The sequence below is a fragment of the Bartonella sp. AA81SXKL genome (assembly GCF_042196945.1).
In the GTDB taxonomy this organism is placed as follows: Bacteria; Pseudomonadota; Alphaproteobacteria; order Rhizobiales; family Rhizobiaceae; genus Bartonella.
Window position 1 is genome coordinate 1 of record NZ_JBHIRH010000005.1, and the last position, 57,671, is coordinate 57,671.

The window sequence follows — 57,671 nt, forward strand, 5'->3', positions numbered from 1 at the left end:
AGTATACGGATGAGAAAGTTTCTCATATTGTAAAAGATGGAGTTAATGAGGCTAATTCGTATACGGATATGAAGTTTGAGACATTGAATTATGCTATTGAGGATGTTCGCAAGGAAGCAAGACAAGCTGCTGCTATTGGTCTAGCGGTGTCCAACTTACGTTACTATGATATACCAGGATCTTTAAGTGTTTCATTTGGTAGTGGTTTATGGCGCAGTCAATCTGCATTTGCTATTGGTGCTGGTTATACATCTGAAGATGGAAATATTCGCTCGAATGTATCTGTGACAAGTGCTGGAGGTCATTGGGGAATAGGCGCTGGAATTACTCTGAGGTTGAGATGATAATAGAAAAAATAGCTGTTATTGTAAAAACGAGAAGTATGTTAGTAAAGGTTCTGTTTGCTCTTGCCTTAATAGGCAAGAGCGAAAGCTTTGCCAACGAGAACAATAATATTTATACAGTGCATCCACCGCGCTTATCGATACCTAAGGGAGAACCTGGCGAAACACGTCGAATTATTATGCAGTTTTATGATTGGACTTTGATTTGTGACGAAAAACAAAAGCTGAAACATAAGCAAGGTATATGTAATGTGACACAGACGGTTCATGATCAAGAAGGAAATACCATTTTTAGTTGGTCTCTTGTTTCTACGACAAGTGGTCAAGCAGTGATGCTTTTTCGAACATTGCCAAATTCTGATATAAATGTTCCGATTCAAATGTTTGTAAAAGATGTCAAAAAACCTGTTCTTATTCATTATACGCAATGTAATGAAACGGTTTGTTTGGCACAATCACCTGTAGGTCCGGTTTTGACTAGACAAATAGAGCAGAACAATAAGGTACGTATTTCCTATAAAATTAAAGAAGGAAAGGTATTTTCTTTTACTGTACCATTTAAAGGGTTAAATGCGGCACTTAATTCTTTACGTCCTTAGAATCCATCGAGTCTTTTTAATAAGATTCATTTTTTCATAAATCGTTGTATTATATTTTTGAGTGTAAATTATAAGGTCAAATAAGTAATAATTTTTATATAATATGATATCGAGGTGACTTATTGGAAAGAGTGAGAGTTTTATGAATGTAAAGATACAATAGGTTCTTTATATGTAATAGAAAATCAAGTTAGTATTTTCCATAAAGCTTAAAGAGTTATTTCGTTATTTATTAAAAGTAAAAAAGATTAGAAATACTCGATTTATTCCTTACAATAATGAGTAGACTAAATTCTTTTTTTAAGCTTCAAATGGATTTTTAAAGCGGTCTGATTATGCATTAATATTTTTCAGATAAATTTATAATTCTAGAGATTTTTTTGAACGATAGTTTTTATTGGTATTCACAAAATAACAGCTATTGTAATTGCAGTTTGTGGTACTACAGAACTTTTATTTCAGCATAATCAAAGCCATTTCATTGCATATAACAAACGAGGCTCGTGTGTGGATAACGAGATTAAAAAAATTTTTCTTATAAACCGTACTAATGTATAGGTTGTTGTAACCTTAAGAGTCAGTAAATAGTATGATAGTGTAGGTTTGTTACAATAGAGGTGTGCTCCGTGTAAATGGTATAAAGAAAAGAGCATAATTTATAAAAATTGATGTGAACGTAAACGATTAATTTATAGTTTTAAGTTCATAAAGAGAAACATGATTTTACGGAAACAACCGAAAGATTATATAAAAATCTGAATGATGCTAGTGTAGAAAATTTTAATGATAGGAAAAGAAAGAGTGATTTCTTGTATTTATCATTTGATGCTGCATTATTGCTTTATTTAGAAATGAGCAGAAGAGTTTTCGCGTTTATTTATTGGGGGAAACGCTCAAGGGATAAGGGAAATGACCCCGTTAAATTATGGTTCAAAAGAATTGAAACGAGGAGAAATATACGATACCAAAGCAGATCAGTTGTATGATCAGTGCGGTAGTAATACAAATAATCATTCTGCATTGTCACGAACAGAGGCATACTCTATCCTTGTTGATATAAAGAGACAACAGAGAAAAAAACATTATGAACAGAAACAGATTTTTGTTCAATCTGAGGCAGCTTTTGAGTTTCATAGTCAGATAATGATAGGTGCTCAAAAAACAAAAAAACTCAAAGCACCTTTTCTTCGACGGTTCCATCCAGTAAAATCTCCACCTCTTTATGCGGCACTTGATCTCGGAACAAATAATTGTCGTCTTCTTATCGCATCTCCCAGTAAACCTGGATATTTTCGTGTTGTTGATGCTTTTTCTCGTATTGTACGATTGGGAGAAGGTTTAATAAATAACGGTTTTCTTAATACACAAGCTATGGATCGTGCGATTGAAGCATTAAAGATTTGTCATTTAAAGCTAAAACAAAGGCATATTAAGCGTTATCGCTTGATTGCAACGGAAGCTTGTCGTTCTGCAGAAAATGGTAGAAATTTTATTCAGCGTGTTTTGGAGGAGACAGGTCTTGAATTGGAAATTGTTGATCAGCAAACAGAAGCGCGTTTTGCTGTTACAGGGTGTAGTACACTTGTTGAACCAAATACTGACGCAATTGTGCTTTTTGATATTGGAGGAGGATCATCAGAAATTGTGCTACTTGATGTTTCTCAAAAGCGTTCTTTTCGTTTAGCTCGACAAATTATCGCTTGGACTTCTCTTCCTGTTGGTGTTGTTACGCTTGCTGAACGTTTTGGAGGGAATGATATTAGCTTAGACGATTTTGAAAAAATGAAAAGTTATGTGCGAGGGTTATTAAATAATTTTTCAGATCGTCATAAATTAGGAGAGTTAGCACAAGGTTCGAAGTTTCATCTTTTGGGAACCTCCGGTACGGTTACAACTTTAGCAGGAATGTATCTTAATTTAGAGCGTTATGATAGGAAAAAAGTGGATGGCATTTGGATGAATGATGCAGACATTACACTTATGACACAACGCCTATTATCATGGGATATAGAAAAACGTGTCATAAGTCCTTTTATTGGACGCGAGAGAGCAGATTTAGTTTTAGCTGGTTGTGCAATTTTAGATGTTATTCGGGAAGTTTGGCCAAGTCAGCGTTTAAGAGTTGCTGATCGTGGATTAAGGGAAGGAATTTTGATAGAGCTGATGTTACGCGATGGAGTATGGTGTCGTCATAGAAAGAGCAGAGATTTCAAGCGTTAGAGAATTAAATATGGAGACAATGAATAACGATGAAAAAAATAACAAAAACACCGAGAGGTGGCTATGGAGGCTCAGGGTCACATGAATTATATCAGCGCGTAAAAAAGAAAGCAGGAACCATTAAAGCTTCATCACGACGATGGTTAGAGAGGCATCTGAATGATCCTTATGTCCATCAATCAAAAGTAGATGGTTATCGTTCGCGTGCGGCTTATAAACTCATTGAAATTAATGAGCGCTATAGGTTTTTGAAAAAAGGTCAAAAGGTTATTGATCTAGGAGCAGCACCTGGGGGGTGGTGTCAGGTGGCTGAGCGTATAGTAGGGTCAAGTGATGAAGATCCTAGCGTTGTTGGTATTGATTATTTACATGTTGATCCATTACCTAGAGTTGCCATGTTGGAAATGGATTTTTTGCATACAGATGCACAGCAGAAATTAATTGAAACTTTAGGGACAAAACCGGATGTGGTTCTTTCTGATATGGCAGCGCCAACAACAGGTCATCGTCAGACGGATCATTTAAGAACGATTTATTTATGTGAAGTTGCGGCTGATTTTGCTCTTTCGGTTCTCAAGCCTGGGGGATATTTTTTAGTAAAGGCTTTTCAAGGGGGAGCAGAAAACACTCTTCTTGCAAGATTAAAACAGCATTTTAAAAAAGTCTACCATGTTAAACCACCCGCAAGCCGATCAGAATCAGTAGAGCTTTATCTTCTAGCGCTTGAATTTAAGGGAAAAAAATACAAGAATAGCACCTTCTTTTAAGAAGACTTAACTTTACTTAACCTATTTAAATGTGATGATTTTTTTCTCAAAGAGTTATCAGCGATAGCGACAGTTTTTCTGTTATCAATGATGAAAAACTGGTAAAATTAATGTATTACCTATAGAGGTAGAGAGATTGATTTCTCAGTGAGTGTTTCCAATGAAATTTCTTGATCAAGCTAAAGTTTATATTCGTTCTGGTAATGGAGGTTCTGGAGCAGTATCATTTCGCCGTGAAAAATTCATAGAATTTGGGGGGACTGATGGAGGGAATGGAGGACGGGGTGGTGATGTCTGGGCTCTTGTTGTTGATGGGCTTAACACGCTGATTGATTATCGCTACCAACAGCATTTTAAAGCAAAAACAGGGGGACATGGCAAGGGGCGTAATATGACGGGTGAGAAGGGTGATGATGTCATCCTTAAAGTTCCGGTTGGGACGCAAATTTTTGAAGAAGATAATACAACGTTAATATGTGATTTAACGGAAGTGGGACAGCGCTATCGCCTTGCAAAAGGAGGGAATGGCGGTTTTGGCAATCTTCACTTTACAACATCGACAAATCGGGCACCGCGTCGTGCAAATCCAGGTTTGGCTGGAGAAGAGCGTGCAATATGGCTTCGTTTGAAGTTAATTGCTGATGCGGGGCTTGTTGGTTTACCAAATGCCGGAAAATCAACTTTTTTAGCTTCTGTAACGGCGGCAAAGCCAAAAGTTGCAGATTATCCTTTTACTACTCTACATCCTCATCTTGGTGTTGTACGAATTGATGGTCGTGAATTTGTTTTGGCTGATATTCCGGGGTTAATCGAAGGAGCCCATGAAGGGGTGGGAATTGGAGACCGTTTTTTAGGACATGTGGAACGTTGTCGTGTCCTCCTTCATTTGATTTCTGCTCAAGAAGAAGATGTTGCAAAAGCATATCAAATTGTGCGTCGTGAACTTGAGGCATATGGAAATAATCTAAGTGATAAAACTGAAATTATTGCTTTAAGCCAGATAGATACGCTAACGATTGAAGAGCGTAAAACGAAACAGGAAGCTTTGCAAAGAGCTGCGGATCAACCTGTTATGATGTTTTCTGCCGTTAGCCGCGAAGGTTTAGAAAATGTGCTGCGTGCTGGTGCACATATTATTGAAATGTCACGCAAAGAGGAGATTAGTGGGGATAGCAAGGTTGATTGAGATGGCTGTTGGATCGCAAAAACTTACACACTATAAACGTATTGTGGTCAAGATTGGATCTGCCCTTTTGGTTGATCCTCAGGCAGGTTTACGGGTTGAATGGCTTAAAAGCTTGATTAGTGATGTTGTTGAATTGCACAAAAAAGGTGTAGAGATATTGTTGGTGTCTTCAGGTGCTATTGCTTTAGGAAGGACATTGCTACAGCTTCCTAAGGGGGCTTTGAAATTGGAAGAAAGCCAGGCATGTGCTGCTTTGGGGCAAATTGAGTTAGCTAAAACCTATGGTGATGCGCTTGCTCAACATGGGCTCAAAACAGGCCAAATTTTGCTCACTTTATTTGATACGGAAGAGCGAAGGCGTTATCTCAATGCACGTGCAACGATTAATGTACTTTTACGTTTTAGAGCAGTACCTGTTATTAATGAGAATGATACTGTTGCGACAAATGAAATTCGTTATGGTGATAATGATCGTTTAGCTGCACGTGTGGCAACAATGATGGGGGCAGATCTTTTAATACTTTTATCTGATATTGATGGTCTTTATACAAAGTCTCCCCATAGTGATCCTACGGCTGAATTTATACCTTTTGTTGCATCCATTACGCATGATATCGAAAAAATGGCAGATGTTGCTGCTTCAGAGTTTTCACGGGGAGGAATGAAGACTAAGCTTGAAGCCGGAAAAATAGCTAATGCTGCTGGAACGGCGATGATTATCACCTCAGGCAAGCGTATGAATCCTCTTGCTGCAATTGACAAAGGTGAACGCAAGAGTTTTTTTGCGGCAAGTAAGAAATCTGTCAATGCTTGGAAAACATGGATTTCTGGTCATTTAGATCCATCTGGTGTTTTGACGATTGATCAAGGAGCCATTAGGGCTCTTGAAACAGGAAAATCGTTATTAGCAGCAGGGGTTATTGGCGTTGAGGGAAATTTCCAGCGTGGGGATACGGTTGCAATTGTTGGTACAGATGGGGTTGAGATTGCGCGTGGACTTGTAAGCTATGACAAAGATGAGGCTGTACGCATTATAGGACATAAAAGTGAAGAAATTGAAGCTATTCTTGGGTATGAGGCGCGCTCTGCTATGGTGCATCGTAATGATATGATTGTACGTTGCTTGATCAATTCTGTTTAAAAAAGTTACTTTTGTTTTTATTGTTTTCGCAGAGTGGATAATACGATGACTTTAGAAGAACAAATGAAAGATATGGGACAAAAAGCACGCTATGCCGCTGCAGCGTTGGCCGTTGCTTCTTCTGAGCAAAAGAATAATGCATTAGAAATGATCGCTTTAAGTCTAGAGGCTCAGTCAGATAAAATTTTACGGGCGAATTGTCAAGATTTAGAGAATGCTGCTCAGAATAATTTGAAAGCTGCAATGATTGATCGGCTAAAATTAGATGACTTGCGTTTACGTGCAATGATAGACAGTGTTCGTCAAGTTGCTCGTTTATCTGATCCTGTTGGACAGGTTATGAGTGCGTGGAAACGTCCAAATGGGCTTCATATAAGTCGTGTACGAACACCTCTTGGTGTGATTGGCATTATTTATGAAAGTCGTCCTAATGTTACAGTTGATGCGAGTTCTTTGTGCTTAAAAGCAGGTAATGCTGCGATTTTGCGCGGTGGTTCGGATAGCTTTCATTCTTCTCATGCTCTTCATTTAGCTTTGGTACAAGGTTTAGAGCGCTCTGGTTTACCCAAAGATGCTATCCAAATGGTTGGAACGACAGATCGTGCTGCCGTTGGGGAAATGCTCAAAGGATTGGATGGAGCGATTGATGTGATCGTACCACGTGGTGGAAAGAGCCTTGTTGCCCGCGTTCAGTCTGATGCACGTGTTCCAATTTTTGCTCATTTGGAGGGACTTTGTCATATTTATATTGATAAATCGGCAGATTTAGATATGGCACGCAATATTGTTTTAAATGCAAAGCTGCGGCGAACAGGGATATGCGGTGCTGTTGAGACAGTTCTCATTGACAGCCAAGCATTAAAAAAGTTTCTTCCTGTTTTAACTGCTTTACAGGAGAAGGGATGTGAAATTCGCGCCACAGAAGATATTGTTTTTCTTATACCAGATGTCAAATTAGCTTCTGAAGAAGATTGGTCGCATGAATATCTTGATGCTATTCTTTCTGTTAAAACAGTTGAGGGTGTTGAGGGAGCCATTGCTCATATCAAGCGTTATTCATCAGGACATACGGAATCGATTATTGCTGAGGATTTGGAAGTGGTGAAGAATTTTTTTAATCATTTAGATTCAGCTATTTTGCTGCACAATGCATCTACACAATTTGCTGATGGAGGTGAATTTGGTTTTGGAATGGAAATTGGTATCGCAACAGGAAAAATGCATGCACGTGGTCCCATAGGTGTTGAACAGCTAACATCATTTCAATATCACGTTAAAGGAAATGGTCAGGTTAGAGCTTGAGAACATTATTTTTTCCATGGAAAAATTGTATGCCACATGTTGAAAGATCTAATGTTGTGGGTCTTTTTGGTGGTTCCTTTAATCCACCGCATGCGGGGCATCTTCTTGTTGCAAAAATTGCCATTCGGCGTTTGCATCTTGATCAGTTATGGTGGATGATCACTCCAGGAAATCCTTTAAAGGATTGTACACAGTTGCTCTCTTTAGAGGAGAGAATGCAATTAAGTTTTAAACTTATTGACCATCCAAAAATTTGCTTAACAGGTTTTGAACAGGCTATAGGGAGTAAAGTATCAGTAGATACGATTTTTCATATTCTTACCCATTACAGTGGCGTAAATTTTGTATGGATTATGGGGGCAGATAGTTTTGCGACGATACATCATTGGTATCGATGGCATGATATCGTCTCTATGCTTCCTATTGCGATTATTGATCGTCCTTTAGGAAATCGGTCAGCACTTTCTTCTCCTATGGCACATATTTATCGCCGTTTTCGTTTGGATGAGAGAGAAAGTAAGCGATTACCTTTTATCAAGCCACCAGTTTGGACTTATTTGCATGGACCTTTATCTTTTCAGTCTTCAACAAACCTTCGTTTGAAGAAGAATGATTTTTCTTGAACATTTCATAAGATTCTGCTTCTCTTTAGAGAAGTCTCTTTTTTAGATTCCACAACGATAAGAAAGGATATTGATCTGAAAAACGTTGCACACAAACACTCTTACAATATTATGCCTTCAAAAGAAAAAAAAGTTTTTTCTGTGAGTGAGAGTCTTGAAGTTATTCTCAAGAGTTTAGAAGATACAAAAGCAGAAGATATTGTTGCTATTGATATTCGAGGGAAGTCATCTTTGGCTGATTATATGGTCATAGCTTCAGCAAATTCGCAGCGTCATGTATCGTCTGTTGCTGATCATTTATTACATACTTGGAAAGATAGTGGGCAGGGGCTTGCGCGTGTAGAAGGGCTTGCTGGAGGTGACTGGGTATTGATTGATACAGGTGATATTATCATTCATCTTTTTCGTCCAGAAATTCGTCTTTTTTATAATTTAGAAAAAATATGGATGACGCCGGATTTAAACGATACGGCTTTGCTTCTCTTCGGAGATCATTAAAATGCAAATTTCTGTTTTTGCGGTTGGTCGTATGAAAAGTGGGGCGGAGCAAAAATTAGTTCAGCATTATTTGGATCGTTTTTCTAAAATTTCTGGAGATGTAGGCTTGCATTTAAAAAAGTTACAAGAGATACCAGAAAGTCGTGCTCAAACAGTTTGTCAACGTATGGATGAAGAGGGGAGAAAACTTATTGAATTTTTACCTGAAAAATGTCGATTAATTGTGTTAGATGAGCGTGGAGAATCGATTTCTTCAACTTCTTTTTCTGAAAAATTGAGGTGTTATCGTGATGAGGGCATTCGAGATGTCGTCATCGCTTTGGGAGGACCTGATGGGCATAATGAACAAATAAGGAAGCGTGCTGATTTTCTTTTATCTTTTGGTTTGATGACGTGGCCACATCAAATTGCACGTATTCTTCTTACAGAACAACTTTACCGCGCTGTAACAATTGAAAATAATCATCCGTATCATCGTTTTTAATATTTTTGTTCAATTTTTAGCACTTATTTATATGTTTATTAATATTGTTTTAGCTGACACCATTTAAAGCATCTCTAATGTATACGATGAGGTGTCATGGTTTTTGCAAATGAAAAAGCTTCTTCATAGAAAGATGCTATATTTATATGAGGAGTGCGTCATATTTGTCATTCTGCTCTTGAGTATGTTTTTTTGCTTTTCTGTATCGCATGCGGAAGAAATGAGGAGTACGGAAGTACATAAAGAATTGGGAGAAATTCGCCAAAATATTTCACTTTCGCGTGAGCGTGTTACTTTTCTTATGCATCAAGTTGAGCATTTAAAAAAAGATCAACGTGTTTTGAGTGATGCACTCATAAAGGCGGCTAAAGAAGAACGTATAGTAGCAGATGATATTGCTAAAAGGGAAGAAAAGCTTAAAAAAATGATAGAAAAGCGGGTACAAGTCTATCAAAGTTTAAAAAATCGTCGTGCTGAATTTGCGGAAGTTCTTGCAATTTTGGAACGTATGGGATTGAATCCGCCTCCTGCTCTTATGATACAGCCAGAAGACGCGTTGGCTTCTATACGTAGTTCTGTTTTATTAGGTACTGTTATTCCTCAGATGCAAGAGAAAACACGAGATTTAAAAGGGGAACTCAAGGAGTTGACCAATTTGAGTAATTCCATTACTACGGAATATACGGCATTAAAGACAAAACTGCAAAATCAAGCAGAGCAGCGAAAACGTCTAGAGCTTTTATTAGACCAAAAAAACAAACTACAAAAAAAATCAGAAAAAGAACTTACAGAACAGCAACAAAAAAATATTGCTCTTGCTAAAAAAGCGCAGTCTTTGGAAGAATTGATTTTAGAGCTCGATCGTCAGTCAAAACTTAGCTCTGATGCATCAGTACAGGTACGGAAAAGTTTACAATTGTTAGAACAGTCCAATTTTGAAAGCCGAAAAGGTTCTTTACTTTTTCCTGTTTCAGGAAAAAGAATACATCACTCTAACAAAAGTTCGCAGATTACGCGCTTTGGTGAAACGATAGAAACAGAGTCAGGAGCTGTTGTTATTTCACCTGTGGATGCTTTTGTTGCTTTTGCTGGGCCATTTCGTTCTTACGGACATTTAATCATTCTCAATGTTGGAAATGGTTATCATATCATTTTTACTGGAATGTCGAGAATTAATGTAAAACAGGGGCAGTTTGTTCTTTCAGGTGAGCCTCTGGGTATAATGGAGATGCAATTTATTTCAAACAGTGTTGCATTGGATATAGGAAAAACTTCTCCAATGCTTTACATTGAGTTTAGAAAGCAGGGAAAACCTGTAAATCCAACTCCTTGGTGGCAGACTGAAAAAATAAGAAGGAGCCAAAATGATTCGTAAAGTTATTCTTTTGGTCGCTGGGGTATTGCTCGGCGCCTGTTCAATGATTATGGTGCAGTCTGTTGCTGCGAATAATGAAGATAATGCATATAAAAAGCTAGCTATATTTGGCGATGTTTTTGAGCGTGTGCGTATGCAATACGTTACAGTTCCAGATGATAAAAAGCTTATTGAAAATGCTATCAATGGCATGCTCACATCACTGGACCCTCATTCATCTTATTTGAATGCTGAAGAAGCCAAGGATATGCGGGATTCTACGAAAGGAGAGTTCGGAGGTCTTGGTATTGAGGTCACTATGGAAAAAAACTTAATTAAAGTTGTTTCACCAATGGATGATACTCCCGCTTCAAAAGCAGGTATTCTAGCAGGAGACCTTATTTCAAAAATTGATGATGTACAAACGAATGGTCAAACATTGAATGAAGCTGTTAATAAGATGCGAGGTGCTCCTGGAACACCAATTACCTTAACAATTATTCGTTCTGGCGTTGATAAGCCATTTGAAGTGAAGATTGTTCGTGATATTATCAAAGTAAAAGCGGTGAAATATCGGGTTGAGGGTGATATTGGATATTTAAGAGTTATCCAGTTTTCTGAACAGACATTAAATAATCTTCTAGCGGCAATTAAAGATATCCAATCTAAAATTCCTGAAGATAAGCTAAAAGGTTACGTCCTTGATTTGCGGCTTAATCCGGGTGGGCTTTTAGATCAAGCTGTTAATGTTTCGAGTGCTTTTCTCAATAAAGGTGAAATTGTGTCGACTCGTGGGCGCAAAAAGAGTGATGTGACAAGATTTGATGCGAAGCCAGGTGATGTCATCAATGGAAAACCGCTCATTGTTCTTATTAATGGTGGTTCAGCAAGTGCTTCTGAAATTGTTGCGGGTGCATTGCAAGATCATCGTCGTGCAACAATTTTAGGGACGCAGTCTTTTGGTAAAGGATCTGTTCAAACAATTATTCCTTTGGGTGAAAATGGGGCTTTACGCTTAACAACAGCGCTTTATTACACGCCATCAGGCACTTCTATTCAAGGAACAGGGATTACGCCTGATATTATTGTAGAGCAACCACTTCCTGAAAAATATAAAGGTTATGATGTAAAAGTTGGTGAGTCTGCATTAAAAGGACATATCAAAGGAAAACGAGAAAGTAATAAAGGATCTGGTTCAGCTGCTTTTGTTCCCAAAGACCCTAAAGATGATATTCAATTGAATGAGGCCTATAAACTGTTACGAGGTGAAATGGCAAATGCAGCATTTCCACCAGATCCCAATAAGGATGTGTTAAAGTGAGAATTGATATCTATAGCTTGCGATTTTGAGGAATATTAAATGGATGCAGATATTAATTTGAAGATTCTTCCATATCGCAAATGTGTTGGGATTGTTGTCTTTAATCATGAGGGGAAAGTGTGGGTTGGGCGTCGTTTAATGATGCCCATTCATGCAGATGCAGATATTGACATATCTCATCGTTGGCAGCTTCCTCAAGGAGGGATTGATGAAGATGAAAAACCATTAGATGCGGCATATCGTGAACTTTATGAAGAAACGGGTATTCGATCTGTAAAGTTGATTAAAGAAGCACAAAATTGGTTCCATTATGATTTTCCACAAGAACTTATTGGGTGCACATTAACAAATAAATATCGTGGGCAAATACAAAAATGGTTTGCTTTCCAGTTTACAGGAAAGCTTTCTGAAATTGCGATTAATCCGCCACCAGATGGCAATAAAGCAGAATTCGATCAATGGAAATGGATTGATCTAGAAACCCTTCCGTTGATTGCTGTTTCTTTTAAAAAGCACGTTTATACGAAAATTGTCAGCGAATTTCGAGGTAGCCTTAGACCATTATAAAAGCTATATGATTATGAGAAAGCTTTTTTTATTAAGATGCTTTATATTATAATAAATAATAAACATGTTTATCTTTTATGTAAAGAACAGGAATATAAAATGAAAAAGTTATTTAATTTACTTATAGTTTTTACTCTCTTGAGTATTTCATCTGTTGCATTTGCAACAAGTTCAAAGCCTCCTGCATCAAAAGATGCGGCAGCGACATTGCCAAATGGAGCTTCTTCTTTGACTGAAACCTACGGTTTGTGGACTATTAACTGTGGTATACAAGAAGGGAAAAGAATTTGTTTTATGCACCGTCAAGAAGTGAATGAGCAGGGGCGTGTTGTTGTGGCTATGGGACTTACTCTCGATGCTGAGGGTGTTGTATCTGGTAATTTAACAGTTCCTTTTGGCATTTTGGTTTCTAAACCTGTTCGTTTACAAGTTGATGAGGGAAAAGCTGTTATCGAAACCGGTATCCGGACTTGTGTACCAGCAGGTTGTGTGGTTCCTGTCGTTTTTGACAAAAATCACGTAGCAGCTTTACGTTCTGGAAAACAGTTAAAGTTGGCGATGACAATTGCTGCTGCAGGTGAACCAGCTTTGAATGATTTATTTGTTCAGCTAGATGGTTTTAGCAGTGCTCTTAATCGTTTGACTGCTTTGCAGAAATAATTTTAAAACTAAAAGCGGCCTTTAAAAGGCCGTTTTTAGTTTGTTTGTTTTTTATAATTAATAATTAAAACGATGAGATTTAAGATTAATCCTATAAGGGATATTCAGATTTTTTGCCGTTTCTTCTATTTTATGTGCTATTTTTAATTTTGATATTTGTTTTCTAACTGCATCGTCATTAAATAGAGAGATGAAGAATTTAGATGTCTGGTTTTTATTCAAGAAAAAAGAGTATTGAAATATAAAACCATTTTTTGATACACAGACCTGCTTTAATGAAGGTTTTCTATACGCTCTTCTGTTTCCTTGATTGAAAGGGATGACGCATGATTTATGCATTGCTTCGAACGATTGATTTGATTTTTGAGATTTATATTGATATTTTAATCGCGAGTGTCATTTTTTCTTGGCTTTATGTCTTTAATATCATAAATTCGCGCAATCGCTTTGTTGTTTTGATAGGAAGCTTTCTATATCGTCTTACAAATCCCGTTCTAAGCCGTATCCGGCAAATTTTACCAAATTTTGGAACGATTGATATTTCACCTATTGTAGTGTTCATTATTATTTATTTTATTCGTACTTTTATGTGGCGCGTTTACGCAAACATGTATGTATAGAAATATTACTTGAGGCGAATACATGTTTTATCAAGTTGATAAAAATAACTTGATTTTGTTTGTATATCTCATTCCAAAATCATCTGTTGACAAAATAATAGGGGTTGAATGTAGGGATGGTGAAAAACAATATCTGGTTATACGCCTTCGTGCTGTTCCTGAAGATGGAAAAGCGAATAAAGCTCTCATTAAATTTCTTGCGAAGCAGTGGAGAATCCCATCTTCTTCTATTTCTCTGAAAAACGGTGCAATATCTCGCTACAAACAACTTTACTTTTCAACACATTTAGAAGAGCTAAAACAGATATGGCAATCCTTTAGAGATTACATCTCGTAGAAAAAATAAATAACAAAGCCTATTTTTTTATAGGCTTTATTTTATTAAAATCGTTATACTTTTTTATTGCGCTCAACAGCTTGCCTAATTAATTCATGAGCAAAGTTTTTATCACGCCATCCTTCAATTTTAGCCCATTTTCCAGGTTCCAGATCTTTGTAATGCTTGAAGAAATGTTCAATTTGTTTGAGTGTAATCTCGGGCAGGTCTGTATAGTCATGAATATTGATATAGCGTTTTGTTAATTTTGTAGTGGGAATGGCAATAATTTTTTCATCTTTACCACCATCATCTTCCATCATTAGAGCTCCGATGGGGCGAACATTAATAACACAACCAGGCATAAGTGGACGGGTATTACAGATAAGGACATCAATAGGATCACCATCATCTGAAAGCGTATGAGGGACAAAACCGTAATTTCCAGGATAAACCATTGATGTATGAAGAAAACGGTCAACAAATAATGCACCCGACTTTTTATCCATCTCATATTTTATTGGCTGCCCACCAAGGGAGACTTCCACAATAACGTTAATATCTTCTGGTGGATTTTTGCCTACGGGTATTTCCTTAATATTCATAGAGACATCCTTTCTGGAATATAGTGAGGCTCAATACAATTAAATATTTTACCAAAGAGATTATGAAATTAATTTGAAATTGATGCACGTGTTTTTTCAAAACGTTTACGTTCATTAGGATCAAGATAGAGCTTGCGGAGACGAATATTTTTAGGGGTTACCTCTACAAGCTCATCATCTTGTATCCACGATAAGGCGCGTTCTAACGTCATTTTAATGGGAGGCGTTAACTTTACGGCCTCATCTTTTCCAGAAGCGCGCATATTGGTGAGTTTTTTTCCTTTTAACACATTAACTTCTAAGTCATTATCTCGTGAGTGGATGCCAATAATCATACCTTGATAGACTTTCACACCCGCATCGATGATCATAGGTCCACGATCTTCAAGATTAAAAAGAGCATAAGCGACAGATTCACCGTTGTCATTTGAAATCATAACACCATTAACACGACCAGCAATGTCTCCTTTATAAGGTTCATAAGCATGGAAAAGGCGATTCATAATTGCTGTACCACGTGTGTCCGTTAAAAGTTCAGATTGATAACCAATGAGTCCTCGGGTTGGGGCATAAAAGACAAGGCGGACACGATTACCTCCAGAAGGACGTAACTCCACCATTTCGCCTTTACGTTCAGACATTTTTTGTACAACAGTACCGGAATATTCTTCATCAACATCGATAACAACTTCTTCGATTGGCTCAAGAGTTATTCCATTTTCATCTTTTTGCATAACAACACGTGGGCGTGAAACACTAAGTTCAAATCCTTCACGGCGCATATTTTCAATGAGAACTGCAAGCTGTAATTCTCCTCGTCCTGAAACGTAGAAAGAATCTTTATCGGCTGATTCTTCAATTTTAAGAGCGACATTGCCTTCTGCTTCTTTTAACAATCGGTCACGAATGACACGACTTGTTACTTTATCGCCTTCAGTTCCAGCAAGGGGACTATCGTTGACGAGAAAACTCATAGTAACAGTAGGAGGATCAATTGGTTGGGCAGTAAGGGGTTCATTGACAGTAGGATCACAGAAAGTATCAGCAACGGTACCTTTTTGCAGACCTGCAATCGCAACAATATCACCAGCACTTCCTTCTTCAATAGGTTGCCGTTCTAAGCCACGAAATGCTAAAATTTTTGAAATACGCCCAGTTTCTAAAAGTTTTCCATCTTGTCCAAGAACCTTGACATTTTGATTGGGTTTCAAAGAGCCAGAATGAATCCGTCCTGTAATAATTCGTCCCAAAAACGGATCCGCTTCAAGAATAGTTCCAATCATGCGAAACGGTCCTTCTGCTACACTAGGAGAAGGGACATGCTGCGTCACAAGATCAAATAAAGGACCTAATCCCTGATCTTTTGGTCCTTCAGGGGCTTCAGCCATCCATCCATCGCGTCCAGATCCATAAAGAATAGGAAAATCAAGCTGTTCATCGGTTGCGTCAAGAGCAGCGAAAAGGTCAAAAACCTCATTAATGACTTCATCAACGCGTGCATCCGGTCGGTCAATTTTATTAATAGCAACAATAGGGCGCAATCCTACTTTCAATGCTTTGCCAACGACAAATTTTGTTTGTGGCATTGGTCCTTCAGCAGCATCAACAAGTACAATAGCTCCATCAACCATATTGAGGATGCGTTCAACTTCTCCACCAAAGTCAGCGTGTCCTGGTGTATCAACAATATTAATTCGAGTATCTTTCCAAACAACAGATGTCACTTTCGCTAGGATTGTAATTCCGCGTTCTTTCTCAATATCGTTTGAATCCATCATACGTTCGCTTGTACGCTGATTATCACGGAAGTTTCCTGATTGCTTGAGAAGCCCGTCTACAAGCGTTGTTTTCCCATGGTCAACGTGGGCAATGATGGCAATGTTACGCAATTGCATAAATTTTCTTCTTTTCGTTTAATGAAATTTCATTTGAGGCAAAGTCTTTACATTCTTTGCCTGACTATTAAAAAACCTTTTACATGTTTTTTTATAATTTTGGAAGATGGAGGCAATATTTTTATGGCAAAACTATTTATCCAAGTCTTTAAGGCTCTATTGAGCTTCGATTTCTGAAGCTTCGTAAAAGTTTTTTATAGTACGTATGTTCTATTCTCGAGCTAAAAATTATCCCAAAAATCACAGTCAATTTGATTTTTATCAATATGACACAAGAAATTTATATGAATTCTTGTAAGAGTAAGTAAGTATAAAGCTAGCGATATTGTGGTTGTTGTTTTGCAAAGAGATTGCTAAAAATCCGGAATATCTCTTAATCCATAGCCAATTTATTGACAACTTTACAATATTTTATTCTAAATAAAGCTTTTTCTTATTCCATAACTTGTCAATCAAAATCCAGATCTAATGCAACCGTGTATTTGAGGTAAATATTGAGACGATTAAGAATTTTATAAGAAGTTCTAGCTTTTGTATGCCAGATTAGGGCAAGAGTTATATCTGTTTGATTTATTTATGAACTCGGAATACAGTCTTATTTAGAAAGAATATGAAGGCATCCAAAGAAAATTCCCATCTTTGCTGTTAATCCAATTTATAATTTCAAAAGCATCTAAAGTAATATCTTTTAAACCATGGAGATAGTGCATTGCCTTACTTTTGTTAATTGCACTCTCTAATAGGAGTATGCTTTTCATGCCAAACAGAACACTTTAAACAGCATATACTTTTTGTTGCATATTCATGTACTTAAGAGAGATTGCTTAACGTACACTACATCCATTCCATGATAGAGCTCATAAATGATATAATATACGCGAATAGTATACTATTAACGCCTTTGTGAAGAAATATAAAGCCTGTTGAGTATCATCATGATTATTCTTTCTCAGCTGTCAATATTGCGCCAGTTTTTGATACGAGAGAGAGAGGATATAAGAAGTATTTTATTTTTTCTTGAATAGTTTTTAGACATACACCGATCTCGTTTGTGACTGGCAAGAAGATGACTTTAATCGATTTAATATGAGAAGCTTTATGATGAGGTAAAATTACGTTATTCGGAGCTGTTATTCAAAAAAATAATAAATTATCTATAGAGCGGTGCGCTAGAAAATAAATAATAAAGCTTATTCTCTTATGGAAAGAATCTTAGGTTACATGACAAGATTTTTCCATAAGTAAGAGTTTTTACTTTACATGTTTAAAGAAGAGTTCCTGACAAAATGAGAGAAGCTACAGAAAAATAGATTATAATGCCCATGACATCTACTAAAGTTGCCACAAAAGGAGCAGAAGCACTTGCTGGATCAAATTTTAAACCTTTAAGAATAAAAGGCAACATAGATCCAGAAAGAGAACCAAAGGTAACGATTCCAACTAAAGCTGTACCCACTGTTGTCGAAATAGCAATCCAATGTTGGCCATAGTCGTAGATACCCAGTTTTTGCCAAAGAGCAATGCGCGTAACACCAATAATTCCTAATAAGAGACCAAGGGATAATCCTGTTGGAATTTCACGAATGATCACTTTCCACCAGTCTTTCAACGTGAGTTCACGTAAAGCCAATGCACGGATAATAAGGGATGTAGCCTGTGAGCCGGAATTTCCTCCTGAGCTCATAATGAGAGGTATGAACAGTGTAAGAATAATCGCTTTTTCGAGTTCTGTTTCGAAATGTTGCATAGCGCTTGCTGTCAGCATTTCACCGATAAAGAGTAAAGCGAGCCAGCCTCCGCGTTTTTTCATCATTTCAGGAAACTTAATTTGCATATAGGGCTTATTAAGTGCTTCCATACCCCCAAATTTATAGGCATCTTCATTCATTTCATCGACCATAGTATCAAGCACGTCATCAACGGTTACAATGCCAATGACATGGTTACTTTCATCAACTACAGGCACAGAGAGAAGATCATGGCGCTGGAAAAGGCGTGCGATATCTTCATGATGTGTGAAAGGTGATATTGTAATGGGCGAGTCATGGGTAGGGACATTAAGAATTTGTTCATCAGGTGAGGCAAGAATAAGGTTACGCAGGGAAACAGCTTTGAGAAGAGTACCTGTTTTGGGGTCAATTACATAGCTGGTATAAACTGTTTCACGTGTTCGCTCGACCTCACGAATGTGATCCAAAGTTTTTTGTATGGTCCAGTTTGAAGGAACGGCTATAAACTCTGTTGTCATCAGTGCTCCTGCTGTATGATCAGGATAACTGGTGAGTTTTTTAAGTTCAGCGCGCGTTAAGGGGTTAAGCAAGGCATAAAGTCGTGTGCGGGTTTCCTTATCCATTTCTTGAAAGACGTCTGCAGCAGCATCGGCAGACATGCCATCAAGAATTTCAACAGCACGATTTATAGGGAGAAGTTCTAGGATGGCAGCAGGTTGCTCAAGCTCTGGTTTATCAAAAAGTTCGATAACATAATCAAGAGGCAGAAGACTAAGAATAGTTACACGTTCCATGATATCGAGGTCATTGATGATATCAATAGAGTCTGCAAAATGCTGGTTCTTTAACTTTTCAGCGAGAGCTTCAGGAGAAAAATTTTTGAAGTCGAAGGCCGTTTTGATTTCAGTCATGATAAAGTACCTCCTGAAGAGTTGGAGAGTTGTAAATCTAGATAATAGATGAGATAAAAACAAAAGTTTATGGAAGATTTAAAAAAAACTCCCCAGCTATATTCCCAATTGTTAATATTTGAAGTAAAGTCAAGGGTAAATTATAAGTTATAAACAAGTTTCTGAATCACTAAAACGAGAATACAGCTTAATTTGAGGATAATATAAAAACGTAAATGTAAAAATCAGTTCTGATTTTACCATCATTTCTTTAATGTAGTTTGCGATTTTCAAAAGAATCTAAAGCAATATTTTATAAAGAGTGGAGATTATGCTTTTCTCCAAGTGTTTTTGTTAATATGCAATTCTATTGTGATGTGCGAGCGAATAATCTTTATTGCTTCAATATAATATGGTTTGAATGAAAGAACTTTACGATTTTCAGGTTTTTTATTCAATAGGGTTTTGAAAGGTAGTTTTGAAACTCACGAAATAGTTTTAGTATGTTATCAATTTGTGTCGTAAAGATAATTGTTACAGTTTAAATTTATAATGGAGACATAAAGTATTATGACAAAAGCAGCAGTGCTGGACTGGAAGGGATTTTTAGGTCTTCCTGATTTTTCTTCTATAAGTGACGAAGATTTTAAACCCGCTTTTGAACAGGCACTTCAAGAAGCAGAAGAAGAACTAGAGGCAATTGCGATGGTGCAAGAACCACCAACGCTTGAGAATTTTTTGCAGCCTTTTGAGCTTTGCGGCAAAGCGCTTGATCGAGTCTGTTCAATATTTTTCTTACGCACCAGTGCTCATACGAATGTATTAATTCAACAGCTAGAGCAAGAGTTCGTTGTAAAACTTTCTCGTTATTCTTCAAAAATGATGATGGATGCGCGGATATTTGCGAAAATAGATGTACTTTATAAACAGTCGCAGCTGGGCACATTTGAGAGTGAAACAACACGTGTTCTTGAATTATGGTGGAAAAAGTTTGTTTGTCATGGGGCAAAACTCGATGAAAAAGCTAAGAAACGGCTTTTGGAAATTAATGAAAGACTTGCTTTTTTAAATGCTACTTTTGGACAAAATGTCTTAAATGATGAAGCTGAATGGATTCTGTTTTTAAAACAAACAGACTTATCTGGTTTACCGCAAGATCTCATTGCTTCAATGAAGGAAATTGCGTGTGAAAGAGGCAATGAAGAAGCGTATGCATTAACACTAGCACGTTCGATTGTTGAACCTTTTTTAAAATTCTCTGATCGTCGTGATTTGCGTGAGGTTGCATTCCAAGCTTGGGCTAAACGTGGTGAAAATAATAATAAGAATGATAATAAAACAATTATTGTAGAGATTGTTGCGCTTCGAGATGAGCAGGCTAAATTATTGGGATATAAATCTTTCGCAGATTTGAAGCTCGATAATACTATGGCTAAAAGTGTTGATTCCGTTATGGATTTGCTTATGCCTGTATGGGAGCGCGCAAGAGCGAAAGCTTCTACTGAGCAAATTGACTTACAAAATTTTGCCAACAATCAGGGCAGCAATGAATCTTTAGCTGCTTGGGATTGGCGTTATTATGCTGAAAGACTTCGCACTGAAAAACTTTCTTTCGATAGCGCTGAGATTAAATATTATTTTCAGCTTGATCTTATGATTAAAGCGGCTTTTGGGGTAGCCGAAAAACTCTTTAGCATTACATTTGAAGAAAAAAACGCTGTTACACTTTGGCATCCTGATGCACGTTTGTGGGAAGTAAAAAAGTCTGATGGAAGTCTACTTGGGCATTTTATTGGTGATTATTTTGCGCGTTCTTCAAAACGCTCCGGTGCGTGGATGAGTAGTTTGCAATCACAACATAAATTGGATGGCGGACAAAAGCCTATTATCTACAATGTTTGTAATTTTGCTAAACCACCTAAAGGGGAAGTTGCTCTTTTATCACTTGATGATGCACGTACGCTTTTCCACGAATTTGGACATGCATTGCATGGTTTGCTTTCTGATGTCACATGGCCATCTGTGTCGGGAACATCTGTTTCACGTGATTTTGTTGAGCTACCTTCTCAACTTTACGAACATTGGTTAACAGTACCAGAGATATTAAAATCTTATGCTATACATACAAAAACAGGTCATCCTATGCCACAAGAGTTGATAGATAAAGTCTTAGTAGCACAGACATTTAATGCAGGATTTTCTGCCGTTGAATTTATCTCATCAGCTTTAGTGGATATGGCTTTTCATCAAGGCGAAACAGTCACTGATCCAACAGTGTTTGAACGCCAAGAATTAGAAAAGCTGCAAATGCCAGATACAATTATTATGCGTCATCGTCCCCCACATTTTATGCACGTGTTTGCGGGAGATGGTTATGCATCTGGTTACTATTCTTATATGTGGTCGGAAGTGCTTGATGCTGATGCTTTTCAAGCTTTTGAAGAAACGGGAGATGTTTTTAATTCAGAGCTTGCTGATAAGTTGAAACGTTTTATTTACTCCGCTGGAGGAAGTCGTGATCCAGAGGAGCTTTATAAAGCTTTTCGGGGACGAATGCCTTTACCAGAGGCAATGATTAACAAACGTGGACTATAAGATATAACGGTATGGTTAACACCATGCCGTTTTCATATTATTCGAAAGGTACAGTTGCGATTTATGCAAATTTTCTCTTCATTATAGCTCTGTAAACAGAGTTTTTTATCTTATTCGCTTTTTGTTTATAGAGGAAAATAGATTTTGTATTTTAAATAGACATTATGGAAAAGAAAAATTATCAGCTCGATCTTTTTGATGCCCATTTGGTGGAAACCATGATTTTTTTATAAAACTTGACTTTCTTTTGCCTAAAAGGTGAGTGTTTTTTTGTGCCATATCATCGAGGCTCATTGGAGGCTGACGCATAATTTTACTCCGCTCTTGATTCTCTGATTCTTGTATAAGTTTTTGAATAACTTGATCGGTTGAGTATGAATTTTCATGAGAAAAGGCGTGAAAATTTAAAATATTTTTCAATGGTTTTTCTAAATAAGAGGCAAGTTTTTTCTTTCCTTCAGGGGTGAAATGCATGCCATTATTGGTGCGTAATTTGGTTGTTTTTCCATTAATATCATAGCCTGAAAAAGAAAAAATTCCTTCTTCATCACTAAAGCCGCTCCAGATATCGAGAAAATACCCTCCTGCTGTTTCTGTTTCTTGTTTATAGAGCGCATTAAAAATTTTCATTTTTTGTGTCAAAAGGTCATTTCCAAAAGAAGGTTGACCTATCCATATCCATGATTTTCCAGAGGCGTGAAGACTTTCAGTAATTTCGATAATTCTTTGTTTGTAGATGCGTATCCATTCTGACTGATCTGTGTTAATCATGTTATGAGAGTCTGTGATGGGTTGATTATCATTTGCACCGATCATCATGATAATAACATCGGGGCTATTTTGGTCAATGAGTTTAGAAATATTGCTTTGCCAAGAATAATAATCCGTTCGAACTAAGCCGGAAGCTGGTATTGTGTTGTTCATGATAACGATATCGCTATTATTTATAAAAAACTTTTTAAGTGCATCGGCAACAGCGGAGGCTGCAAAATCCCCTACAACAAGAATGCGTTTTGCATTCTCATTTTTTAGCTTTTGTATGTTTTTTTGTGTTACGATCTTTTTTTGCGGCTTGTCTATTTTTTGTTCTATAATTTGCGGTGGCTGCTGTGTCTGTTTGTTTTGTTGTGATAACCATTTGAAGAAGTTCGTTGCTTTACTTGGGGATGGCTGTAAGATCCCCACAATAGAAAGTGAAAACAGCAATAATGTCAAGTATATCAGGCGAAAAGAAGACAAAACCTTAGTCTCCATTATTGTTTGCGAAGGAGAAAAAGCACTTGAGATGATGGATATCCATTTTCTTTTAGACCGTAATGCAGCTGAAAAGCTTTGATTGCTTTGCGAGAGGCGGTTCCGATTTGTCCATCAATATCTCCTTTATAATATCCCAATGCACTTAAGCGAGATTGCAGTTCTTTGCACTCTTGGAAGGTAATAGGCTGAAAAGGTCTTTGCCAATCATGCACTAATCCAAGATGTCCAGCAATACGATCAGCAAGAAGGGAAACAGCAAACGCATAACGATCTGCATTATTATAATGTTTCAGAACAAAGAAATTTTTTGTGACTAAAAATATAGGTCCTTTTGCTCCATCTGGATATTTTAATATTGCTTGTTCAGCTGATGTAGGAAGAGGGTGCCCATTTGCGTGTTTTACACCTAATTTTTTCCATTGATCAAAGGAATACCAGCCTTCAGGAAGGTTTTTCCCCTGCGGCACTTTTACCTCTACTCCCCAAATAAGATTAGGTTGCCAGCCATTTTTGTGGAGAAGGTTAGCAGCAGTAGCCAGAGCATCTGGAACAAAGTTCCAGATATCACGCCGTCCATCTTGATTTATATCAACAGCATAGGCGAGATAACTGCTTGGAATAAATTGTGTATGCCCCAATGCACCGGCCCAAGATCCTGTGAGTTGAGAGCGTTTAATTTCGCCACTTTGTAGAATTTTCATAGCAGCAATCAGCTGTGTATATGCATATTTTGCACGTTTTTTATCAGCATAGGCTAAAGTTGCAAGAGAGCGAATGGTATCACGCATTACACTTTTATTGGCTAAAATTTTCCCATAATTGCTTTCCATTGACCAAATAGCAAGCAGAATATTACGGTCAACACCAAAACGTTCTTCAATTTGAAGAAGCCATTTGTTCCATTTTTTTGCTTGGCGCCGTCCTTCCACAATTGCGATATCATGGACACGATTATCAAAATAGTTCCAGGAAGGAGCAACAAATTCCGGTTGGTATGCGGCGCTTTTTAGAACTTCAGGATCAATGGCATTAACACTTTTAAACGCCATATGAAACGTAGAAGGGGTAATATTGTGAGCAATAGCTATTTTTTTAAATTCTTTAATCCAGTGTTTAAATCCGCTATCAGCATATGAAAGGGATATAAAAAACATAAAAAAAGCAGAAAAAATAACGGCAGAGACAGTGAAAAGAGTTCTCCAAGCTATTGACTTCTCTAAAAAAGAGAAAGTCTTCAATTCTGTTTTTTGCATTTTGAAATCCCCATTAATATTCAATTTATTAGATGTGCAATAACTTTATTTTGTATTTAGTTTAATCGATAATATGATCAAGAAGAGGAAAAAACTGAAATAAATAATTCGTTTTAATCCTTTCAATAAATTCTCAGACTCTTTTTACATTTTTGATTGCCCATTATAATGATAATCAAAACAATAAGATATCTTTTTTACCATTTCGTAAAAACATATGATAAATAAAACAAAAAAGTTATATGAATTCATTGAGGAGGGTGAGTGTGCGTAAAATCCGGAAAGCAGTATTCCCAGTAGCAGGTCTTGGTACGCGTTTCCTTCCTGCGACAAAAACGATTCCTAAAGAAATGTTAACAGTTGTTGATAAACCTGTTATTCAATATGTTGTGGATGAGGCGAGGGAAGCTGGTATTGAGCATTTTATTTTTGTGACTGGACGTAACAAAGCAGTCATTGAGGATTATTTTGATGCGCAAGTTGAATTATACACGACACTTGCTGAATGTGGAAAGAAAGAAGATCTTGCACACTTATACCGTTTACAGCCATTACCAGGGTCAACTTCTTTCACTCGGCAACAGCAACCTTTGGGATTAGGGCATGCTCTTTGGTGCGCGCGTGAATTAGTTGCAGGGGAACCTTTTGCTTTATTATTACCCGATATGTTGATACAGGCGAAAAAGGGCTGTCTTTCTGAAATGATGAGCCTTTATGAAAAGGTGGGTGGGGGAAATATTATAGCAGTTCAGGAATGCGATCCTAGAGAAACACATAAATATGGTATTGTTGGGAAAGGCAAACAGATTGCAAATGGTTTTGAAATCACAAAAATGGTAGAGAAACCGGCACAAGGAACGGCACCATCAAATTTGTACATCAATGGACGTTATATTTTGCAGCCAGAAATTTTTAATATTCTTTCCACTCAAGAACGGGGAACAGGAAATGAAATTCAATTAACAGATGCTATGATACGGCTTTCAAATGAGCAAGATTTTTGGGGTTTGCAAGTAAAAGGGCGCACTTTTGATTGCGGTTCTAAAGCTGGTTTTATTGAAGCCAACGTTGCATTTTCTTTGGCACGCGCTGATATGCACAGCCACGTTTCTACTTCATTGAAAAATTTACTAGAAACCATTAATGTTGAAAAGTGATATAGATCTCTCACTTAATTTTATTGATCGAATTTGATTATGACAATACCGTCTCCTCATATGGCTTTGCAAGGTGCAGTTGCATCAGCGCTTAAAACACTTGCTAGTGAAAAGCAGGGGCTTGAAGCCCTTGAAAAAGCTCTTCTGGAAAGTCTTTCTTCTTCTTTTGAAGCGGCTGTTCAAACTATTAGAAATGCTCGTGGACATGTGGTCATTACTGGTCTTGGAAAAAGTGGTCATATAGGGACAAAAATTGCAGCAACCTTAGCCTCAACTGGAACACCTGCCTTTTTTGTGCACGCTGCAGAAGCCAATCATGGTGATCTTGGTATGATTGGTTCTGATGACGTTATTCTTGCTTTATCATGGTCTGGTGAAACTCAAGAGTTAAGTGGTATTATGAGTTATGCGGCGCGTTTTCGTATTCCTCTTATTGCGATGACATCAAGTAAGCACTCTGTGTTAGGACGACAAGCTGATATTGTGCTATTATTACCAAAGATAGAAGAGGCTTGCCCCCATGGTTTAGCCCCTACAACTTCAACAATTATGCAATTGGCAATGGGAGATGCATTAGCGGTTTCTCTTTTAGAAATGCGTGGTTTTACCGCAACGGATTTCAAAATATATCATCCTGGTGGCTCTCTTGGTGCAAGCCTTAAATACGTGTGTGATATTATGCATGAGGGTGATAATATTCCTTTGGTTATGCAGGGAACAGCTATGACTGAAGCGATGAATATTTTGGTGGAAAAACATTTTGGTTGTGTTGGTGTTGTGAATCAAGAAGGTGAACTAATCGGAATTGTAACTGATGGCGATCTTGCACGTAACATTCATTTTAATTTATCAAAATTTAATGTTGACGAGGTGATGACCAAAGCTCCTAAAGTTGTAAAGCCAAATACACTTGTTGGTGCAGCAACAGCTTTTATTAATGATCATCAGATTGGTGCATTTTTTGTGGTTGAAGATAAAAAACCGATAGGAATTGTTCATTTTCATGATCTTTTGCGCATTGGCGCTGCTTAGATTAAGCTTCCCTATCAAATAAAATGTTATAGGTTGAAATAGATTGAATGATACAAAGTTACAATTTTATTGTGAGGTGGCTTTATTGATATTTTTTGGAAGAAAATGATTATTTTACGCATTTCATAATGTTTAAAAAATTCTCAGGGGCTAGATTATACTAGCCTCTTTGCGTATTTTAGAGAGGATTTTCTATCAGGAGGAGAAAGGATATCGCCTTCTGCTTAATGTGTGTGCTCCCTCTGTTCTTAAGAGAGGTTTCCCTTGTACTTTGTTAAGATTTCCGCTTAAGGAAAAACTGTGCTCCTGTATGTGAGGTGCAGAGAAGTTGTGTGGCGTCATATGACATTGTACAATTGACTCTAGAAATTGTTCCACGGAGAATAGAGCGTATTTCAATTTCTATATTTTGGGCATTGAGATAATTATATGCTCCTTCTGATAGTTTTTCTTCTGTATCTGCTGCACGCGTTTCAAAAACACCATTGTGGAAAGAAGAAATAATACCATTCTCATCAACCCATTTTCCATCAATTCCAGTTGGCATATTTGAGTTATAATATCGCGAAAAGTTACAGGCACTTAACAGCAAGGCGGTAATTGTAAGACATAAAATATGATAGGGATGTTTCATTTATTGCACTCTATTTAGATTATTTTGCTCTCTAGTTTCTATAACATTATTAAATTACCCCATGAGTCAATATGAAAAATTTGATAAAAATCAATGAAAAAGCAAAAAAATGGAAAAAAATGCCTTAATGTTGTATTTAATTGACAGCTTGATGAAGTTCGTAAGTGAAACACAAGAGGTAAAATATTTCTTATGGTTTACAACAATTTTTATATTAAGCTGCTAAGTAGTCTCAAAGGAGATTATTGACATTATGGTTGGTCCCATTCTTGTTGCGAGTGAAGATTATGGAAGACGTATAGAACTTTCTTCTATGCTGCGAGGTTTTGGTTATCGTGTCATTGAAGCAGAAAATGGTCTCCGTACGATTGATCTTTTACACAGGCGTAAAAACATTGTGCTTGCACTCCTTGATGTTGTTATGAGTGATTTGAGTGTGAGCGATTTGATTAAAATGATTAGAGTTGCTGGTGTTTCTGTTCCTATTGTCGTTATAGCACAACAAGAGAATCAGCATTTACTCCAGAAAGCTTTAACAGCTGGAGCTATTGATTATTGGATCCATCCAGTAACATTATTACGCGTAAGAGTTACTTTGGATATCCTTGCTCTTATTTCTGCCTTGGAGCATGAGGTTCGAGATATTCGGCGAAAAAAAGAGAATCATTTACGGTTTTCTGATCTTTGCGTAAAAAGTAGAGCTATGCAGATAGTGTTAGAACAATCGAGACAAGCAGCAACTTCTTTACAGAATCTTTTGATAGAGGGGGAAGCTGGAACAGGACGTGAGACATTAGCTCGGATTATTCATCATGAGGGATTATTTTCGGAGGGTGTTTTTGTTCGCTTTCAATGTTCAGCCATCGTTGATCCAGAAGAAGAAAATCAGCAGTGGTTTAAAGAATTCCTACCATTGGTTTCTTCTCTTGAAAAAGGGACACTTTGCCTTTGTGATATTGATCGACTTGAGCCCATACAGCAAAAACGGTTTGCTCATTACCTTAAAGAAAGGGAAAGGGATAAAAAAGGAGATTTTTTTCCTTTTCGGATCATCGCTATTTCAACATCGCGTTTAAAGGACTTGGTTAATGAGAACTTTTTTTTGCATAGTTTGTTTGAACAATTTTCTCACTTGTCTATTAGCGTCCCTGCTTTACGAGAATTAAGGGATGATTTTCCAGAGATCACACAACGTTTGATTGATCGCATTATCACAGAAACAGGGCGATCACATGTCCATGGTTTAGCAGGCTCTGCTCTTTCCTTGCTTATGCAGTATGATTGGCCTGGCAATAGAAATGAGCTTGAAACCTTTTTATTTCGTGCGATTTTACTCAGTGAAGGACCGTTATTAACTGTTCGAGATTTTCCGCAATTAATGGGAAATTCATTAATGAATGTTCCCAATATCATTGAGGGTAATATGCAAGAAGATAATGAGCAAGAATCGATAAAATTTTTGAATACTGATGGGCATGTACGTACTTTTGCAGAGATGGAACATGATATTATAGAGAAAGCGATTAAACATTATAAAGGACATATGAGTGAGATTGCGCGCCGCCTTCATATTGGTCGCTCTACACTTTATAGAAAAATGGAAGAATTGAGAGCAATAAGAAATCAAGAACGAAAGTAAAATTCATAACAAATTTCTCTTCATGACAAGCATGCGTTTCAAAAAAATAGAGTGGATTTTGATAAAGTCCGTGGAGGAAGCTTAAGAAAACAATCATTTATTGTAAAATTTATCTATAGAGGATGATTTTGTAGATTTAAATCAAATATAAATTTTATGTGACTATTTTAATCGTTTGTTTCAATTTATACAATTTTATTTAAGTTTACATTTATTAAAAAAGAGAAGCATTTTTAAAAACTTTTAAATACTACCGCTAAAATTTTTGTATCATCAATATTAAATTTATACTCTCTTAAGCAAGAAGTGGCATTTTATTTGCTATACGATTAAGATAAAGTGATTAGTGTTATCGTTTGCATTACTGATACTGATGATGTGATAGTTTAAAATAGAAAGTTTACCCTCTTTGACTCTTTTACAGATTGTTATTGGTTTTGTCCTCTTTTTTTTTATTGCATCTATGTTGGCAATCTACACCTATGGGCGTTTTGTGAAAAATGCTAGGGGGCAATGTTCTTATGCGTTACCTATTCAGAAAGATGAAACTAAGCTTGATCGTATCGTCAGTCAATTAGCTGAGGAAGAAAATGGATTGGGGATTGATAAAGATGCCCTTTCCCTCATTATCAGCAATTTGGATGCGTTTTGTGTTCGTGCAATAGGAGCTGCAGAGGCTGGGCGTAGCCTTGATCTGATGTATTATATTTGGGATGATGATTTAACGGGGCGCCTATTATTAAGTGAAATAGTTGAGGCAGCTGATCGAGGGGTTCGGGTACGGCTTCTTTTGGATGATATTAATGCTCAGGCACGTGATCCAGCTTATATTGCGCTAGATAGACATCCTCATATTGAGGTGAGAATGTTTAATCCAGGGCGATCGCGTAAAGGTGGTTTACGCCGTGGTTTAGAAATTATATTACGGGCAATTACTGTAACACGTAGAATGCATAATAAAGCTTTTATTGTTGATGGCAGGGTCGCTTTTGTAGGAGGACGTAATCTTGCAGATTCTTATTTTGATGCTGGTAAAGAATCCCATTTTCGAGATTTAGATTTGATGTTAATCGGTCCTTCTGTTAAAAAGGTAGAAAGTATCTTTGATGATTTTTGGAATAGTGCTGTTGTTTTGCCAATTCATACTTTGGTTGTTCCTAAAAGCGCAAGTGATCTTAGCTATTGGAAAGATAAATTACGAAAGTTTCGTGATTCCAAGGTTGCAAAAGTTTATTTAGATTATGTCAAAGAGCACATTAACTTTAATTGTTTTATCCAAACAGGAAAGCGGTTATTTTTAGCAGACAAAGTTGTTGTTCTTTCTGACCCTCCAGAAAAAGCATTGCGTAAAAAAGCAAGCAATTGGCTTATGAAGGCACTTTCAAAGGTTATTGGAAATGCCAAAAAAACGGTTCAGATTACGTCACCTTATTTTGTTCCTGGTAAGGTTGGCACGCAGAATTTTAGTAATTTGGTTTCAAAGGGTGTTGATGTCAAAATTCTGACAAATTCTTTAGCTGCTACTGATGTAGCATTAGTGCATGGTGGTTATGTACCTTATCGTAAGGCATTGTTGAAAAGTGGTGTTAATCTTTATGAATTAAAAGCGGAAGGCAATACTCATGGGTTGCGATTGTTTCGATCGAGTAAGGCAAGTTTACATGCTAAAGCTTTTTTAATTGATCGTAAAACAGCTTTTATTGGATCTTTAAATTTTGATCCAAGATCAGCATCATTAAATACAGAAATGGGCATTCTTTTTGAATGTGCTCCCATTACAGCAAGATTAGATTTGTTGTTTTCTGAAGAAACCACAGGGGAAATGAGCTATCATCTGCGTCTTGGTGATAATAATCGTATTTATTGGGATTTTATTGAAAATGAAAAAAAATATAGCATTGACTATGAGCCAGAAAGTAATTTTTGGCGTCGCGCATTTGCAAAAATAATAAGTTGGTTACCTATTGAATCACAATTGTAAATTTTTATAAACCACACTTAAAAAAATATTTATTTTTCTTTTCATTTTGTTTGTAGCATGGCATAATTTTTTGCCAATCTACCATGTATGAGAACCGCAGTTGTATTTTAAAGCTTCTTGCGGTGTTTTATTATAAAAGGAATTTTGATATGGCAAAGATTGTTGAAACGGGGACAGGTGCATTGGCACTGACTTTTGATGATGTACTTTTACAACCCGGTCATTCTCTTGTTATGCCTAGTCAAGTGGATCTCAGTACGCGCATTGCAGCGGATATTAAGCTCAATTTGCCATTGCTTTCTGCGGCAATGGATACGGTAACAGAATCGCGTTTGGCAATTGCTATGGCTCAAGCTGGTGGTCTTGGGGTTATTCATCGTAATATGTCTCCTGCAGAGCAGGCAGAAGAAGTTCGCCAAGTAAAAAAGTTTGAATCTGGTATGGTTGTTAATCCAGTCACCATTGGACCAGATGCAACACTTGAAGAAGCAAAATCTTTGATGCGCTCTCATGGTATTTCCGGTATTCCGGTTGTTGAAAATGGTGCTAAAGGTGAAACTGCTGGACGGCTTGTTGGCATTTTGACAAATAGGGATGTGCGTTTTGCAACGGATCCCAAACAAAAAATTTATGAATTAATGACGCATGAAAATTTAATCACAGTGCGTGAAAATGTTCAACTCAATGAAGCGAAGTATCTTTTACACCATCATCGTATTGAAAAATTATTAGTTGTGGATGAACAGAATCGTTGTGTCGGACTGATAACAGTTAAGGATATTGAAAAAGCAAAATTAAATCCAAACGCTGCCAAAGATTCACAAGGTCGCTTGCGTGTTGCAGCTGCAAGTAGTGTAGGGAACGATGGGTTTGAGCGGGCTGAACAATTAATTGATGCAGGCGTTGATATTCTAGTAATTGATACTGCACATGGACATTCTCAGCGTGTATTAGACACTGTTGAGCGTATTAAAAAAATGACGTTTTCTCCAGCTATTATTGCTGGTAATGTGGCGACTGCTCAAGCAACACAGGCTTTGATTGACAGTGGTGCGGATGCTATAAAAGTTGGGATTGGTCCTGGTTCTATTTGCACAACGCGAATTGTTGCAGGTGTTGGTGTTCCTCAGCTTGCAGCCATTATGAATGCTGCAGAAGTTGCTGAAAAAGCGGGCATTCCCGTTATTGCTGATGGGGGGATAAAAGCTTCCGGTGATTTTGCTAAAGCCTTAGCAGGTGGGGCTTGTGCTGCTATGATTGGCTCTCTTTTAGCGGGTACAGAAGAAAGTCCTGGCGAAGTTTATCTTTATCAAGGACGATCCTTTAAAGCTTATCGCGGCATGGGATCTGTTGGTGCTATGGCACGAGGATCGGCAGATCGCTATTTTCAAGATGATGTTCGTGATGAACTTAAGTTAGTTCCTGAAGGTGTGGAGGGGCAGGTGGCTTATAAAGGTCCTATAGCATCAGTTCTACATCAGCTTGCTGGTGGACTTCGTGCTTCGATGGGGTATGTTGGAGCAAAAGATCTCGTAGAGTTTCGTGAAAAAGCAACGTTTGTACGTATTACGAATGCGGGACTCCATGAAAGTCATACGCATGATGTTTCTATCACACGAGAGAGTCCAAATTATCGTGGACCAGTTTAAAGATACAAGAGCCTAATATCATATTGCATAAATATAAAATTTTCCGAGAACAAGAAAGAGAGACTGCGCTTTTTTCTGTTTGTAATTTGGTGTAATAATCCCAAAAAGGAAAGAATTAGAGGTTAAAACTCTAATTCTTTCTGTTAAGACTATATGAAATAAGTTATATAAAATTAGAATTAACTTTTTGTTGTCTTCCGTCCAGTCTTTGACGCACGTTGGCGAGTGTTTGTCTGATCACTTTGGACGGATTTCTTTCCGTTGTTTGAGGGCATTGTATTATGACGGCTTTTAGACGAAGTTGTTTTTCCATTATTATAAGTCATTATTTTCTCCTTTAAAATTGTCTGGCAGTTGCCATTAGAGTAAAAACGGTCATGCTAAATAGTGGTTCCAAGCATTTTCTAAAAAGTTAATTTTTTGTTGAACGTAAGATGAACTTGTTTAATTTTATGAGAAGATTTTTTCTATTTTTTCAGAAGGATAGCCATATAAAGATGGGAGATATTTGATTTTTTTCTATTGTTCAGACAATCCTCGTAAATTTTATTTTACGCAAATAAATTAAAGAGTTTGGTTTTTTCGTAATGCATGGCGGAAATAAGTTCTTTATGGATGGCTACGTATCTTTTAGCATAAGAGGTAGAAGGATAAAAAGCGAATGGGCAGAAGATGAAAGGAAAAATTTAAATACTCTAAATTGGATCTTATAAAAAAGTATGATCAGATCATTTTAATATTGAATGTAAATTTTTTATGGCTTTGAGAAGGTTTCATTGGCAAGAAGGCGATAATATTATTTTTTTAGATGATTTAAAATTTTATTATTTTAATGGGAGAAATGAATGCGATTAGGTGGGCGTTTGCAAGCAGCAATAGATGTTCTCACAGAGATAGAAGTGAAGCATCGCCCAGTAGGAGAAGCTTTAAAGGATTGGGGTCTTTCTCATCGCTTTGCTGGAGCAGGTGATCGTGCAGCTATTGGTACAATCGTTTATGATGTTTTAAGACGACGTTATTCTTTGCAATGGCGTATGGAGAGTGATGATATCCGAGATATCGTTTTTGGTGCCTTATTAGATTCTGAAAAAATGACGCTGGAGCAAATTGACGGTGAATTGGCAGAAGATCGGTTTGCACCGCAGTTATTAGGGGCTAAACAGCGTAAATCGTGGCAAGGTCAGCAATTAGTGGATGCTCCAGACTATATTCGTGGTGATATTCCGCAATGGTGTCAAGCGCATCTGCGTCCTTTATTTGGTGATAATTGGATCACTGAAGCGGCTGCGTTAGCAACGCGTCCTTCTTTAGACCTACGGGTAAATAACCTAAAGGCAACACCAGAAAAGGTGCTGAAAGAATTAGCAAAAACCAAACTTAAATCTTTTCCATGGTTTGGGCAAGCTTTAAGAATTGCACCGATTGAAAAGTTTAATCGTCATCCCAATGTTCAAGTGGAACCAGCTTTTCAAAAAGGACACTTTGAAATACAGGATTTAGGATCTCAAATTGTTGCTCACCTTGTGGAAGCGCAAGAGAGCATGCAGGTATTAGATTATTGTGCAGGTGCTGGGGGCAAAACATTAGCTTTAGCTTCCGATATGAACAATCGTGGGCAAATTTATGCTTATGATTTTGATAAAGCGCGCTTAGCTCCTATTTTTGATCGTCTTCGACGCGCTGGTGTTCGTAATGTACAAACACGAGCACAAAAAGAAGAATTGAAGCCATTAATAGGCCAGATGGATAGAGTTCTACTAGATGCACCATGTAGTGGGACAGGAACATGGCGTCGTCGTCCAGATGCGAAATGGCGTTTAACATTAGTACAGGTGAAACAACGCCAAACAGAACAGAGGGATATTTTGAATGAAGCGATAGCTTATCTTAAGCCAAATGGGCGCCTAATCTATATTACCTGTTCTCTTTTTACAGATGAAAATGAGGAACAAATTTCCCATTTCCTTCAACAACATTCTCATTTTTCTCCAATAGATATGCCAGCGCTTTGGCAGAAACATTTTAGTTTTTCTCCTGTGCAACCAGTTTTTTCAAATTATGGACTTACTTTGTCGCCGGCCACAACACAAACAGATGGGTTCTTTTTATCTGTGTTGCAAAAAAAACATTGATCCATATTCTTACACTTTTTATCATAAACTTTACGAGAATAATCTTTTTCTTAAGAAAACAGGCTTGTGAAAAGAGAAAGATTGAATCATAACTCTCATGAGTTTTCTTTTACAATTGTTGATTGGTTTTCTATGAGCATATCACATCCAGACACTGTTCTTATTATTGACTTTGGTTCACAAGTTACACAACTTATTGCACGACGGGTACGAGCAATGGGAGTGTATTGTGAAATTACTCCTTTTCAATTGGCTTTAGAAGCTGTGCGCCGCATAAATCCTAAAGCTATTATTTTATCAGGGAGTCCTTATTCCGTTATTGATGAGGGCTCTCCGCGTGCTCCAATGGAAATTTTTGAGGCGGGTGTTCCGATTTTGGGCATTTGCTATGGTGAACAAGTCATGTGTGTTCAGCTTGGAGGAAAGGTTGAAGCTGGACATGAGCGTGAATTTGGGCGTGCTTTTTTGGAAGTTCAAGAAGAGAGTGCCCTTTTTGATGGAGTGTGGGAAAAAGGTTCTCGTTATCAAGTATGGATGAGCCATGGTGACCGTGTGGCAGCTTTACCAGAAGGTTTTCGTGTCATAGGAACCTCAAAAGGAGCTCCCTATGCGGCTATTGCTGATGAGAAAAGATATTTTTATGCGGTACAGTTTCATCCTGAAGTTATCCATACACCGGATGGTACAAAACTTTTGCAAAATTTTGTTCATAAGATCTCTGCTATTAAAGGCAATTGGTCAATGGCTTCTTATCGTGAGCAGGCAATTGCTACGATACGACAAAAAGTTGGGAAAAGTCGTGTGATTTGTGGTCTTTCAGGGGGAGTGGATTCATCTGTTGTAGCGGTACTCCTTCATGAAGCCATAGGAGATCAACTGACATGCATTTTGGTAGACCATGGGCTGATGCGCAAGAATGAAGCTGAAGAAGTTCTCACGCTCTTTCGTGATCATTATAATATAGAGCTTATTCACGTTAATGCTGCCGATATATTTCTTAATGCTTTAGAAGGTGAGACAGATCCAGAAAAAAAGCGCAAAACGATTGGTCGCCTTTTTATTGAAGTTTTCGAAGAAGAAACTAAAAAAATAGGAGGTGCAGAGTTTTTAGCACAAGGAACACTTTATCCAGATGTTATTGAGAGTGTGTCTGCTATTGGTGAAACGGTAACCATTAAAAGCCATCATAATGTGGGTGGGCTACCAGAACAGATGAATATGAAACTTGTAGAACCGTTGCGTGAGCTCTTTAAGGATGAGGTTCGCTTGCTAGGGCGAGAGTTAGGATTACCGGAGCAGTTTATTGGTCGCCATCCTTTTCCAGGTCCCGGTCTTGCAATTCGCTGTCCAGGTACTGTGACCCGTGAAAAATTAGAAATTTTACGTGAAGCAGATGCTATCTACCTTGAGGAAATCCATAAAGCTGGTCTTTATGACGAAATTTGGCAAGCTTTTGCTGTTCTTCTTCCTGTTCAAACTGTTGGCGTGATGGGGGATGATCGCACTTATGAATTTGTTTGTGCTCTTCGCGCCGTCACATCTGTAGATGGAATGACTGCTGATTTTTATCCCTATGATATGGCGTTTTTAAGTAAGACAGCAGCACGTATTATTAACGAAGTTAGAGGGATTAATCGTGTTGTATATGATGTAACCTCAAAACCTCCTAGTACTATTGAATGGGAATAATTAAAATGAAGGATAAGTTTTTTAAGAATAAAATATGACTGAGGGTTTGATATTCGAGAAGTGTAGAAAAAATCATTTAAAAATGATTGTGTATTTTCATATGATATAAGCCTTTATCTGACAATCTGTACGTCAATATCGTTTAAAATTGAGAAGTGTGGGATTTTGCATGTCTGAGAAAAAAATTGTTGCACACCGTGGAGGAGCTCATCTTTATCCTGAAAATACCCTTTCGGCATTTAATAATGCTATAGCGTTAGGTGTTGATGAAGTTGAATGCGACGTTCATTTGCTAAAAAGCGGTGAAGTGGTTGTCTTTCACGACTTCCGTCTAGACCAATTGGTTGGAAAAAAGGGGTATATTCATGACATTGATAATGAAACACGCAAACAACTCTGCGTAAAAGGAAGCCAAGAAGCACCTCCCTTATTAGAAGAAGTGCTTGATCTTTTAGCACCAACGAATGTTGCATTGCATCTTGAAATCAAGACATGCGGTGAAGTGGAGCGCGAAACAATATTATCCCAAAAAGCGCTTGCGCTAATAAAAAGCCGAAATTTATCAGAACGGGTTTCTGCAATTAGTTTTGATCCTTTTATCCTTCGTCCTTTTATTGAAGCAGGAATACCATCTGGTCCATGTGTTGATAATTTTGAAGGTGATATGTACCGTCATTTTTCTGAATGGAAGCAATTAGGTTATTCTGACCTAAGTTTAGATGGCTCTATTGTTTCACAGAACTTTATTGAATCAGCTCTTGAGGCTGGTTTTACTGTAGGGGTATGGACAATTAATGGAAAAGCTCGGTTATCATATTGGCTTGATATGCCTGTACATTATATTACGACAGATCAACCTGATCTCGCATTGCAATTGTGTGCACAAAGGTAAAAATACATCAACACAAAAGGAACTATATATTTTCATAAAGTTAGCGTAATGAAAGAAGAAAAATTATCTAATATATAACAATAATACATTGATTTATAATGATAATTAATATTTTACTCATGTGAGTAAGAGACCTTAATACGTAAGATTCTCTTATTTCAAATATTTTTACAATGAATCAATCAAAATCATTTGTTTGAACATTACAAGTAGGGTTGGTGTGTGGATAAAAAATAATTGAGAAAAGAATAAAAATATTCATTTAACGTATTTCAAATGCAAGGCTTATTAAGCATTAGGGTCTCATATGATGATGTCGTTTTGCACTTTTATGAAGTGTAAAAATGATGGCATACAAAAAGTCTTATATACTTTAATGGAGAGGCTTTATGTCTTATTTTACAGGTTCTATCATGAAATGTAGATGTATTGAAAGATTTTTTAACAGCATGGAAATTGGTCATACAGTGTCATTTTGTTTTGCATGAGGGGTGTGATCTTGTTACAGGGAAAGAGACTATTAAGCGCTTCAAAATGATTTTCTTAATTTTAAAAAAATTCTATTTGTCTCTTCTTTAAATTCAGTAGCAACATCGTGTTAAAGTTATAAGCCGAAAGTTATAAGACAAATAATAAAAGAATAAACAATTCTTTTTAAAAAAGTAAATCCAGATATTAAAATAGTCATTGAATGATATTTACGATCCATATCTTTTTACCAAGTGGCTTTGCTTATTTAAGCCATCTCACTTTTTTCAGATAGTTACAAACGCGTATTTCGTGAATATATAAGAAAGCTTATAAAAGAAAATAAATAAATTTAAATAAATTCATTTGACCTTTAGGTGGTTCCTGTTTAAATGAGAGAATATGTTTCTGAAATAAAACTGTCATAGCATGTTCATGTGTAATACTATAAATTTAGGGGGTAGTTTGTATTCCATCACTTCAGAAAGGGTGAAGCATGAGTCGTTTTTATCTTTCCATAGCGGCCACGGTTGCTATCATAATGTCCACAGCGGGGATGACAGAAAGTTTTGCACAGACAAAAATCAGCTTTTGGCATTCTATGAGTGGTGAATTAGGAAAGCAAACTGAAAGTCTCATTAACGATTTTAATGCAAGTCAATCTGAGTATAAAGTTGTTTCTTCATTTCGCGGTGAATATGAAGAGGGATTGATTTCACTCATTGCAGCATTTCGTGGAAAGAAACAGCCAGTACTTGCTCAAATTTATGACGTTGGTACTGGAACTATGATGGCTGCAAAAGGCGCAATCTACCCATTTTATCAACTTATGGCTGATACAAAACAAGAATTTGATCCTACAGATTATTTCCCTGTTATTAGTGGTTATTACTCCGATGAACAGGGACGTATCGTCTCTATGCCATTTAATATTTCAACACCCATCCTTTATTATAACAAAGATATCTTTAAAAAAGCAGGGCTTGATCCAGAACAGCCTCCTAGAACGTGGCAAGATATAGAAAACTTTTCCAAGAAAATTCTTGAGACTAAAGCAGCAAATTGTGGTTTTACAATGGCTTATGCCGCTCAATGGATTGGTATAGAAAATTTTTCAGCGTTGCATAATGTTCCTTTTGGAACGAAGGAAAATGGCTTTAAAGGACTTGATTCAGAACTTACATTTAATGGACCTTTACAAGTGCGTATGTGGGCTGACCTGAAAAAGTGGTCTGATCAAGGTATTTTCCGTTATGGTGGTCCAGCAGGTGCATTAGATTCAACACCAATGTTTATGGCACAAAATTGTGCAATTTTTATGCAATCTTCAGGATCACATGCTGGGATTGTTTCTGAAGCTCAGTTTAATGTGGGGGTTGGTATGCTACCGTACTATAAGGATACAGAAGGAGCACCACAAAATTCAGTTATTGGGGGAGCTTCTATTTGGGCGTTTAAGGGCCATACTCCAAAGGAATATGCAGGGGCAGCTGCTTTTCTTAAATTTCTTTCAAAAACAGAAAATCAAGCAAAGTGGCATCAGGAAACAGGTTATCTCCCAACCACAAAAGCGACTTATGAATTGAGCAAAAAACAACATTTCTATGAAAAAACGCCAGGTGCGGATATAGCTATCAAACAGATTAATCTTAATCCACCAACAGTTAACTCAAAAGGGATAAGATTTGGTAATTTACCACAAATTCGTGCCATTCTTGATCAAGAGTTGGAAGCTGTTCTTAGTGGTTCAAAAACGCCGAAAGATGGTTTAGATGAGACCGTTGAACGTGGAAATAAACTCTTGCGTGAATTTGAAAGATCTAATCATTAATTTCGTTTTATTGTTAAACATTAAAGACTCAACAAAAACGGTTGAGTCCTTTTTGTTTACTTTTTTAAAGTCTCTACATTTAAAGAGCCCTACGAATGCAAGAAAAACATGCATATTTTAAAAATAGTCTACTTTCTTACGGACTGCTTTTTCCTCAGCTTCTTGTGACTTTTTTGTTTTTCTTTTGGCCTGCTGCTCAAGCAATAAAATCATCTTTTGAGCGTGAAGACCCTTTTGGCTTTACAACAACCTTTATTGGTTTTGAGAATTATCTAACCGTTCTTTCTGATCCTACATATCGGCAATCGCTTCTTACAACCGCAGTATTTTCCATCTCAGTTACTGTCGCTTCAATGACAATATCACTTCTCTTAGCTGTCTGTGTTGATCGTGTCATCCGTGCAAAAAAGGCTTATACAATGCTTTTGCTCTGGCCCTATGCTGTTGCTCCAGTATTGGCAGGTATATTGTGGCTGTTTATCTTTCATCCCACCATCGGAATTATCCCTTTTTTTCTCGAGAAAATAGGGGTGCTATGGAATTATCGTATTAATGGCACTCAAGCAATGATTCTTATTGTCATTGCGGCTAGTTGGAAACAAATTTCTTACAATTTTCTCTTTTTTCTTACAGGTCTTCAGTCTGTTCCGCGTTCTCAAATAGAAGCAGCCGCCATTGATGGTGCTGGTCCCTTTAAACGATTTTGGACAGTGGTTTTCCCGCAAATTTCACCAACGACGTTTTTCCTTCTTATTGTCAATGTCAATTATGTTATGTTTGATACTTTTGGTATTATTGATAATACAACTTCTGGAGGTCCTGCGCGTGCAACGAGCATCCTCGTCTATAAAGTATATGACGATGGCTTTAGAAATCAAATAATCGGTGCATCAGCAGCACAATCAACAATATTGATGTTGATGGTTATTGTCTTAACGTTTATCCAGTTTCGCTGGATTGAGCGCCGTGTACAATATTAGGAAACAAATTATGGTTGAAAATCGCCCTGTTTTGAAATTTCTAACCCATATTACTCTTATTGTTGGTATTATCATTATTTGCTTTCCAGTTTATGTTGCTATCATTGCATCAACTCATAGTTCAGCAGCATTTAACTCAGGAACACTTCCTCTTTTGCCTGGGAAATATGCTCTGGAAAATTATAAAACAATCTTTGGTGATGGCCTTGCACAGCTGGGTTTGCCCAACCTCTGGCCACTCTTAATGAATTCATTCATTATGGCTCTTGGGATTAGCGTTGGAAAAATTATTATTTCACTTTTGTCTGCTTATGCAATTATTTACATGCGCTTTCCCTTCCGAAAAACTGCTTTTGTTCTTATTTTTGTTACATTGATGCTCCCTGTCGAAGTTCGTATTCTTCCAACCTATGAGATTGTTGCGAAATTGGGGATGGTTAACACCTATAGTGGAATGATTATTCCACTTATTGCATCTGCAACCGCTACATTTTTATTTCGCCAGTTTTTTTTGACTGTTCCAGATGAACTCTTAGAGGCGGCACGTGTTGATGGTGCAGGTCCAGTTAAATTTTTTAAGGATATTCTTCTTCCTCTTAGTAAAAGCAATATCGCTGCTTTATTTATCATTATGTTCATTTATGGATGGATACAATATCTCTGGCCTCTTATCATCACAACGGATCAAAATCATCAAACGATCCTTATTATTTTAAAACAGCTTATTGTCGAATCACTTCAACATGATCCTCAATGGAATATACTCATGGCAGTATCGGTTGTTGCCATGGTTCCCCCTGTTCTTGTTGTTATCTTCATGCAGCGGCTTTTTATCAAAGGCCTTATTGAAACGGAGAAGTAATTGTGGCCATAATCCAGTTATCAAATATAAAAAAACAGTATGACAACGGCATTCTGGTCATTGATGATTTAAATTTAACTGTTGCCGATAAAGAACTTCTTGTTCTTGTCGGTCCTTCAGGGTGCGGAAAATCGACCTTATTACGTATTATAGCAGGACTTGAACAAGTTACTTCAGGTGAATTATGCATTGATAACGAATGTATCAATGATCGTGAACCAGCTGATCGTGATATCGCTATGGTTTTTCAAAATTATGCCCTTTATCCTCATATGACAGTTCGTGGAAACTTAGAATATGGTCTTAAAAATCGTAAAACTCCTAAAGAAGAAATTAAAAAACGTATCGCACATGCTGCAAAGCTTTTGGAGATAGAACCATTTCTTGATCGTAAACCACGACAATTATCAGGAGGACAACGTCAGCGTGTTGCAATGGGGCGTGTGATTGTACGTCAACCCCGTGTTTTTCTCTTTGATGAACCTCTTTCAAATCTTGATGCAAAATTACGGGCGCAAATGTGTATTGAAATAAAAACACTACAGCGTTCATTAGGAACAACGAGCCTCTATGTTACCCATGATCAACTAGAAGCTATGACATTAGCTGATAGAATAGTCGTTTTGAATAAAGGAGCTATCGAGCAAATTGGAACACCAATGGAAATTTACGATACTCCAGCAACAACATTTGTTGCTGATTTTATTGGTTCTCCTCCTATGAATTTTCTTGATCGCCATGTCTTAGAACAACATTTAGGGCATTCATTTTCTTATGGCGAAGAAACTGATCTTTTGGCATTCAGACCTGAAATAATCTTATTGGGACAACATCCAGATAAAGGGCCTGTCTTTCACACAAAAATTGAGCTTATCAAGCTTATTGGAACAGGTTGCCATGTTTTAACGCGTTGGAATGGTATCATCTTTACGATTGAAATAAAAGAACGCTTGACACAAGACTATGGTCAAAAACTAAGTTTCACAGTTGCTCATCAGAATTTTCATACTTTTAATAAAAACACAGGAAAGCGCACAAATAATAAGTAAGCATTACTTGATGTGACACGACTCTCTTTTATGCTGCGTCATGATAATGTTGTGTTTTGACTTTCTCGATTACATTTACAAACTCAGGTTGTAACCGATGGGATTAAAAACAAAATTTTAACAGTTTTAGTAATGATCCATTGTCCCATGGCGCTGAGAATGTCAAAACATTTATATGAAGAAATTTTGCATTTTCACGGTCTGTAAGAAGAATATAATTTTCAAACATCATTTTCATTATAAAAAAATATCAATATAGAATAAATCTTTATTAACCATATTTTTACTCATTTATAATTTTGTTATAAAAAAAAACATATTATAATATGTTTCTTGATGTAATAATTTATGTGTATTATAAAAGTAAATGAGAGAAATAGAGAGAAAAAATGAGTCACAGATAAGGGAGGATGCGCCCCATATCTTGGCTTTGACCCCTAACATAAGAAGTCTACTTGATCCACAAAATACGACGCTGTTTTAAATAGTCTGTACGAAAATAGGCGCATTCTATTTTACCGCTGGCCATATGATCTAAAATGGTTTCAGAGCTCCTATAAGAAGCATTTGTTTTTTCTACCAATCACATAAATTAGAGAGAAACCTATGCGCGCATGCTGCAAGTTTATTTTTTTCTCATGTAAATCACTATGCAATTCTCAGCGAGGGTATCTGATAAGTTGCAAAAAAATCACTGAGAGATAGAAGGCGTGCTTGTTTTAGAATTTTCATTACTTTTAACGATAAAAGCAGATGAAACACATCTGTAACATCTCATCGATCTTTTCTATATTCTTGAGTTAAAAATTGCCTATAGATCATCCTCAAACAGATCTTTATGAATATAGCATAAGGGATCGATGCGAACACCTATAAGAATCAGCAGAGACAAAGACAGTTATATTATTGTTTTACAAAGCATTTTATAAAAGCTGGTATATTTTTTCAATATATTACCAGTCTATTAATGGTTTTATGATATTACTTTCTTATAAAGCGCGTGCTTTTTGTTGCTTATAAATCAACCTAAACTTTATACAGCAGTATGTTTGAGACAAATATGAAGACGGTTCAGTGCTGTATTCAGTTTTGTATGCCAGAGTAGAATAAGCTTATCTGCTTGTGTAATTTTTAAAATGAGGAGACAGCTTAATTTAGGGGGGGAATATGAAAGCATCAAGATAAAAAATAGATTCTGTCTTTAGCATCATCTTTTAATTTAGTATTGCAATTTTCAAAAACATCTGAGCCAGTGTCTCTTACATAATGGCGATTAAGCATTGCCGAACACATTTTTTTACGTTCTTTGAATAGAATTGCATCTCTCATACAAAACAGAATACCTAAACAGAAGGCTATTGGGTTGCCAATTTACGCACTTTTTTTAAAAAATATCTTGCAAGGTTGTTCCAACTATTTATTCACGCAGTCGTTTATAAGTAGTATAACATAAAATCCATTGTGTATCGCCATCTTTATGCTTATAAAAATGCAAGCTGGGGCCATCATCATACTCTCTTTCAGTCTCCAACATTGCAACAATTATTGTGTTGAGACTCTTCATAAGAGGCATTTTTTCTTCAAGTGGTTTTTATTCATACACTAATTCTACTTGCATGTTATAAATGAAGTTGGATAGATAAAAATACTTTAAGAAAAAGACACCAAATTCTTCTTATGAATCGTTTCAAGTGTCGAGAGTTATTGTAAAGAAGCATTGAAAAATAGAATGCTACTCTACTGCTGACAGTTTGGGCACCATGAGGCAATAAATCCACTTACTTTATCTATCTTAGAATCTATAGAGTATAAATTTCTCTGTAAAAGTAACTTTATTTCATATCAATGTTATCAATTATAGCTGTTGGAGCATCATTAGTAACATAATCATAGACCTACGATTTTATGAACTCTTTTTTATCTCTTTTATAGAAGATCTTAATGTTTTGTGATAGCATCAATGATGGTATTCACATTGTGTTCCATCATATCGAGATAAGTTGCTGCAGGGCCATTTTTGTTTGACAATGCATCAGAATAAAGTGTTCCACCAATTGTTAAACCTGTTTCTTTTGCAATCTGTTTTATGAGACGGGGATTAGAGATATTTTCAACGAATAGGGCAGTTGCTTTATTCGCTTTAATTTGTTTTATAAGTTTAGCAACATCGGCTGCGGTTGCTTCAGTTTCTGTTGAAGCACTTTGAGGGGCAAGGATAGTAAAACCATATTCCTTGGCAAAATAGCCAAAGGCATCATGAGATGTGATAATGATACGTTTATCTTTAGGAATGGTAGCAATTTTTGTTTTCAGGGTATCTTGTGCTATTTTAAGTTTTTGGATGTAGGTTTCGGCATTTTTTTTGTAGCTGGTGCAGGATTGTGGATCGATTTTACAAAAAGCAGCAGCGATATTTTTCACATAGATTTTGACATTGGGAATTGTTTGCCAAGCGTGTGGATCAATAACGCTATGGTGGTGATGGGCATTATGTTCTTGATTTTTCATTTTGAGAGAGGGAATGTTAGCGCTAACTTCGACAAGAAGTGCTTTTGTACCGCTTGCTGTAATGAGGCGATCAATGAATCCTTCTAAATGAAGCCCGTTGATGAAAATAATTTGAGCATTTCTAAGCGCTTGAGCATCATGGGGGGTAGGTTCATAAGTGTGGGTATTCGCATTTGGACCTACAAAAGTAGTCATAGAGATATGGTGGTCTCCTACATTTTTTACGAGATCTGCGAGAATAGAAAAGCTCGCAACAACTTTGATTTTATTGTGTGCAGAAGCAGAAAATGGAGAAAGGGCAAGCAATAAGGCTCCAAGAATAACAAATTTTTGAGCAAACTTAGGCACATTTTTTTCCTTAAAGTGAGGAGGTATAAAAGAGGTGGGGAAACCATGTTACAATAAAGCCACGTGGACTTATCAAACAGGAAACGAGATAAATAAATCCTGCGGCAATGATGATAGCAGGGCCGGAGGGAAGTGAAAGATGAAAAGAAAGCAGGAGACCACATACGCTAGAAATGATTCCAAAAAGAGTGGAAAGCGCGCAAATAGGGACTAGCCGTGAAAACCAAAAACGGGCTGTAATGGCTGGAATCATCATAATACCAACGGAAAGTAATGTTCCTAGTGATTGAAAGCCTCCAACCAGATTCAACACCACAAGTCCAAGCAATGAAATATGAATATATTTACTCAATGGAGAGAGTGATTTAAAAAAGAGGGGGTCAAAGCTTTCTAAAACGAGTGCACGCCAAAAAATACAAAGGCTGCATAGTGTAATCAGCATTATAGTAGCGATTAACCAAAGGGCTTGTGCATCAAGTGCAAGAACCGATCCGAATAAGAGATGAAGCAGCTCAATTGTTGAGTCTTTCAGTGAGATAATAATAACACCTGCCGCGAGTGCAATAAGATAAAAGACGGTCATGGATGCATCTTCTTTCTGAAAGCTGTTTCGTGAAATCAAAATGGTTGCTAAAGCAACAATAAGACCAGCGAAGATGCCACCAAGTGTCATAGATATGAGGGAAAAACCACAAATCAGAAAAGCAGTTGCAACACCAGGAAGAATGGCATGAGAAATAGCATCTCCTGTCAAGCTCATTCCACGGAGCATCAAAAACACACCAACAGGACAAGCGCTAATAGACAGAAAAATAGAACCGATAAGGGCGTTTTGCATAAATTGGAAATCAACAAAGGGGGCAAGAAAAAATGCATACACGTCTTATACCTAAGTAAGAAAGAGAGGATCATTGATGGGAAGATTTTGTTTTTGTGCGCTAATAGGGAAAGAATTGGATGTGAGAGGTGGCATAACGTGATGAATGGTGTTGTTTAAAAACTGTGTTGTTTCTCCATAAAAGGCGTTTTGTTGATCAATTTGAATCATTTGGGGGAAAAATTCTTGCACGATGAGAGGATTATGGAGTGCTGTGAGAATTGTGCGTCCTTGCTGTTGCCAGTATGTGATCAGTGCAAGAAGGTCTTTTTGGGTATTATGATCTACACCATTGAAAGGTTCATCAAGTAAAATAATATTGGCATCTTGTATAATGATACGTGCAAAAAGAGCGCGTTGCAATTGCCCGCCTGATAATGTTTCAAGCGAACGGGGTGCGAGTTCTGTAAGCCCAACCATTTTAAGAGCATTTTGAATCTTAGAATCATAAGGGCGCTGATTCTTCCATAATCCACAAAAAGACCACAGTCCTGTTTTTACAAGCGTTTTCACATCAATTGGAAATGTTTGATCTATATTACATTGCTGAGCAAGATAAGCAATGCAGCTTTTTTTTGGTTTTGTAATTTTTCCTTTAAGAGGTTTAATCAATCCGGCGATAGCTTTTAGCAGTGTCGATTTTCCAGCGCCATTATCACCTGTTATTGCAACCAATGAACCAGCTTTTAATTTTGCTGAAAAGTTCTTTATTGCTATTCTATTCCTATAGCCTAATGTTGTCTTATTGAAGTGCAGATCCATATTTTTTACCATCGTTGCTTATTATTTTGGAAACTATGTAATAATATAACGTTTGTCAACAAAATGTTATATTATTACATAGTTTTGAGTACTGAAAATTTTAGTGGGAAGATCGTGGAAAATTAAAAATAATAATTGAATTCACCTTGACGAAAGAGAGAGAGTATATACTATATATAGTATCAAAATGATTGGTGATTCTAAATAAGCACAAGAGAGGGTGTTAGTGTGTTTCGTTTGGTATCTAAGTTATTTCCATTATTGTAAAGAGTTTATTGGCCAAAGGTATAGCAGTATTTTTACTGAAGGGTCTCTTTTGGAGGGATTTCCTTTCGTTTTTGTAATTGATTTTTGCCGTAAAAGAGCAAACAGAGCTCTTGAAAAACGGTAGTTTAGAACATTAGTTTTTTAGACAGCAGGAGGGAATTGTAATGCAAGCAAAAGATTGTTTTATAACTAGGGGGCTTTGCCATTTAAGTTGTAGAATAATCGCTTATTCTCATCATAGTTTTTGAAGTTATTTGATGAGGAATTCTGTTATGTTCAGGAAGCTGTGTATTATTTGAAAATAATCACATGTTTTGCGTACAATTTCTGTTTTTTGTTATTCTTGAGTACCTATAAAATTATTAGATTGACCTTTCAGGGTTGATTGTTTGGAATTGTGAAAGTTGAAGAAAATGTCGATCACTATTTATAGCAAACCATCTTGTGTCCAATGTGATGCTACACGCCGCGCTTTTGATGCAAAAGGCATTCATTATCGTGTTGTTGATATTTCCTGTGATGAACAAGCATACAGTTTTGTTCAATCTCTGGGGTATCGTCAGGTTCCTGTCGTTGTTTGTGGTGAAAATCATTGGTCTGGTTTTAGACCAGATATGATTAGTGGTCTTTGTGCTTAATGGGGCTTATTGTTTATTATTCGAGTGCAACGGGTAATACAGAACATTTTGTCTCGCAGCTTGGTCAACGACTCTTCAAAATTGATAAAAGAAAGCCTTCTGCATTGGTTGGTGAACCTTATGTATTGGTTGTTCCTACATATGCAGATGGTGAAGGAAGAGGGGCCGTGCCGAAAGCCGTTGTCCAGTTTCTTAATGAAGCTGAGAACCGAAAATTAATTTGTGGTGTTATTGGCGGTGGGAATCGTAATTTTGGTCGCTATTATAATTTAGCAAGTAAAATTATTGCTGAAAAATGTTGTGTACCTTGCCTTTATCGTTTTGAGCTGCGTGGAACTGATGAAGACGTTATTTATGTAAAAAAGGGATTGGAAAGATTTTGGAAAAAATTAGCATAGGACAATCGCAGAAATCGGATCAGATTACTGATTATCATGCGTTGAATGCAATGCTTAATCTTTATGATGAAAATGGTCATATTCAATTTGATATGGATCGGCTTGCTGCGCGGCAATATTTTCTTCAGCATGTTAATCAAAATACAGTTTTTTTTCATAACCTGAAGGAAAAAATAGATTACTTAATAGAAGAAGGTTATTATGAAAAAGCTTTATTTGAGCTTTATGATTTTTCTTTTATTAAAAAGCTTTTTAAACGTGCTTATGCATTTAAGTTTCGTTTTCCTACCTTTTTAGGCGCATTTAAGTATTATACCAGCTATACACTGAAGACTTTTGATGGGAAACGTTATCTTGAACGTTATGAAGATCGTGTCTGTCTTGTAGCTTTATATTTGGCACAAGGGAATAAAGCTCTTGCTGAAAGTTTTGTGGATGAAATTATTACAGGACGTTTTCAACCGGCAACACCGACATTTTTAAATGCTGGGAAAAAACAACGAGGTGAATTGGTTTCGTGTTTTTTGCTACGTGTTGAAGATAATATGGAATCGATAGGTCGTTCGGTTAATTCGGCTTTGCAGCTTTCAAAACGTGGTGGAGGTGTAGCGCTTTGTTTAACGAATTTGCGGGAAGCTGGGGCGCCAATTAAGCAAATAGAAAATCAGTCCTCAGGTGTTTTACCGGTGATGAAACTCTTGGAAGATTCTTTTTCTTACGCCAATCAGCTTGGGGCACGACAGGGGGCTGGAGCTGTTTATTTGCATGCTCATCATTTAGATATTATGAAGTTTTTGGATACAAAGCGTGAAAATGCTGATGAAAAAGTTAGAATCAAAACGCTTTCGCTTGGTGTCGTTATTCCTGATATTACTTTTGAGCTTGCACGGAATAATGAGGATATGTATCTCTTCTCATCGTATGACATCGAGCGTGTGACAGGTAAGCCCTTTAGCGATATTTCTTTAACGGAGCATTATCGTTCTTTTGTTGATAATGCAAAGATTCGTAAAAAGAAAATAAGTGCACGCGTTTTTTTCCAGACATTAGCGGAAATTCAATTCGAGTCGGGTTATCCCTATATTTTATTTGAGGATACTGCTAATCGATCGAATCCGATAGCTGGGCGCATAAGTATGAGCAATTTATGTTCAGAAATTTTGCAGGTGAGTGAGGCGAGTGAACTGGAGACAGATTTAACTTATCGCACGATTGGAAGTGATATATCCTGTAATCTTGGATCCATGAATATTGCCAAAGCAATGGAAAGTCCTGATTTTGGACAGACCGTGGAATCTGCTGTTCGTGCTCTTACTGCTGTTTCGGATATGAGCAATATTGCTTGTGTGCCTTCCATTGCGAAAGGCAATGCTGAAAGTCATGCGATTGGTTTGGGACAAATGAATTTGCATGGGTTTCTAGCGCGTGAGCAGATCTATTATGGGTCTCCAGAAGCGATTGATTTTACCAATATCTATTTTTATATTGTGACATATCACGCCATACGGGCTTCCAATTTAATTGCGCACGAACGTCAAGAAATGTTTGCAGGGTTTGAAAAATCAGCTTATGCAGATGGACGTTTTTTCGAAAAATATATTGAAAAAGAATGGAAACCGCAATTTCCGCTTGTGCAAGAGCTTTTTGCACGGAATAATATTGTTATTCCAGATCAAAAGGATTGGCAGGAACTCAAAAAATTAGTTATTGAGTATGGGCTTTATAACCGCAATTTGCAGGCAGTTCCACCTACGGGATCTATTTCCTATATTAATCATGCCACTTCTTCCATTCATCCAATTGCTTCAAAAATTGAAATTCGCAAAGAGGGAAAAATTGGGCGCGTTTATTATCCCGCTCCTTATATGGATAATACGAATTTGAATTTTTACCAAGATGCTTATGAGATTGGTCCTGAAAAAATTATAGATACCTATGCTGCTGCAACACAGCATGTTGATCAAGGTCTTTCATTAACATTATTTTTTCCTGATACAGCGACCACACGTGATATTAACCGCGCACAAATTTATGCTTGGAAAAAGGGAATCAAGAGTATTTACTATGTACGATTACGGCAAGTAGCATTAAGTGGAACAGAAGTTGATGGCTGTGTTTCGTGCAGTTTATAGGAGATCATCATATGACAAAGATTACAACCAAAAATCCTGTTGTGTGCGCTGTTAATTGGAATAGATTACATGATGAGAAAGATCTTGAAGTATGGAACCGCTTAACTGGGAATTTTTGGTTACCTGAGAAGGTTCCACTTTCCAATGACATTCCCTCATGGTCAAGCTTAACGGATGAAGAACGCAAGCTAACGATTCGTGTTTTTACAGGACTAACGCTTCTCGATACAATTCAAAACACTGTAGGAGCCATTTCGCTTTTGGCTGATGCGATAACAGAGCATGAGGAGGCAGTTTTGACGAATATTGCCTTTATGGAAGCTGTTCATGCACGTTCTTATTCCTCTATTTTTTCAACCCTTTGTTCGACGGTAGAAGTTGATGATGCGTTTAGATGGTCAGAAGAAAATATTCATTTGCAGAAAAAGGCTAGATTAGTACTTGAGCGTTATGAAGCAAATGATCCACTTAAGAAAAAAATTGCTTCGACTTTGCTGGAAAGCTTTTTATTTTATTCTGGTTTTTATTTGCCCATGTATTGGGCCAGTCGCGCTAAGTTGACCAATACAGCAGATCTCATTCGATTAATCATTCGTGATGAAGCAGTCCATGGTTATTATATAGGTTATAAATTCCAATTGGGCTTTGCAAAGCTTGATGAAGCCAAAAGACAAGAAATTAAAGATTTTGCTTTTAACCTGCTCTTTGACCTTTATAATATCGAGTGCAAATATACTGAAGATCTTTATGATGCACTTGGATTGACAGAAGATGTTAAAATTTTTCTTCATTATAATGCTAACAAGGCTTTAATGAATTTAGGTTTTGAAGCTCTTTTCCCCCCTGAGGTTTGTCGTGTTAATCCCGCTATTTTGGCAGCTTTATCACCAAACTCTGACGAAAATCATGACTTTTTTTCAGGGGCAGGTTCTTCTTATGTCATTGGCAAGGCGGTTGCTACTACGGATGATGATTGGGAATTTTAATGTTTGCATGCAAATAGAAGTGCGCGGGGTATCCCACTTAGATCTTTGCGCACTTCTAAACATTGAAAACCATTTTTTTCAAACAAATTGCAGGCTTCATTTTCTTGAGAGAAACCAATTTCAACAGCGACATAGCCGTTTTCTTTTAAGTAATTGGCTGCTTCATGGGCGAGTTTTCGATAAAAATCAAGTCCATCTTCCCCTCCTATCAGAGCGCGCAATGGGTCATGTAAGCGCACTTCTTTTGCAAGTTTTTTGATATCTTTTGCGGGAATATAAGGTGGATTGGAAACAATAAAATCAAAGCGATCTGTGACAGAATCAAACCAGTCGCTAAGAAGAGGTGTGAAGCGGTGTGCTACTTCAGCATTTTTTGCATTTTTTTTCGCTGTTTTAAGGGCATCTTCAGAAATATCGACTGCCACCGCATAGGATTGGGGAATTTGTTTAAGGAGTGCAATAGCAATGGCGCCACTTCCTGTTCCCATATCAAGGAATGTTGTTCTTCTCGAATTTTCGACCTGTTTTTGGAGAAAAGGGAGAACAAGATCTATCAGCGTTTCTGTATCAGGACGAGGTTCTAACGTCTCTTGAGACAATGTAAAAGATATACCATAAAATTCTCGTGCTCCTATAATACGGTAAACGGGTTCGCCTGCAATACGCCGTTGTAAAGCCTGTTCTATTTGTATAATATGCTCAGAAGATAGATGCATATCTGGTTTAGAAATTCTTTCAGCAGCATTTATTCCTGTTATCCATTCAACGAGTATTTTCGCATCGAGATCGGCTTCAGCAATCCCTTTCGTGCGCAATTTTTCTTGCATTTGTTGGATAACATTCTTGAAAGAATATTTGCTCAATTATTATCCATTTCCATCAGCAGTGTTGTTTGATGATCTGAGATGAGTGCATGAAGAAGTTCATCAAGATCTCCCTCTAGAATGCGATCAAGCTTATACAAGGTTAGATTAATACGGTGATCCGTGACACGTCCTTGTGGAAAATTATAGGTACGAATACGTTCTGAGCGATCACCAGAACCAACTTGGTTTTTACGAGAAGCTGAACGTTCACTTTCCGCTTTTTGTCGTTCGATATCGAATAAGCGTGCCCGTAAAATTTGAAGGGCTCGTGCTCGGTTCTGATGTTGTGATTTTTCTGCTTGTACGACCATAATTCCTGTTGGAATATGCGTGATACGAACAGCTGAATCCGTTGTATTAACATGCTGTCCTCCTGCTCCGGATGCACGCATTGTGTCGATACGAATATCTTCAGGACGAATATCAATATCAATATCTTCAGCTTCTGGAAGCACAGCAACGGTAGCAGCAGATGTATGGATACGCCCACCTGTCTCTGTTTCAGGGATGCGTTGCACACGATGAACCCCTGATTCATATTTCAATTTAGAAAAGACACCTTTTCCTGAAATGGTAGCAATAATCTCTTTATATCCGCCAACTTCCCCCTCACTAAGTGAAATAACTTCTACTTTCCAATTGTGAGCATGGGCATAACGTTCATACATGCGGAAAAGATCACCGGAAAAAAGTGCTGCTTCTGAGCCACCCGTTCCTGCTCGAATTTCAACAATAGCGTTTTTTTCATCAGCAACATCTTTAGGCAATAACAGAATTTGGAGTTCTTTTTCAAATTGCTCCACTTTTTTATATAACGATGGTAGCTCTTCTTGAGCAAGATTACGCATCTCTATATCTGTTTGTTTATCGTTGATAATCGTTTCTAATTCTGTAATCTCTTCATAAAGAGCATTTAATGCGCGTATAGAGGTAATAACGGGTTGTAGTTCTGCATATTCAGAAGCTAATTTGACATATGTTTCAGCATTTGGATTCGTCGTCATTTGGCTTTCAATTATTTCAAAGCGTTTTTCAAGCTGTCTCATACGATCTTGTGGCAAAGAAACCATGATAATATTGGCCTAATTTTTCATAATACAATTTTTATAATATTTTGTTGCAATGATTTTTTGTTATAATATTGGCAATGAATTACCGTATAGCATCATACAAAGAGGGGTAATAAAGCAATTCTTTTTTTTTGCCAATGAAAACTATTATATTTTAAAGGTAAATTTTTATAAAATTTGATTTGCCTGAGGTATTTTATCTAATGATATATGATTACTTTTTTAAGAGTTTTTTTTTCCGTAAAGTTCAAGGCGGTGATGAATAATATCATAGCCAAGGGATTTTGCAATTTCCTCTTGCAGCTTTTCAATAACATCAGAATGAAACTCGATAACTTGTCCTGTTTCTATATCAATGAGATGATCATGATGTTGCCCATCTGCTTGCTCAAAACGAGATGGACCACCACTAAAGCTATGGCGATGAATTGTTCCATTTCCTTCTAATATTTTCATGGTTCGATAAACAGTTGAGAGTGAAATATTCGAATCTATTTTGTTTGCACGCTGAAAAATTTCAAATGCATTAGGATGATCATTTGTATCAGTCAAAATATCAAGAATAACTCGTCGTTGACGTGTTACTCTTAAACCAGCTGTGCGCAATTCTTGCTCATAATTTCGCTTTTTATTCATTTGCATAATTTGCTTTTCAAACAAAGGCTCCATGACAGTGTTTGTATTTTTTTTCTGAACCGCAAGGACAACGCTCATTACGTCCAACTTTTCCCCATGTGGTTATATCGTTAGGGTCACGATCTTGTGGATTAACAAATCTATTTTCTTGTGATCGTGCCCATAAGGTGGGAGCATTTTCTTGACTTTGATCATTAAAGACAGAAGAAGCAGCATCAGTTTGCTCAGGCATGGTCGGTTCTGTGGGGTGTTGAATGATTTCAAAGCGCATAAGCTTAGAAGTGACAATTCGGCGCAAATTTTTCAACATACTTTGAAAGAGTTCAAATGATTCTGTCTTATATTCATTGAGCGGATCCCGCTGCGCATAACCACGAAACCCAACAACAGAACGCAAATGGTCTAAACTCATCAGATGTTCACGCCATAACGTGTCAATAGTTTCGAGCAATACTGCTTTGTGAAAATAAGCCATAACTTCTGGAGAATATCGTTCAGTACGCTCATTTTCAAGTTTTGTAACAGCATCTGATACACGCTCTAGAATTTGCTCCTCGGCAATTCCATCTTCTTTTGCCCATTCTTCCACTGGAAGCTCAAGATTAAAGAGTTGTTGAAGCTCTTCTTCGAGAGTTTTTGCATCCCATTTTTCAGAATATGTCCCTGATGGAATATAAGCTTCTACGAGATCCTCTACGACTTCATTGCGCATTTCAAGGATCATTTCTGATAAATCATCTGCGTTCATAACCTCCATACGCTGTTCAAAAATAACCTTGCGTTGATCATTCATTACATCATCATATTTTAGCAGATTTTTACGAATTTCAAAGTTTCGTGCTTCGACCTTTTTTTGCGCTTTTTCAAGGGCTTTATTAATCCATGGATGGATAATAGCTTCATTTTCTTTCAATCCAAGTTTTTGCAGCATACTATCCATACGGTTAGAGCCAAAGATACGCATAAGATCATCTTGAAGAGAGAGAAAGAATTTTGAGCGACCAGGATCGCCTTGGCGACCAGAACGTCCACGAAGCTGGTTATCAATACGACGGCTTTCATGACGTTCAGTAGCGATAACGTAAAGCCCTCCAGCCGCTAAAGCTTTTTCTTTAAGCTTCTGAACATCTTTTTTTATTTCTTCAATTTTAGCTGTCCGCTCTGGACCTTCGGGGATATCCTGTAACTCTTGTCGGATGCGCATTTCAACATTACCACCAAGCTGTATATCCGTACCGCGTCCTGCCATGTTGGTTGCAATGGTGAGAGCTCTAGGAACTCCTGCTTGCGCAATGATATATGCTTCTTGTTCGTGATAGCGAGCATTTAAGACTCTAAAATCGGTAATGCCTTCTTTTCGCAAACGCTCTGCCAATTGTTCTGATTTTTCAATAGAGGTTGTTCCAACAAGAATAGGCTGTTCTTTTTCGTGTGCTTGACGGATATCACGCACAATTGCCCGATATTTCTCTTCTGCTGTTCGATAAATCTCATCATCTTCATCAATACGTTGTATTGGCAAATTGGTAGGGACTTCGACAACGTCAAGACCATAAATATTTCTGAATTCTTCGGCTTCTGTTGTTGCAGTTCCAGTCATGCCAGATAATTTTCTATACATACGGAAGTAATTTTGGAAAGTGATGGAAGCAAGTGTCTGGTTTTCTGGTTGAATAGCAACATGCTCTTTAGCTTCTAACGCTTGATGAAGTCCTTCAGAATAACGCCGCCCAGGCATCATTCGCCCTGTAAATTCGTCAATAATAACGATTTCATCATTGCGAACAATGTAATCTTTATCACGAGCAAACAGTTTATGAGCTTTTAGAGCATTATTGACATGATGAACGATAGCGACATTTTCTATGTCATAAAGACTCTCACCTTTAAGATGCCCAGCTTGTTCGAGCATTTTTTCAATTTTTTCAGTACCAACTTCGGTAAAGGTCGTTGTTTTTTGTTTTTCGTCTATTTCATAGTCTTCTGGAGTTAAGGCAGGAATAAATGTATCAATAAGGTTATAGAAGTCAGTACGATCTTCTAGAGGACCAGAAATAATAAGGGGGGTACGGGCTTCATCAATAAGAATCGAATCAACTTCATCAACAATTGCGTAATGATGTCCACGTTGGACCATTTGACTATGATCGAAGGCCATATTATCACGCAAATAATCAAAACCTAGTTCATTATTTGTGGCATAGGTAATGTCGCATGCATAGGCCTCTCGGCGGGCATCACTATCAAGATCATGAAGAATCACGCCTGTTGTAAGCCCTAGAAAACTAAAAATTTTCCCCATTGTTTCAGCATCACGACTGGCGAGATAATCGTTTACTGTCACAACATGAACGCCTTTACCTTCCAATGCATTGAGATAAATTGGTAGAGTTGCCATTAATGTTTTACCTTCACCAGTACGCATTTCAGCTATGCCACAGTCGTGAAGGACCATTCCACCAATAAGTTGCACGTCAAAAGGACGCATGTCATAAACACGTTTTGCGGCTTCACGAACAGTCGCGAAAGCTTCTGGTAAGAGCAAATTAACACTTTCACCTTCACTAAGACGTTTACGAAAGGCATCTGTTTTTTGGCAAAGCTGCTCATCACTTAATTTTACGAATTGTTCTTCCAAAGCATTAATTTGTGCAACTTTTTGGCGGAGTGCTTTGAGATGTCGCTCATGAGCTGAACCAAAAAACTTACGGGCAAAAACACCTAAACTGACCATCTCTGGCCCTTTCTTTTAATTGTTGTCACTCTTGTTGGGTAATTCATATGCTCTCCCCATACTCTACATTTCCTTCAGGTTGTCTGATATCATTGGAGACATCATGAAATGCAGATGGTACCATTATACTTGCTGGTGTGCAATTTTTCACTCTAATTGTAAAGTAGAGATAAGAGGCTAAGCGCTTTATGTCAACTTTAAGTATGCTATTTAACTGATACAATACAAAGTAATTTAAGATACAATATGTCATTTTTCTCTATTATCATGCTTTTCATCTGCATTAGATAGGATTGGAGAAACTGAGATAAAAGGATAATTTTATACTTTTTTAAAATAAATTACTAATTTATTTCTCTATGTTTAAAGATTAAAGTGTTATGTTAAAGAAAATTGGAATCTTGAACCTGCCTTCATTTTTAAGGAGTATATTTATGAAATTTAACTTTATCGCGCTTTTTTTAGCATCAACTTTATTGGCAAGTACAAGTTTAGGGGTGAGAGCCCAAGAAGGTTTGAATTCATCGTCGAATGATTTAAAGACTTTGGAGAAAGCTTCTGAAAAAGCCGTTTCTCCTTCTCATGTTATGGCGGTTATTGATGGGAAAAATATTACAGCAGGCCAATTGGATGATTTAGCACTTGAAATAAATCCTAATTTAGCACGTTTTCCTGATGAACAACGTCGTATGATGGTTCTAAAAGCTTATTTAGATATGCAGGCACTTGCAAAAGCAGCAAGAAGCAAAGGTCTTGATAAGACAGAAGCTTACGATAAACGTATGGCAGTCATGCGTGACAATGTTCTTCAACAGCTTTATTTTAAACAGGCGATTGTTGACAAAATATCGGATACTGATTTGGAAGCTCTTTATAAGCAAGAAGTTGCTGCTTTACCTAAAGAGGATGAGGTTAAAGCGCGTCATATTTTGGTCAAAACGAGAAAAGAAGCAGAAGCTATCATTAAGCATTTAAATAAAGGCGAAAATTTTGAAGAGATTGCAAAGAAAAGTTCAACAGATGGTTCTGCTGCCGTTGGGGGTGATCTTGGTTATTTTAGCCATGGTCAAATGGTCAAGCCTTTTGAAGATGCTGCATTTGGTTTGAAAGTTGGCGAATACACTAAACAACCCGTTGAAAGTCCTTTTGGTTGGCATATTATTAAATTAGAAGATCGTCGTGTAAAACAACCGCCTGCATTTGATGATGTTAAAGAGATGTTGCGGA

General features: G+C 37.1%; 48 protein-coding genes (1 of these 48 running past the window's edge). 34 read left to right on the forward strand and 14 right to left on the reverse strand.

The window, feature by feature from the left end; genetic code table 11:
- The 16 genes from ACFINZ_RS04005 to ACFINZ_RS04080 all read left to right on the forward strand — a co-directional run.
- On the forward strand, positions 1 to 344 hold a 344-nt coding region (locus ACFINZ_RS04005; RefSeq protein WP_375643097.1), incomplete at its 5' end, for a YadA-like family protein.
- A complete protein-coding gene (locus ACFINZ_RS04010; protein ID WP_375633892.1) occupies positions 341 to 943 on the forward strand; it encodes an invasion associated locus B family protein in 603 nt (200 codons plus the stop codon). The genes ACFINZ_RS04005 and ACFINZ_RS04010, both read left to right, overlap by 4 nt.
- A 909-nt stretch (positions 944 to 1,852) precedes the next feature.
- Entirely contained in the window at positions 1,853 to 3,163 is a 1,311-nt protein-coding gene (locus ACFINZ_RS04015; protein WP_375701178.1) for a Ppx/GppA phosphatase family protein, read from the forward strand.
- A gap of 29 nt (positions 3,164 to 3,192) precedes the next feature.
- The gene (locus tag ACFINZ_RS04020; protein WP_375618088.1) at positions 3,193 to 3,930 is read left to right on the forward strand and encodes an RlmE family RNA methyltransferase; all 738 of its coding nucleotides are present in this window, start codon (positions 3,193 to 3,195) and stop codon (positions 3,928 to 3,930) included.
- 160 nt (positions 3,931 to 4,090) lie between these two features.
- Positions 4,091 to 5,116, forward strand: a complete 1,026-nt coding sequence (gene obgE / locus ACFINZ_RS04025; RefSeq protein ID WP_375633896.1) for a GTPase ObgE — start codon at positions 4,091 to 4,093, stop codon at positions 5,114 to 5,116.
- 1 nt (position 5,117) lies between these two features.
- Positions 5,118 to 6,257, forward strand: a complete 1,140-nt coding sequence (proB, locus tag ACFINZ_RS04030) for a glutamate 5-kinase (RefSeq protein ID WP_375633898.1) — start codon at positions 5,118 to 5,120, stop codon at positions 6,255 to 6,257.
- Positions 6,258 to 6,302: 45 nt separating this feature from the next.
- Positions 6,303 to 7,559 (forward strand): glutamate-5-semialdehyde dehydrogenase, encoded by a 1,257-nt coding sequence (locus ACFINZ_RS04035; protein ID WP_375633900.1) that lies wholly within the window; start codon positions 6,303 to 6,305, stop codon positions 7,557 to 7,559.
- Between the two features lie 29 nt (positions 7,560 to 7,588).
- Positions 7,589 to 8,182 carry a nicotinate-nucleotide adenylyltransferase gene (locus tag ACFINZ_RS04040; protein ID WP_375633902.1) on the forward strand — a complete coding sequence of 198 codons (594 nt, stop codon included), beginning with the start codon at positions 7,589 to 7,591 and terminating at the stop codon, positions 8,180 to 8,182.
- Positions 8,183 to 8,293: 111 nt separating this feature from the next.
- Positions 8,294 to 8,680 (forward strand): ribosome silencing factor, encoded by a 387-nt coding sequence (rsfS, locus tag ACFINZ_RS04045; protein ID WP_375610572.1) that lies wholly within the window; start codon positions 8,294 to 8,296, stop codon positions 8,678 to 8,680.
- A gap of 1 nt (position 8,681) precedes the next feature.
- Positions 8,682 to 9,164 (forward strand): 23S rRNA (pseudouridine(1915)-N(3))-methyltransferase RlmH, encoded by a 483-nt coding sequence (gene rlmH / locus ACFINZ_RS04050; RefSeq protein ID WP_375633903.1) that lies wholly within the window; start codon positions 8,682 to 8,684, stop codon positions 9,162 to 9,164.
- A 133-nt stretch (positions 9,165 to 9,297) separates the two neighbouring features.
- Positions 9,298 to 10,539, forward strand: a complete 1,242-nt coding sequence (locus tag ACFINZ_RS04055) for a murein hydrolase activator EnvC family protein (RefSeq protein WP_375634022.1) — start codon at positions 9,298 to 9,300, stop codon at positions 10,537 to 10,539.
- On the forward strand, positions 10,529 to 11,839 hold the full coding sequence (locus ACFINZ_RS04060; protein ID WP_273790634.1) for a S41 family peptidase: 1,311 nt from the start codon (positions 10,529 to 10,531) through the stop codon (positions 11,837 to 11,839). Before ACFINZ_RS04055 ends, ACFINZ_RS04060 begins: the two co-directional genes overlap by 11 nt.
- A 39-nt stretch (positions 11,840 to 11,878) precedes the next feature.
- Positions 11,879 to 12,406, forward strand: coding sequence for an RNA pyrophosphohydrolase (locus tag ACFINZ_RS04065; protein WP_375633905.1), 528 nt, complete (start codon positions 11,879 to 11,881; stop codon positions 12,404 to 12,406).
- A 99-nt stretch (positions 12,407 to 12,505) separates the two neighbouring features.
- Entirely contained in the window at positions 12,506 to 13,066 is a 561-nt protein-coding gene (locus tag ACFINZ_RS04070) for an invasion associated locus B family protein (protein ID WP_273790632.1), read from the forward strand.
- Positions 13,067 to 13,392: 326 nt separating this feature from the next.
- Positions 13,393 to 13,686 (forward strand): YggT family protein, encoded by a 294-nt coding sequence (locus tag ACFINZ_RS04075; RefSeq protein WP_375611859.1) that lies wholly within the window; start codon positions 13,393 to 13,395, stop codon positions 13,684 to 13,686.
- A gap of 22 nt (positions 13,687 to 13,708) precedes the next feature.
- Positions 13,709 to 14,023: a DUF167 domain-containing protein gene (locus ACFINZ_RS04080; RefSeq protein ID WP_375611858.1), complete on the forward strand. Its 315-nt coding sequence runs from the start codon at positions 13,709 to 13,711 to the stop codon at positions 14,021 to 14,023.
- Between the two features lie 53 nt (positions 14,024 to 14,076).
- On the opposite strand, the gene ppa is transcribed toward ACFINZ_RS04080, so the two are convergent.
- From ppa to mgtE, 3 genes are all read right to left on the reverse strand, one after another.
- On the reverse strand, positions 14,077 to 14,607 hold the full coding sequence (ppa, locus tag ACFINZ_RS04085; protein WP_375611857.1) for an inorganic diphosphatase: 531 nt from the start codon (positions 14,605 to 14,607) through the stop codon (positions 14,077 to 14,079).
- A 68-nt stretch (positions 14,608 to 14,675) separates the two neighbouring features.
- Complete coding sequence (gene typA / locus ACFINZ_RS04090) at positions 14,676 to 16,502, reverse strand: translational GTPase TypA (RefSeq protein WP_375611856.1); 1,827 nt, start codon at positions 16,500 to 16,502, stop codon at positions 14,676 to 14,678.
- Between the two features lie 1,264 nt (positions 16,503 to 17,766).
- Positions 17,767 to 19,143, reverse strand: a complete 1,377-nt coding sequence (gene mgtE / locus ACFINZ_RS04095; protein ID WP_375606748.1) for a magnesium transporter — start codon at positions 19,141 to 19,143, stop codon at positions 17,767 to 17,769.
- Between the two features lie 549 nt (positions 19,144 to 19,692).
- On the opposite strand from mgtE, the gene ACFINZ_RS04100 reads away from it, so the two are divergent.
- Positions 19,693 to 21,717: a M3 family metallopeptidase gene (locus ACFINZ_RS04100; RefSeq protein ID WP_375684041.1), complete on the forward strand. Its 2,025-nt coding sequence runs from the start codon at positions 19,693 to 19,695 to the stop codon at positions 21,715 to 21,717.
- A gap of 162 nt (positions 21,718 to 21,879) precedes the next feature.
- Here ACFINZ_RS04100 and ACFINZ_RS04105 read toward each other — a convergent pair whose 3' ends face one another.
- Together ACFINZ_RS04105 and ACFINZ_RS04110 are read right to left on the reverse strand one after the other, a co-directional pair.
- Complete coding sequence (locus ACFINZ_RS04105) at positions 21,880 to 22,956, reverse strand: SGNH family hydrolase (protein WP_375636690.1); 1,077 nt, start codon at positions 22,954 to 22,956, stop codon at positions 21,880 to 21,882.
- Positions 22,957 to 22,970: 14 nt separating this feature from the next.
- On the reverse strand, positions 22,971 to 24,227 hold the full coding sequence (locus ACFINZ_RS04110; RefSeq protein ID WP_375633921.1) for a lytic murein transglycosylase: 1,257 nt from the start codon (positions 24,225 to 24,227) through the stop codon (positions 22,971 to 22,973).
- A gap of 266 nt (positions 24,228 to 24,493) precedes the next feature.
- Here ACFINZ_RS04110 and ACFINZ_RS04115 point away from each other — a divergent pair, with 266 nt between their 5' ends.
- Positions 24,494 to 25,384, forward strand: a complete 891-nt coding sequence (locus ACFINZ_RS04115) for a UTP--glucose-1-phosphate uridylyltransferase (RefSeq protein ID WP_375633923.1) — start codon at positions 24,494 to 24,496, stop codon at positions 25,382 to 25,384.
- Between the two features lie 39 nt (positions 25,385 to 25,423).
- Positions 25,424 to 26,416, forward strand: coding sequence for an SIS domain-containing protein (locus ACFINZ_RS04120; RefSeq protein WP_375633925.1), 993 nt, complete (start codon positions 25,424 to 25,426; stop codon positions 26,414 to 26,416).
- Positions 26,417 to 26,690: 274 nt separating this feature from the next.
- Here ACFINZ_RS04120 and ACFINZ_RS04125 read toward each other — a convergent pair whose 3' ends face one another.
- Entirely contained in the window at positions 26,691 to 27,050 is a 360-nt protein-coding gene (locus ACFINZ_RS04125; RefSeq protein WP_375618071.1) for a hypothetical protein, read from the reverse strand.
- A 253-nt stretch (positions 27,051 to 27,303) separates the two neighbouring features.
- On the opposite strand from ACFINZ_RS04125, the gene ACFINZ_RS04130 reads away from it, so the two are divergent.
- The 3 genes from ACFINZ_RS04130 to guaB all read left to right on the forward strand — a co-directional run bounded on the left by ACFINZ_RS04130 (position 27,304) and on the right by guaB (position 32,319).
- Positions 27,304 to 28,689 (forward strand): sigma-54-dependent transcriptional regulator, encoded by a 1,386-nt coding sequence (locus tag ACFINZ_RS04130; RefSeq protein ID WP_375633926.1) that lies wholly within the window; start codon positions 27,304 to 27,306, stop codon positions 28,687 to 28,689.
- 409 nt (positions 28,690 to 29,098) lie between these two features.
- The gene (locus ACFINZ_RS04135; RefSeq protein ID WP_375633928.1) at positions 29,099 to 30,670 is read left to right on the forward strand and encodes a phospholipase D family protein; all 1,572 of its coding nucleotides are present in this window, start codon (positions 29,099 to 29,101) and stop codon (positions 30,668 to 30,670) included.
- Positions 30,671 to 30,819: 149 nt separating this feature from the next.
- On the forward strand, positions 30,820 to 32,319 hold the full coding sequence (guaB, locus tag ACFINZ_RS04140) for an IMP dehydrogenase (RefSeq protein WP_375633930.1): 1,500 nt from the start codon (positions 30,820 to 30,822) through the stop codon (positions 32,317 to 32,319).
- 179 nt (positions 32,320 to 32,498) lie between these two features.
- Here the strand turns inward: guaB and ACFINZ_RS04145 are convergent, their stop codons facing one another.
- On the reverse strand, positions 32,499 to 32,645 hold the full coding sequence (locus tag ACFINZ_RS04145; RefSeq protein WP_273722522.1) for a hypothetical protein: 147 nt from the start codon (positions 32,643 to 32,645) through the stop codon (positions 32,499 to 32,501).
- A 519-nt stretch (positions 32,646 to 33,164) separates the two neighbouring features.
- Between ACFINZ_RS04145 and ACFINZ_RS04150 the strand changes: the two genes are divergently transcribed.
- The 7 genes from ACFINZ_RS04150 (at position 33,165) to ACFINZ_RS04180 (ending at position 42,222) form a co-directional block, all read left to right on the forward strand.
- Entirely contained in the window at positions 33,165 to 34,451 is a 1,287-nt protein-coding gene (locus ACFINZ_RS04150) for an RsmB/NOP family class I SAM-dependent RNA methyltransferase (protein WP_375634597.1), read from the forward strand.
- A gap of 132 nt (positions 34,452 to 34,583) precedes the next feature.
- The gene (gene guaA / locus ACFINZ_RS04155) at positions 34,584 to 36,140 is read left to right on the forward strand and encodes a glutamine-hydrolyzing GMP synthase (RefSeq protein ID WP_375634023.1); all 1,557 of its coding nucleotides are present in this window, start codon (positions 34,584 to 34,586) and stop codon (positions 36,138 to 36,140) included.
- Between the two features lie 169 nt (positions 36,141 to 36,309).
- The gene (locus ACFINZ_RS04160) at positions 36,310 to 37,032 is read left to right on the forward strand and encodes a glycerophosphodiester phosphodiesterase (RefSeq protein ID WP_375611843.1); all 723 of its coding nucleotides are present in this window, start codon (positions 36,310 to 36,312) and stop codon (positions 37,030 to 37,032) included.
- Positions 37,033 to 37,996: 964 nt separating this feature from the next.
- On the forward strand, positions 37,997 to 39,331 hold the full coding sequence (gene ugpB, locus ACFINZ_RS04165) for a sn-glycerol-3-phosphate ABC transporter substrate-binding protein UgpB (RefSeq protein WP_375633933.1): 1,335 nt from the start codon (positions 37,997 to 37,999) through the stop codon (positions 39,329 to 39,331).
- Between the two features lie 95 nt (positions 39,332 to 39,426).
- Positions 39,427 to 40,311, forward strand: a complete 885-nt coding sequence (gene ugpA / locus ACFINZ_RS04170) for a sn-glycerol-3-phosphate ABC transporter permease UgpA (RefSeq protein WP_375621175.1) — start codon at positions 39,427 to 39,429, stop codon at positions 40,309 to 40,311.
- A 10-nt stretch (positions 40,312 to 40,321) separates the two neighbouring features.
- Positions 40,322 to 41,173 carry a sn-glycerol-3-phosphate ABC transporter permease UgpE gene (gene ugpE, locus ACFINZ_RS04175; protein ID WP_375633937.1) on the forward strand — a complete coding sequence of 284 codons (852 nt, stop codon included), beginning with the start codon at positions 40,322 to 40,324 and terminating at the stop codon, positions 41,171 to 41,173.
- Between the two features lie 2 nt (positions 41,174 to 41,175).
- On the forward strand, positions 41,176 to 42,222 hold the full coding sequence (locus tag ACFINZ_RS04180; protein WP_375634596.1) for a sn-glycerol-3-phosphate import ATP-binding protein UgpC: 1,047 nt from the start codon (positions 41,176 to 41,178) through the stop codon (positions 42,220 to 42,222).
- Between the two features lie 1,938 nt (positions 42,223 to 44,160).
- Here the strand turns inward: ACFINZ_RS04180 and ACFINZ_RS04185 are convergent.
- From ACFINZ_RS04185 to ACFINZ_RS04195, 3 genes are read right to left on the reverse strand one after another with little or no spacing between them, the layout of a single operon-like run.
- Positions 44,161 to 45,078 carry a metal ABC transporter solute-binding protein, Zn/Mn family gene (locus ACFINZ_RS04185; protein ID WP_375633941.1) on the reverse strand — a complete coding sequence of 306 codons (918 nt, stop codon included), beginning with the start codon at positions 45,076 to 45,078 and terminating at the stop codon, positions 44,161 to 44,163.
- A 10-nt stretch (positions 45,079 to 45,088) separates the two neighbouring features.
- On the reverse strand, positions 45,089 to 45,958 hold the full coding sequence (locus tag ACFINZ_RS04190) for a metal ABC transporter permease (RefSeq protein WP_375618061.1): 870 nt from the start codon (positions 45,956 to 45,958) through the stop codon (positions 45,089 to 45,091).
- A 9-nt stretch (positions 45,959 to 45,967) separates the two neighbouring features.
- On the reverse strand, positions 45,968 to 46,717 hold the full coding sequence (locus ACFINZ_RS04195; protein WP_375633943.1) for an ABC transporter ATP-binding protein: 750 nt from the start codon (positions 46,715 to 46,717) through the stop codon (positions 45,968 to 45,970).
- A gap of 680 nt (positions 46,718 to 47,397) precedes the next feature.
- Here ACFINZ_RS04195 and nrdH point away from each other — a divergent pair.
- Genes nrdH through nrdF form a run of 4 tightly spaced genes read left to right on the forward strand, consistent with a single transcriptional unit; the run spans position 47,398 to position 51,138 of the window.
- Positions 47,398 to 47,622: a glutaredoxin-like protein NrdH gene (gene nrdH / locus ACFINZ_RS04200; protein WP_005774163.1), complete on the forward strand. Its 225-nt coding sequence runs from the start codon at positions 47,398 to 47,400 to the stop codon at positions 47,620 to 47,622.
- Positions 47,622 to 48,020: a class Ib ribonucleoside-diphosphate reductase assembly flavoprotein NrdI gene (gene nrdI / locus ACFINZ_RS04205; RefSeq protein ID WP_375701180.1), complete on the forward strand. Its 399-nt coding sequence runs from the start codon at positions 47,622 to 47,624 to the stop codon at positions 48,018 to 48,020. The genes nrdH and nrdI overlap by 1 nt, the downstream gene beginning before the upstream one ends.
- Complete coding sequence (nrdE, locus tag ACFINZ_RS04210; RefSeq protein WP_375701181.1) at positions 48,002 to 50,152, forward strand: class 1b ribonucleoside-diphosphate reductase subunit alpha; 2,151 nt, start codon at positions 48,002 to 48,004, stop codon at positions 50,150 to 50,152. Before nrdI ends, nrdE begins: the two co-directional genes overlap by 19 nt.
- A gap of 11 nt (positions 50,153 to 50,163) precedes the next feature.
- On the forward strand, positions 50,164 to 51,138 hold the full coding sequence (gene nrdF / locus ACFINZ_RS04215) for a class 1b ribonucleoside-diphosphate reductase subunit beta (RefSeq protein ID WP_273722534.1): 975 nt from the start codon (positions 50,164 to 50,166) through the stop codon (positions 51,136 to 51,138).
- On the opposite strand, the gene prmC is transcribed toward nrdF, so the two are convergent.
- From prmC to secA, 4 genes are all read right to left on the reverse strand, one after another.
- On the reverse strand, positions 51,135 to 52,001 hold the full coding sequence (gene prmC, locus ACFINZ_RS04220) for a peptide chain release factor N(5)-glutamine methyltransferase (RefSeq protein WP_375618057.1): 867 nt from the start codon (positions 51,999 to 52,001) through the stop codon (positions 51,135 to 51,137). The genes nrdF and prmC overlap by 4 nt on opposite strands.
- A complete protein-coding gene (gene prfA / locus ACFINZ_RS04225; RefSeq protein ID WP_375684039.1) occupies positions 51,998 to 53,074 on the reverse strand; it encodes a peptide chain release factor 1 in 1,077 nt (358 codons plus the stop codon). Before prfA ends, prmC begins: the two co-directional genes overlap by 4 nt.
- A gap of 222 nt (positions 53,075 to 53,296) precedes the next feature.
- Positions 53,297 to 53,788, reverse strand: coding sequence for a Fur family transcriptional regulator (locus tag ACFINZ_RS04230; protein WP_375618055.1), 492 nt, complete (start codon positions 53,786 to 53,788; stop codon positions 53,297 to 53,299).
- Complete coding sequence (secA, locus tag ACFINZ_RS04235; RefSeq protein WP_375633952.1) at positions 53,727 to 56,444, reverse strand: preprotein translocase subunit SecA; 2,718 nt, start codon at positions 56,442 to 56,444, stop codon at positions 53,727 to 53,729. Before secA ends, ACFINZ_RS04230 begins: the two co-directional genes overlap by 62 nt.
- A 434-nt stretch (positions 56,445 to 56,878) precedes the next feature.
- On the opposite strand from secA, the gene ACFINZ_RS04240 reads away from it, so the two are divergent.
- Positions 56,879 to 57,671 carry the 5' portion of a peptidylprolyl isomerase gene (locus tag ACFINZ_RS04240; RefSeq protein ID WP_375633953.1) on the forward strand. 161 nt of this gene lie beyond the right edge of the window, so only the first 793 of its 954 coding nucleotides appear in the window; it begins with the start codon at positions 56,879 to 56,881; its stop codon lies off the right edge, out of view.

Coding starts and splice junctions, on each gene's coding strand:
- ACFINZ_RS04145 (WP_273722522.1), bottom strand. CDS start 32,645: ATGACTTATAATAATGGAAAAACAACTTCGTCTAAAAGCCGTCATAAT.
- ppa (WP_375611857.1), bottom strand. CDS start 14,607: ATGAATATTAAGGAAATACCCGTAGGCAAAAATCCACCAGAAGATATT.
- ACFINZ_RS04130 (WP_375633926.1), top strand. CDS start 27,304: ATGGTTGGTCCCATTCTTGTTGCGAGTGAAGATTATGGAAGACGTATA.
- ugpA (WP_375621175.1), top strand. CDS start 39,427: ATGCAAGAAAAACATGCATATTTTAAAAATAGTCTACTTTCTTACGGA.
- obgE (WP_375633896.1), top strand. CDS start 4,091: ATGAAATTTCTTGATCAAGCTAAAGTTTATATTCGTTCTGGTAATGGA.
- ACFINZ_RS04110 (WP_375633921.1), bottom strand. CDS start 24,227: ATGCAAAAAACAGAATTGAAGACTTTCTCTTTTTTAGAGAAGTCAATA.
- ACFINZ_RS04150 (WP_375634597.1), top strand. CDS start 33,165: ATGCGATTAGGTGGGCGTTTGCAAGCAGCAATAGATGTTCTCACAGAG.
- nrdI (WP_375701180.1), top strand. CDS start 47,622: ATGGGGCTTATTGTTTATTATTCGAGTGCAACGGGTAATACAGAACAT.
- ACFINZ_RS04040 (WP_375633902.1), top strand. CDS start 7,589: ATGCCACATGTTGAAAGATCTAATGTTGTGGGTCTTTTTGGTGGTTCC.
- ACFINZ_RS04020 (WP_375618088.1), top strand. CDS start 3,193: ATGAAAAAAATAACAAAAACACCGAGAGGTGGCTATGGAGGCTCAGGG.
- rlmH (WP_375633903.1), top strand. CDS start 8,682: ATGCAAATTTCTGTTTTTGCGGTTGGTCGTATGAAAAGTGGGGCGGAG.
- ACFINZ_RS04060 (WP_273790634.1), top strand. CDS start 10,529: ATGATTCGTAAAGTTATTCTTTTGGTCGCTGGGGTATTGCTCGGCGCC.
- prfA (WP_375684039.1), bottom strand. CDS start 53,074: ATGGTTTCTTTGCCACAAGATCGTATGAGACAGCTTGAAAAACGCTTT.
- ACFINZ_RS04230 (WP_375618055.1), bottom strand. CDS start 53,788: ATGAGCGTTGTCCTTGCGGTTCAGAAAAAAAATACAAACACTGTCATG.
- guaA (WP_375634023.1), top strand. CDS start 34,584: ATGAGCATATCACATCCAGACACTGTTCTTATTATTGACTTTGGTTCA.
- ACFINZ_RS04195 (WP_375633943.1), bottom strand. CDS start 46,717: ATGGATCTGCACTTCAATAAGACAACATTAGGCTATAGGAATAGAATA.
- ACFINZ_RS04075 (WP_375611859.1), top strand. CDS start 13,393: ATGATTTATGCATTGCTTCGAACGATTGATTTGATTTTTGAGATTTAT.
- secA (WP_375633952.1), bottom strand. CDS start 56,444: ATGGTCAGTTTAGGTGTTTTTGCCCGTAAGTTTTTTGGTTCAGCTCAT.
- ACFINZ_RS04070 (WP_273790632.1), top strand. CDS start 12,506: ATGAAAAAGTTATTTAATTTACTTATAGTTTTTACTCTCTTGAGTATT.
- ugpB (WP_375633933.1), top strand. CDS start 37,997: ATGAGTCGTTTTTATCTTTCCATAGCGGCCACGGTTGCTATCATAATG.
- nrdH (WP_005774163.1), top strand. CDS start 47,398: ATGTCGATCACTATTTATAGCAAACCATCTTGTGTCCAATGTGATGCT.
- ACFINZ_RS04160 (WP_375611843.1), top strand. CDS start 36,310: ATGTCTGAGAAAAAAATTGTTGCACACCGTGGAGGAGCTCATCTTTAT.
- rsfS (WP_375610572.1), top strand. CDS start 8,294: ATGCCTTCAAAAGAAAAAAAAGTTTTTTCTGTGAGTGAGAGTCTTGAA.
- ACFINZ_RS04065 (WP_375633905.1), top strand. CDS start 11,879: ATGGATGCAGATATTAATTTGAAGATTCTTCCATATCGCAAATGTGTT.
- ACFINZ_RS04035 (WP_375633900.1), top strand. CDS start 6,303: ATGACTTTAGAAGAACAAATGAAAGATATGGGACAAAAAGCACGCTAT.
- proB (WP_375633898.1), top strand. CDS start 5,118: ATGGCTGTTGGATCGCAAAAACTTACACACTATAAACGTATTGTGGTC.
- nrdF (WP_273722534.1), top strand. CDS start 50,164: ATGACAAAGATTACAACCAAAAATCCTGTTGTGTGCGCTGTTAATTGG.
- ACFINZ_RS04015 (WP_375701178.1), top strand. CDS start 1,853: ATGACCCCGTTAAATTATGGTTCAAAAGAATTGAAACGAGGAGAAATA.
- typA (WP_375611856.1), bottom strand. CDS start 16,502: ATGCAATTGCGTAACATTGCCATCATTGCCCACGTTGACCATGGGAAA.
- mgtE (WP_375606748.1), bottom strand. CDS start 19,143: ATGACTGAAATCAAAACGGCCTTCGACTTCAAAAATTTTTCTCCTGAA.
- ACFINZ_RS04055 (WP_375634022.1), top strand. CDS start 9,298: ATGCTATATTTATATGAGGAGTGCGTCATATTTGTCATTCTGCTCTTG.
- ACFINZ_RS04120 (WP_375633925.1), top strand. CDS start 25,424: ATGACAATACCGTCTCCTCATATGGCTTTGCAAGGTGCAGTTGCATCA.
- ACFINZ_RS04080 (WP_375611858.1), top strand. CDS start 13,709: ATGTTTTATCAAGTTGATAAAAATAACTTGATTTTGTTTGTATATCTC.
- guaB (WP_375633930.1), top strand. CDS start 30,820: ATGGCAAAGATTGTTGAAACGGGGACAGGTGCATTGGCACTGACTTTT.
- ACFINZ_RS04125 (WP_375618071.1), bottom strand. CDS start 27,050: ATGAAACATCCCTATCATATTTTATGTCTTACAATTACCGCCTTGCTG.
- ACFINZ_RS04010 (WP_375633892.1), top strand. CDS start 341: ATGATAATAGAAAAAATAGCTGTTATTGTAAAAACGAGAAGTATGTTA.
- ugpE (WP_375633937.1), top strand. CDS start 40,322: ATGGTTGAAAATCGCCCTGTTTTGAAATTTCTAACCCATATTACTCTT.
- ACFINZ_RS04100 (WP_375684041.1), top strand. CDS start 19,693: ATGACAAAAGCAGCAGTGCTGGACTGGAAGGGATTTTTAGGTCTTCCT.